At 73.3% G+C, this 54,342-nt stretch carries 58 protein-coding genes and 2 pseudogenes (2 of these 60 running past the window's edge); 26 read left to right on the top strand and 34 right to left on the bottom strand.

The features are described 5' to 3' along the window. Together IE94_RS35570 and IE94_RS0114090 are read right to left on the bottom strand one after the other, a co-directional pair. A protein-coding gene (locus tag IE94_RS35570) for an alpha/beta fold hydrolase (protein WP_245235249.1) crosses the window boundary here: on the bottom strand, nucleotides 1–110 show its beginning. Its footprint begins 502 nt before the window's first position; the window shows 110 of its 612 coding nt (coding positions 1–110); it begins with the start codon at nucleotides 108–110; its stop codon lies beyond the left edge, outside the window. 124 nt (nucleotides 111–234) lie between these two features. Beyond that, the gene (locus tag IE94_RS0114090) at nucleotides 235–747 is read right to left on the bottom strand and encodes a carboxymuconolactone decarboxylase family protein (RefSeq protein ID WP_030183282.1); all 513 of its coding nucleotides are present in this window, start codon (nucleotides 745–747) and stop codon (nucleotides 235–237) included. 103 nt (nucleotides 748–850) lie between these two features. Between IE94_RS0114090 and IE94_RS0114085 the strand changes: the two genes are divergently transcribed. The 5 genes and pseudogenes from IE94_RS0114085 (at nucleotide 851) to IE94_RS0114070 (ending at nucleotide 4,527) form a co-directional block, all read left to right on the top strand. Continuing rightward, nucleotides 851–1,828, top strand: a complete 978-nt coding sequence (locus IE94_RS0114085) for a pirin family protein (protein WP_030183280.1) — start codon at nucleotides 851–853, stop codon at nucleotides 1,826–1,828. Between the two features lie 164 nt (nucleotides 1,829–1,992). Next, on the top strand, nucleotides 1,993–2,823 hold the full coding sequence (locus IE94_RS0114080) for an alpha/beta fold hydrolase (protein ID WP_030183278.1): 831 nt from the start codon (nucleotides 1,993–1,995) through the stop codon (nucleotides 2,821–2,823). A 152-nt stretch (nucleotides 2,824–2,975) separates the two neighbouring features. Next, complete coding sequence (locus tag IE94_RS41030; protein WP_342450756.1) at nucleotides 2,976–3,236, top strand: PAS domain-containing protein; 261 nt, start codon at nucleotides 2,976–2,978, stop codon at nucleotides 3,234–3,236. Between the two features lie 288 nt (nucleotides 3,237–3,524). After that, nucleotides 3,525–4,184 (top strand): annotated as a pseudogene (locus tag IE94_RS41025) (PP2C family protein-serine/threonine phosphatase); the annotation flags it as partial. 61 nt (nucleotides 4,185–4,245) lie between these two features. Further along, nucleotides 4,246–4,527 carry a CGNR zinc finger domain-containing protein gene (locus tag IE94_RS0114070; RefSeq protein ID WP_425337965.1) on the top strand — a complete coding sequence of 94 codons (282 nt, stop codon included), beginning with the start codon at nucleotides 4,246–4,248 and terminating at the stop codon, nucleotides 4,525–4,527. Nucleotides 4,528–4,543: 16 nt separating this feature from the next. Here the strand turns inward: IE94_RS0114070 and IE94_RS0114065 are convergent, their stop codons facing one another. The 3 genes and pseudogenes from IE94_RS0114065 to IE94_RS0114055 form a co-directional block, all read right to left on the bottom strand. After that, on the bottom strand, nucleotides 4,544–5,362 hold the full coding sequence (locus IE94_RS0114065; RefSeq protein WP_030183274.1) for a siderophore-interacting protein: 819 nt from the start codon (nucleotides 5,360–5,362) through the stop codon (nucleotides 4,544–4,546). Between the two features lie 15 nt (nucleotides 5,363–5,377). Beyond that, nucleotides 5,378–6,271 (bottom strand): annotated as a pseudogene (locus tag IE94_RS38035) (glycoside hydrolase family 3 C-terminal domain-containing protein); the annotation flags it as partial. Between the two features lie 39 nt (nucleotides 6,272–6,310). Next, on the bottom strand, nucleotides 6,311–7,210 hold the full coding sequence (locus IE94_RS0114055) for an NAD-dependent protein deacetylase (RefSeq protein ID WP_030183266.1): 900 nt from the start codon (nucleotides 7,208–7,210) through the stop codon (nucleotides 6,311–6,313). Between the two features lie 571 nt (nucleotides 7,211–7,781). Here IE94_RS0114055 and IE94_RS0114050 point away from each other — a divergent pair. Both IE94_RS0114050 and IE94_RS0114045 read left to right on the top strand, forming a co-directional pair. Beyond that, nucleotides 7,782–8,642 (top strand): PP2C family protein-serine/threonine phosphatase, encoded by an 861-nt coding sequence (locus IE94_RS0114050; protein ID WP_030183263.1) that lies wholly within the window; start codon nucleotides 7,782–7,784, stop codon nucleotides 8,640–8,642. A 20-nt stretch (nucleotides 8,643–8,662) separates the two neighbouring features. Continuing rightward, nucleotides 8,663–9,652, top strand: a complete 990-nt coding sequence (locus IE94_RS0114045) for an MASE1 domain-containing protein (RefSeq protein WP_030183261.1) — start codon at nucleotides 8,663–8,665, stop codon at nucleotides 9,650–9,652. Nucleotides 9,653–9,754: 102 nt separating this feature from the next. On the opposite strand, the gene rhaS is transcribed toward IE94_RS0114045, so the two are convergent. Then, a complete protein-coding gene (gene rhaS / locus IE94_RS0114040) occupies nucleotides 9,755–10,834 on the bottom strand; it encodes a rhamnose ABC transporter substrate-binding protein (protein WP_030183258.1) in 1,080 nt (359 codons plus the stop codon). Between the two features lie 348 nt (nucleotides 10,835–11,182). Further along, nucleotides 11,183–11,629, bottom strand: a complete 447-nt coding sequence (locus IE94_RS0114035; RefSeq protein WP_030183255.1) for a MarR family winged helix-turn-helix transcriptional regulator — start codon at nucleotides 11,627–11,629, stop codon at nucleotides 11,183–11,185. A 164-nt stretch (nucleotides 11,630–11,793) separates the two neighbouring features. On the opposite strand from IE94_RS0114035, the gene IE94_RS40610 reads away from it, so the two are divergent. The 3 genes from IE94_RS40610 to IE94_RS35550 all read left to right on the top strand — a co-directional run bounded on the left by IE94_RS40610 (nucleotide 11,794) and on the right by IE94_RS35550 (nucleotide 13,708). Further along, entirely contained in the window at nucleotides 11,794–11,952 is a 159-nt protein-coding gene (locus IE94_RS40610) for a hypothetical protein (protein WP_209441060.1), read from the top strand. Further along, entirely contained in the window at nucleotides 11,946–13,244 is a 1,299-nt protein-coding gene (locus IE94_RS0114025) for a hypothetical protein (protein WP_030183253.1), read from the top strand. The genes IE94_RS40610 and IE94_RS0114025 overlap by 7 nt, the downstream gene beginning before the upstream one ends. A gap of 176 nt (nucleotides 13,245–13,420) precedes the next feature. Continuing rightward, entirely contained in the window at nucleotides 13,421–13,708 is a 288-nt protein-coding gene (locus tag IE94_RS35550) for a ribosomal maturation YjgA family protein (RefSeq protein ID WP_245235248.1), read from the top strand. Here IE94_RS35550 and IE94_RS0114015 read toward each other — a convergent pair. The 3 genes from IE94_RS0114015 to IE94_RS0114005 are packed head-to-tail and all read right to left on the bottom strand — an operon-like array spanning nucleotide 13,695 to nucleotide 16,020. Beyond that, entirely contained in the window at nucleotides 13,695–14,552 is an 858-nt protein-coding gene (locus IE94_RS0114015; RefSeq protein ID WP_030183251.1) for a 5-oxoprolinase subunit C family protein, read from the bottom strand. The two genes, IE94_RS35550 and IE94_RS0114015, sit on opposite strands and share 14 nt — an antisense overlap. Beyond that, nucleotides 14,549–15,271 (bottom strand): 5-oxoprolinase subunit B family protein, encoded by a 723-nt coding sequence (locus IE94_RS0114010; RefSeq protein ID WP_078606484.1) that lies wholly within the window; start codon nucleotides 15,269–15,271, stop codon nucleotides 14,549–14,551. The genes IE94_RS0114015 and IE94_RS0114010 overlap by 4 nt, the downstream gene beginning before the upstream one ends. After that, nucleotides 15,268–16,020: a LamB/YcsF family protein gene (locus IE94_RS0114005; RefSeq protein ID WP_030183241.1), complete on the bottom strand. Its 753-nt coding sequence runs from the start codon at nucleotides 16,018–16,020 to the stop codon at nucleotides 15,268–15,270. Before IE94_RS0114005 ends, IE94_RS0114010 begins: the two co-directional genes overlap by 4 nt. Before the next feature lie 217 nt (nucleotides 16,021–16,237). Between IE94_RS0114005 and IE94_RS0114000 the strand changes: the two genes are divergently transcribed. From IE94_RS0114000 to IE94_RS0113985, 4 genes are read left to right on the top strand one after another with little or no spacing between them, the layout of a single operon-like run. Next, the gene (locus IE94_RS0114000; protein ID WP_030183239.1) at nucleotides 16,238–16,957 is read left to right on the top strand and encodes a DUF969 domain-containing protein; all 720 of its coding nucleotides are present in this window, start codon (nucleotides 16,238–16,240) and stop codon (nucleotides 16,955–16,957) included. Next, the gene (locus tag IE94_RS0113995) at nucleotides 16,954–17,928 is read left to right on the top strand and encodes a DUF979 domain-containing protein (RefSeq protein ID WP_030183236.1); all 975 of its coding nucleotides are present in this window, start codon (nucleotides 16,954–16,956) and stop codon (nucleotides 17,926–17,928) included. Before IE94_RS0114000 ends, IE94_RS0113995 begins: the two co-directional genes overlap by 4 nt. 47 nt (nucleotides 17,929–17,975) lie before the next feature. Next, a complete protein-coding gene (pcp, locus tag IE94_RS0113990; RefSeq protein ID WP_030183234.1) occupies nucleotides 17,976–18,626 on the top strand; it encodes a pyroglutamyl-peptidase I in 651 nt (216 codons plus the stop codon). Continuing rightward, entirely contained in the window at nucleotides 18,626–19,651 is a 1,026-nt protein-coding gene (locus IE94_RS0113985; protein ID WP_030183231.1) for a DUF2891 domain-containing protein, read from the top strand. Before pcp ends, IE94_RS0113985 begins: the two co-directional genes overlap by 1 nt. A 30-nt stretch (nucleotides 19,652–19,681) precedes the next feature. Here IE94_RS0113985 and rpmF read toward each other — a convergent pair whose 3' ends face one another. The 6 genes from rpmF to IE94_RS41730 all read right to left on the bottom strand — a co-directional run bounded on the left by rpmF (nucleotide 19,682) and on the right by IE94_RS41730 (nucleotide 27,460). Beyond that, a complete protein-coding gene (gene rpmF / locus IE94_RS0113980) occupies nucleotides 19,682–19,852 on the bottom strand; it encodes a 50S ribosomal protein L32 (protein WP_030183229.1) in 171 nt (56 codons plus the stop codon). A 130-nt stretch (nucleotides 19,853–19,982) separates the two neighbouring features. Then, nucleotides 19,983–20,987 carry a helix-turn-helix transcriptional regulator gene (locus IE94_RS0113975; protein ID WP_030183224.1) on the bottom strand — a complete coding sequence of 335 codons (1,005 nt, stop codon included), beginning with the start codon at nucleotides 20,985–20,987 and terminating at the stop codon, nucleotides 19,983–19,985. A gap of 114 nt (nucleotides 20,988–21,101) precedes the next feature. Further along, nucleotides 21,102–24,860, bottom strand: a complete 3,759-nt coding sequence (locus tag IE94_RS0113970) for a S8 family serine peptidase (protein ID WP_030183221.1) — start codon at nucleotides 24,858–24,860, stop codon at nucleotides 21,102–21,104. A 267-nt stretch (nucleotides 24,861–25,127) separates the two neighbouring features. Beyond that, nucleotides 25,128–25,661 (bottom strand): TetR/AcrR family transcriptional regulator, encoded by a 534-nt coding sequence (locus tag IE94_RS0113965; RefSeq protein ID WP_030183217.1) that lies wholly within the window; start codon nucleotides 25,659–25,661, stop codon nucleotides 25,128–25,130. Nucleotides 25,662–25,683: 22 nt separating this feature from the next. Next, complete coding sequence (locus tag IE94_RS0113960; RefSeq protein WP_030183214.1) at nucleotides 25,684–26,520, bottom strand: alpha/beta fold hydrolase; 837 nt, start codon at nucleotides 26,518–26,520, stop codon at nucleotides 25,684–25,686. Between the two features lie 166 nt (nucleotides 26,521–26,686). After that, nucleotides 26,687–27,460, bottom strand: a complete 774-nt coding sequence (locus IE94_RS41730; RefSeq protein ID WP_167343958.1) for a type 1 periplasmic-binding domain-containing protein — start codon at nucleotides 27,458–27,460, stop codon at nucleotides 26,687–26,689. Between the two features lie 287 nt (nucleotides 27,461–27,747). Here IE94_RS41730 and IE94_RS38020 point away from each other — a divergent pair, with 287 nt between their 5' ends. From IE94_RS38020 to IE94_RS0113940, 4 genes are all read left to right on the top strand, one after another. Continuing rightward, nucleotides 27,748–28,248 (top strand): Gfo/Idh/MocA family oxidoreductase, encoded by a 501-nt coding sequence (locus tag IE94_RS38020; protein ID WP_078606483.1) that lies wholly within the window; start codon nucleotides 27,748–27,750, stop codon nucleotides 28,246–28,248. Further along, a complete protein-coding gene (locus tag IE94_RS38015; protein ID WP_157849356.1) occupies nucleotides 28,245–28,655 on the top strand; it encodes a hypothetical protein in 411 nt (136 codons plus the stop codon). The genes IE94_RS38020 and IE94_RS38015 overlap by 4 nt, the downstream gene beginning before the upstream one ends. Beyond that, a complete protein-coding gene (locus IE94_RS0113945; protein WP_030183209.1) occupies nucleotides 28,652–29,638 on the top strand; it encodes a DUF6807 domain-containing protein in 987 nt (328 codons plus the stop codon). Before IE94_RS38015 ends, IE94_RS0113945 begins: the two co-directional genes overlap by 4 nt. 300 nt (nucleotides 29,639–29,938) lie before the next feature. After that, a complete protein-coding gene (locus IE94_RS0113940) occupies nucleotides 29,939–30,955 on the top strand; it encodes a hypothetical protein (RefSeq protein ID WP_030183208.1) in 1,017 nt (338 codons plus the stop codon). A 33-nt stretch (nucleotides 30,956–30,988) separates the two neighbouring features. On the opposite strand, the gene IE94_RS0113935 is transcribed toward IE94_RS0113940, so the two are convergent. The 3 genes from IE94_RS0113935 to IE94_RS0113925 all read right to left on the bottom strand — a co-directional run bounded on the left by IE94_RS0113935 (nucleotide 30,989) and on the right by IE94_RS0113925 (nucleotide 33,652). Next, complete coding sequence (locus IE94_RS0113935) at nucleotides 30,989–31,978, bottom strand: NAD(P)-dependent alcohol dehydrogenase (protein ID WP_030183206.1); 990 nt, start codon at nucleotides 31,976–31,978, stop codon at nucleotides 30,989–30,991. Nucleotides 31,979–32,108: 130 nt separating this feature from the next. Then, nucleotides 32,109–32,984, bottom strand: a complete 876-nt coding sequence (locus IE94_RS0113930; RefSeq protein ID WP_030183203.1) for a GNAT family N-acetyltransferase — start codon at nucleotides 32,982–32,984, stop codon at nucleotides 32,109–32,111. A gap of 53 nt (nucleotides 32,985–33,037) precedes the next feature. Further along, nucleotides 33,038–33,652 (bottom strand): dihydrofolate reductase family protein, encoded by a 615-nt coding sequence (locus tag IE94_RS0113925; protein ID WP_030183200.1) that lies wholly within the window; start codon nucleotides 33,650–33,652, stop codon nucleotides 33,038–33,040. 188 nt (nucleotides 33,653–33,840) lie between these two features. Here IE94_RS0113925 and IE94_RS0113920 point away from each other — a divergent pair, with 188 nt between their 5' ends. The 3 genes from IE94_RS0113920 to IE94_RS0113910 all read left to right on the top strand — a co-directional run bounded on the left by IE94_RS0113920 (nucleotide 33,841) and on the right by IE94_RS0113910 (nucleotide 37,567). Then, nucleotides 33,841–36,081 (top strand): bifunctional glycosyltransferase/CDP-glycerol:glycerophosphate glycerophosphotransferase, encoded by a 2,241-nt coding sequence (locus IE94_RS0113920; RefSeq protein ID WP_030183197.1) that lies wholly within the window; start codon nucleotides 33,841–33,843, stop codon nucleotides 36,079–36,081. 101 nt (nucleotides 36,082–36,182) lie between these two features. Then, nucleotides 36,183–36,929, top strand: coding sequence for a DUF1838 family protein (locus IE94_RS0113915; RefSeq protein WP_030183194.1), 747 nt, complete (start codon nucleotides 36,183–36,185; stop codon nucleotides 36,927–36,929). A 47-nt stretch (nucleotides 36,930–36,976) separates the two neighbouring features. Then, the gene (locus IE94_RS0113910; RefSeq protein WP_030183191.1) at nucleotides 36,977–37,567 is read left to right on the top strand and encodes a DUF998 domain-containing protein; all 591 of its coding nucleotides are present in this window, start codon (nucleotides 36,977–36,979) and stop codon (nucleotides 37,565–37,567) included. A 17-nt stretch (nucleotides 37,568–37,584) separates the two neighbouring features. On the opposite strand, the gene IE94_RS0113905 is transcribed toward IE94_RS0113910, so the two are convergent. Then, entirely contained in the window at nucleotides 37,585–37,947 is a 363-nt protein-coding gene (locus IE94_RS0113905) for a hypothetical protein (protein WP_030183190.1), read from the bottom strand. A gap of 100 nt (nucleotides 37,948–38,047) precedes the next feature. Between IE94_RS0113905 and sigJ the strand changes: the two genes are divergently transcribed. Beyond that, nucleotides 38,048–38,941, top strand: a complete 894-nt coding sequence (gene sigJ / locus IE94_RS0113900; protein ID WP_030183187.1) for an RNA polymerase sigma factor SigJ — start codon at nucleotides 38,048–38,050, stop codon at nucleotides 38,939–38,941. A 53-nt stretch (nucleotides 38,942–38,994) separates the two neighbouring features. Further along, nucleotides 38,995–39,597 (top strand): GPP34 family phosphoprotein, encoded by a 603-nt coding sequence (locus IE94_RS0113895; RefSeq protein ID WP_030183186.1) that lies wholly within the window; start codon nucleotides 38,995–38,997, stop codon nucleotides 39,595–39,597. Nucleotides 39,598–39,623: 26 nt separating this feature from the next. Here IE94_RS0113895 and IE94_RS0113890 read toward each other — a convergent pair whose 3' ends face one another. Continuing rightward, nucleotides 39,624–40,007 carry a hypothetical protein gene (locus IE94_RS0113890; protein ID WP_003978453.1) on the bottom strand — a complete coding sequence of 128 codons (384 nt, stop codon included), beginning with the start codon at nucleotides 40,005–40,007 and terminating at the stop codon, nucleotides 39,624–39,626. After that, nucleotides 40,007–40,246, bottom strand: a complete 240-nt coding sequence (locus IE94_RS0113885) for a hypothetical protein (RefSeq protein WP_030183180.1) — start codon at nucleotides 40,244–40,246, stop codon at nucleotides 40,007–40,009. Before IE94_RS0113885 ends, IE94_RS0113890 begins: the two co-directional genes overlap by 1 nt. Nucleotides 40,247–40,396: 150 nt before the next feature. On the opposite strand from IE94_RS0113885, the gene IE94_RS0113880 reads away from it, so the two are divergent. Then, nucleotides 40,397–41,461, top strand: a complete 1,065-nt coding sequence (locus tag IE94_RS0113880) for an NAD(+)/NADH kinase (protein ID WP_030183177.1) — start codon at nucleotides 40,397–40,399, stop codon at nucleotides 41,459–41,461. Between the two features lie 46 nt (nucleotides 41,462–41,507). Here the strand turns inward: IE94_RS0113880 and IE94_RS0113875 are convergent, their stop codons facing one another. Genes IE94_RS0113875 through IE94_RS0113865 form a run of 3 tightly spaced genes read right to left on the bottom strand, consistent with a single transcriptional unit; the run spans nucleotide 41,508 to nucleotide 43,991 of the window. Then, nucleotides 41,508–42,254, bottom strand: coding sequence for a class I SAM-dependent DNA methyltransferase (locus IE94_RS0113875; RefSeq protein WP_030183174.1), 747 nt, complete (start codon nucleotides 42,252–42,254; stop codon nucleotides 41,508–41,510). Between the two features lie 57 nt (nucleotides 42,255–42,311). After that, nucleotides 42,312–43,316 (bottom strand): MerR family transcriptional regulator, encoded by a 1,005-nt coding sequence (locus IE94_RS0113870; RefSeq protein ID WP_030183170.1) that lies wholly within the window; start codon nucleotides 43,314–43,316, stop codon nucleotides 42,312–42,314. 3 nt (nucleotides 43,317–43,319) lie between these two features. Continuing rightward, the gene (locus IE94_RS0113865) at nucleotides 43,320–43,991 is read right to left on the bottom strand and encodes a HEAT repeat domain-containing protein (protein ID WP_030183168.1); all 672 of its coding nucleotides are present in this window, start codon (nucleotides 43,989–43,991) and stop codon (nucleotides 43,320–43,322) included. 94 nt (nucleotides 43,992–44,085) lie between these two features. Here IE94_RS0113865 and IE94_RS0113860 point away from each other — a divergent pair, with 94 nt between their 5' ends. Beyond that, nucleotides 44,086–44,904 (top strand): SAM-dependent methyltransferase, encoded by an 819-nt coding sequence (locus IE94_RS0113860; protein ID WP_037922599.1) that lies wholly within the window; start codon nucleotides 44,086–44,088, stop codon nucleotides 44,902–44,904. Between the two features lie 157 nt (nucleotides 44,905–45,061). Then, nucleotides 45,062–45,793, top strand: coding sequence for a phosphatase PAP2 family protein (locus tag IE94_RS0113855; protein WP_030183163.1), 732 nt, complete (start codon nucleotides 45,062–45,064; stop codon nucleotides 45,791–45,793). Nucleotides 45,794–45,847: 54 nt separating this feature from the next. Here the strand turns inward: IE94_RS0113855 and IE94_RS0113850 are convergent, their stop codons facing one another. The 9 genes in view from IE94_RS0113850 to IE94_RS0113810 are tightly spaced (at most 7 nt apart) and all read right to left on the bottom strand, a layout consistent with a single transcriptional unit that may run on beyond the window. Further along, the gene (locus IE94_RS0113850) at nucleotides 45,848–47,173 is read right to left on the bottom strand and encodes a glutamate-1-semialdehyde 2,1-aminomutase (RefSeq protein ID WP_030183160.1); all 1,326 of its coding nucleotides are present in this window, start codon (nucleotides 47,171–47,173) and stop codon (nucleotides 45,848–45,850) included. A gap of 7 nt (nucleotides 47,174–47,180) precedes the next feature. Next, the gene (locus IE94_RS0113845) at nucleotides 47,181–47,732 is read right to left on the bottom strand and encodes a dTDP-4-dehydrorhamnose 3,5-epimerase family protein (protein ID WP_030183158.1); all 552 of its coding nucleotides are present in this window, start codon (nucleotides 47,730–47,732) and stop codon (nucleotides 47,181–47,183) included. Continuing rightward, the gene (locus tag IE94_RS0113840) at nucleotides 47,729–48,961 is read right to left on the bottom strand and encodes a polysaccharide pyruvyl transferase family protein (protein WP_030183155.1); all 1,233 of its coding nucleotides are present in this window, start codon (nucleotides 48,959–48,961) and stop codon (nucleotides 47,729–47,731) included. Before IE94_RS0113840 ends, IE94_RS0113845 begins: the two co-directional genes overlap by 4 nt. Next, nucleotides 48,958–49,905: a glycosyltransferase family 2 protein gene (locus IE94_RS0113835; protein ID WP_030183152.1), complete on the bottom strand. Its 948-nt coding sequence runs from the start codon at nucleotides 49,903–49,905 to the stop codon at nucleotides 48,958–48,960. The genes IE94_RS0113840 and IE94_RS0113835 overlap by 4 nt, the downstream gene beginning before the upstream one ends. Next, nucleotides 49,902–51,191 carry an MATE family efflux transporter gene (locus IE94_RS0113830; RefSeq protein WP_106977853.1) on the bottom strand — a complete coding sequence of 430 codons (1,290 nt, stop codon included), beginning with the start codon at nucleotides 51,189–51,191 and terminating at the stop codon, nucleotides 49,902–49,904. The genes IE94_RS0113835 and IE94_RS0113830 overlap by 4 nt, the downstream gene beginning before the upstream one ends. 5 nt (nucleotides 51,192–51,196) lie before the next feature. Then, nucleotides 51,197–52,480 (bottom strand): DUF4910 domain-containing protein, encoded by a 1,284-nt coding sequence (locus IE94_RS0113825; RefSeq protein WP_030183146.1) that lies wholly within the window; start codon nucleotides 52,478–52,480, stop codon nucleotides 51,197–51,199. Further along, nucleotides 52,468–53,493 carry an NAD-dependent epimerase/dehydratase family protein gene (locus IE94_RS0113820; RefSeq protein ID WP_030183144.1) on the bottom strand — a complete coding sequence of 342 codons (1,026 nt, stop codon included), beginning with the start codon at nucleotides 53,491–53,493 and terminating at the stop codon, nucleotides 52,468–52,470. Before IE94_RS0113820 ends, IE94_RS0113825 begins: the two co-directional genes overlap by 13 nt. A 3-nt stretch (nucleotides 53,494–53,496) precedes the next feature. Next, nucleotides 53,497–54,144 carry a PIG-L deacetylase family protein gene (locus tag IE94_RS0113815; RefSeq protein WP_030183142.1) on the bottom strand — a complete coding sequence of 216 codons (648 nt, stop codon included), beginning with the start codon at nucleotides 54,142–54,144 and terminating at the stop codon, nucleotides 53,497–53,499. Next, nucleotides 54,141–54,342, bottom strand: partial view of a glycosyltransferase family protein gene (locus tag IE94_RS0113810; protein ID WP_030183139.1) — the final stretch only. 608 nt of this gene lie beyond the right edge of the window; 202 of the gene's 810 nt are visible here — the last part of the coding sequence; the start codon falls outside the window, past its right edge; the stop codon is at nucleotides 54,141–54,143. The genes IE94_RS0113815 and IE94_RS0113810 overlap by 4 nt, the downstream gene beginning before the upstream one ends.

Raw genomic sequence — 54,342 nt, 5'->3', positions numbered from 1 at the left:
GGCGGGGGCGGGGACTTGCCGCCGCCCGGCAGGTCGACGCGCAGGACGTGACGGCGGGCGGCCAGCGCCGGCACCACCGGGCCCCGGGGCCGGGCGCACCCTTGCGGCATGAGTCAGCACGACGCGGAACTCTCGCACGGCATGTACGTGGTCCACGACGGCCCGCCCACGGCGCCGCCCCTCCTGACGTCGCCGGACCCGCCGGACCCGCCGGACCGGGCGAGGCGTCGGCGGTCAGGCGCGCGGGACGCCGCGCACCGGGTGCTTGCTCAGGACGGAGACCCGGTTGAAGGCGTTGATGGCGATCGCCACCCAGATCACGGCGGAGATCTGGTCGTCCGACAGGACATCCCGCGCCTCGGCGTACGCGGCGCTCTGCGCGCCCGCGTCGGCGGGGTGCGTGGTCGCCTCGGCCAGGGCGAGCGCGGCGCGTTCCGCGGGGGAGAACAGCTCGGTGTCGCGCCAGGCCGCCAGCACCCCGAGCCGCTGGGTGGTCTCCCCGCCCCGCAGTGCGGCCCTGGTGTGCGTGTTGAGGCAGTAGGCGCAGGTGTTGAGCTGGGAGACGCGGATGTTGACCAGTTCCACGAGGATCCGGTCGAGCCCGGCCGCCTCGGCGACACCCCGGACCGCCTCCGCCGTGGCGCGCAGTGCCGCGTAGGCCTCGGGGCTCTGCTTGTCGACGAACACCCGTCGTTCGCCGGTGCCTTTCGGGGTGTCCGCGTCGGTGCGTACGGGCGTCTGTGTTATGCGGGGTGTCCTCCGTCGCGCGGTACCGTCTGTCACGTCCTACTATCATCGAACCATAGAAGTTGAAATTGAAACTTTCAGGGTCGAGTGGGAGGACCGAGCGGTGAGCAACAGGGAAGCGCATCCCGCCGAAGTCAGGTGCGGGGCAGGGGAGGACGGGGCGCCCGCCGCCGGGGTGGAGATCCTGACCGCGCGGGACGTCCCGCTCGGGGGGCCGCGCGCGATGACGGTGCGCCGCACCCTGCCGCAGCGGGCGCGGACGCTGATCGGAGCCTGGTGCTTCGCCGACCACTACGGTCCCGACGAGGTCGCGCGGTCGGGCGGCATGGACGTCGCCCCCCACCCGCACATCGGCCTCCAGACCGTCAGCTGGCTGTTCAGCGGGGAGATCGAGCACCGGGACAGCCTGGGCAGCCACGCGCTCGTCAGGCCGGGCGAGGTGAACCTGATGACGGGCGGCCACGGCATCAGCCACTCGGAGGTGTCCACGCCGGACACCCGCGTCCTGCACGGCGTCCAACTCTGGGTGGCGCTGCCCTCGGAGCACCGAGACACCGCCCCGGCCTTCCAGCACCACCTCCCCGCCCCGGTGGCGCTGGACGGCGGCGAGGTGCGGGTCTTCCTCGGCTCGCTCGCCGGGGACACCTCGCCGGTCGGCACCTTCACGCCGCTGCTCGGCGCCGAGGTGACCCTGCACCCGGGCGTCACCGTGACCCTCGACGTCGACCCCGGCTTCGAGCACGGCGTCCTCGTCGACAGCGGCGACGTACGCCTGGACGGCACGGCCGTACGCCCCGCCGAACTGGCCTACGCCGCACCGGGGCGACGGAGCCTCACCCTGACGAACGAGGGGCCGGGTGCCGCCCGGCTGCTCGTGCTGGGTGGTCCTCCGTTCCCGGAGGAGATCATCATGTGGTGGAACTTCGTCGGACGCACCCACGACGAGATCGTGCGGGCCCGCGCGGACTGGGAGGGCGACACGGGGCGCTTCGGCCGGGTCGAGGGCTATCCCGGAGACCGCCTCCCGGCGCCCGTGCTGCCCAACGCCACCCTGTCCCCGCGCAGGAATCCGAGGCCGTAGGGCACCGCGAGGGGTCACTCCGGCCAGGCGGGGTTCTCGATCAGCTCCTTTGCTCCGCCACCGGGTTCTCCATGATCTGCTCATTTTGAGTGAAAAATGATGTTTGCCTGTTTTGGGCGTAAGGTGGCTGGCGCGGATCACTCACCCACGCGGAAGGATCACTCATGGGCACGGTCACCACCTCCGACGGCACCAACATCTTCTACAAGGACTGGGGCCCGCGCGACGGCGTGCCGATCGTCTTCCACCACGGCTGGCCGCTCAGTGCCGACGACTGGGACAACCAGATGTTGTTCTTCCTCTCCCACGGCTATCGCGTCATCGCCCACGACCGCCGCGGCCACGGACGCTCGGACCAGCCCTCCACCGGCCACGACATGGACACCTACGCCGCCGACGTCGCGGCGCTGACCGAGGCCCTCGACCTGCGGGGCGCGGTGCACATAGGGCACTCCACCGGCGGCGGCGAGGTCGCGCGCTACGTGGCGCGCGCCGAGCCGGGCCGGGTCGCGAAGGCCGTACTCGTCAGTGCCGTCCCGCCGGTCATGGTGAAGTCCGAGAGCAACCCCGAGGGCCTGCCGATCGAGGTCTTCGACGGGTTCCGCGCGGCGCTCGCCGCCAATCGCGCGCAGTTCTACATCGACGTGCCGTCCGGTCCCTTCTACGGCTTCAACCGGGAGGGCGCGACGGTGTCCCAGGGGCTGATCGACCGCTGGTGGCTCCAGGGCATGATGGGCGCGGCCAACGCCCACTACGAGTGCATCGCGGTGTTCTCGGAGACCGACTTCACCGACGACCTCAAGCGGATCGACGTCCCGGTCCTCGTCATGCACGGCACCGACGACCAGGTCGTGCCCTACGCGGACGCCGCGCCGAAGTCGGTCGAACTCCTGGCGAACGGCACCCTGAAGTCGTACGAAGGGCTCCCGCACGGCATGCTGTCGACCCATCCGGAGGTCGTCAACCCCGACCTCCTGGCCTTCGTGAAGTCGTAGTCCCGGTGCGGTCGTGAGCCGGGTTCCGGGGGAGGGCGAGGCCGGTGCGGCCCTGCGCGCCCTGCTGACCTACTCGGTCGTCGGAGTCGCCGTCTGGAACACCGACCTGCGGTGCCTCTTGGGTCAACGACGCCCTCGGACGCTACGACGGGATCGCCCGCGAGCGGCGACTGGGCCGTCGCCCGCGGGAATCGCCGACCGGCAACACCGGCGAACTGGAGACGCTCGTACGGCGGGTGCTGACCAGCGGCCGGTGTGTCACCGGCCGCGAGTACCGGGTGCCGACGGCGGCGGGCCGGGGCCGCGACCGCGCTTTCTCGGCCTCCTTCGTGCGCCTCGGCGATGCCGGCGGCCGCGTCCTCGGGGTGTGTGTGCTGGTGCTGGTCGTCACCGACCGGCGGTGGGCGGGTTGACAGGCTGGCCGTGGTCAGTGAGGCCGGCACGCGCGTCGGCACCACCCTGGACGTCCTGCGCACGGCGCAGGAACTGGCCGACTTCACCGTGCCGTCGCTCGCCGACTACGTCACCGTCGACCTGACGGAGGCGGTGCGGCTCGGCGAGGAGCCGCTCGACCGGCTGGGCCGCTCGCGGGGACGCGTCCCCAAGTTCCGGCGCGCGGGCAGGGCCTCGGTGCACACCGGCGCCCCGGAGTCCCTGTGGCGACACGGCGAGCTCGTGTACGTCCCCAGACCTCGCCGTTCATGCAGGTGCTGTCCTCGGGCCGCCCCCTGCTGCGGCCCGTGCTCGCCCCCTCCCGCGAGGCATGGCCGGCCGACGACCCGGCGAGGGTCGCCAAGATCCGCGAGTTCGGCATGCACTCGCTGCTGATCCTGCCGATCCACGCCCGGGGCGTCCTGCTGGGCGTCGCGGTCTTCGTCCGTACCTCGAACCCGACGCCGTTCGACGACAACGACCGCCTGCTGGCCGAGGAGTTGGTGGCCCGGGCCGCGCTGAGCCTGGACAACGCCCGCCGCTGCACGTGGGAGCACAACCGCGCCCTCGCCCTCCAACGCAGCCTGCTGCCGCGCCGGGTGCACGGCGGACCGGCCATGGAGGTGGCCGCCCGCTACCTTCCGGCCAACGCGGAGGAAGGCGTCGGCGGCGACTGGTTCGACGTCATCGGACTGCCGGGCGGCCGGCTCGCCCTGGTGGGGGGCGACGTGGTCGGGCACGGTGTGGGCGCCGCGGCGACCATGGGACGGCTGAGCACGGCCATCCGCACGCTCGCCGACCTCGACCTGCCGCCGGGGGAGGTGCTGACCAGACTGGACCGGACGTTCATCCGGCTGACCGAGGACGAGGACGAGGAGGAGGACGGCAGGGAGGCCGCGACCATGGGCGCCACCTGTGTCTACGCGGTCTACGACCCCGCGACCCGGAGGTGCGCGCTGTCCCTGGCCGGGCATCCGCCTGGGCCAGTTCGTGGAGGGCGTCAGCCGGGTGCCGGTCATCGAGGACGGCAGGCTGGACTGGACCCTCCGGGTCCCGGACGCGCACCGCCTGGCCGTGGGGGTGCTGCTGGCCTGGGCGCACGTCGAGGAGACCCGGCCCGGGCGGCTCAAGCCGTGCGGCAACCCGGACTGCCGGCGCTTCCCGCTGGACCGGAGCAAACCCAACAGCGCCCGCTGGTGCTCCATGGCCGAGTGCGGGAACCGGATGAAGGCCCGGCGGCACTACCAGCGCGTCAAGGACTCCCCGGCGTAGCCCAGCCGGCCCGGCGTCAGGCCGCCGCCATCACCTCGTGCTTCCAGAACCCCGAGAAGGTGATGCGCTCCTTCGGCAACCCCAGGCGGTGCAGGTGCCGGCGTCCCTCGGTGGCCAGGGCCGACTCCCCGACGACGAAGGCGTACCCCGCCGCGTCGGCACGGGTCAGCCGACGCAGCTCACGCAGTGCGGCGGCGCCGGGGACCGCGGTGCTGTCCCGCCGCACGACCCAGGAGACGGTCACGCCGGCCGGGGCGTCCAGTTCGCGGCGGTCGGCGTCGGTGGGGATCTCCTGGATGAGGCGTCCCACGGTGCCTTCGGGGAGCGACCGCATGATGCTCGCCGTGGCGGGCAGTCCGGTCTCGTCGGCCACCACGATGACCTCGGAGGCGTCCCGCGGGCAGTCGAAGAGGATGCCCTGGTCGAGCAGGGCGAGCGCGTCCCCGGGGCGGGCCCCGCAGGCCCAGATCGCGGCCCTGCCCTCGACCTCGCCGGTGGGCCCCCGGTGCACCACGAAGTCGATGTCCAACTCGGCCGCCGTCCGCCGGTAGTCGGCCACGGAGTAGTTGGCGCAGTGCGGCCGCTCGTCCTCCGGGATGGCGAGGTAGGGCTGCCACCACTGCGAGCCGGTGAACTCCGGCAGACGCAGGTCCCGTTGGTGGGGGAGGGGCATGAACAGGCGGAACCAGTGGTCGTACCCCAGCCATGGAAAGCCGCCGAGTCCCGGCCCGGTGACCGTGACGCGCTGCATGGAGGGGGAGATCCGCTTGGTCCGCGCGACGTGGGCGCGGAACATCTCCGGGTGCTGGGGCGTGAGCCGTCGAACCTTCGCCATGAAGGCAAGGCTAGCCTAAGTTGCGTTCGATTCCGAGTCGGTGATCCCCAGTCGGACGCCCGCTGTCCGGTCGGACGCCGGGCCCATCTCCAGTTCGACCACCCCCCGGCTCCACGGCGAGCCGGAGGTCGCGCCCCACCGAGGCCGGCGTGTCCGGGCCCACCTCGAAGACCGCCTCGGCCTCGTCGCCGGGCGCGACGCACAGCCGGACGAAGCCCCGCAGCTCGCGCACCCGGGGCCAGGACGTGCCCCCGGACAGCCGGCGCACGTACAACTGCACCGTCTTTTCGGCAGGCTGGCCCCGTGTTGCGGACAGTGACCCGGCAGGTCAGCCGCGGCCCGTCCGCGTCGACCCGGGAACGCGACAGCCGCGGCGCGGACCGGCGCCCTGGTCGACGTACCCGCGGTAGCGGTGGTCCTTGCCGTTGGAGTTGACGGGCAGTTGGGCGGCGGAGCGGGGCACGGACACCGGCAGCCGGCCGCGGGGCTCGGCGTCGCCGCACAGCACCTCGGCCACGGCCCGCCCGCCCCGCGGCCCCGGATACCAGGCGCTCAGCACCGCCGCCGCGGGGGCGTCCAGCTCGGGCAGGGCGTGCGGGTGCCCCTGCACCAGCACCACCACCACCGGCGTTCCGGTCGCCGACACCGCGGCCGGCAGCGCCCGTTGCCCGGGCAAAAACGCCAGGTCCGCCAGGTCGCACCCTCGCCGCAGGTCATGCCGGGATCCGGGACGCCCTCGGCTCCGGGCCCGGCCGGAGGCAGCAGCGGCTCTTCGAACAGGCCCAGGCGGAACTTCAGCGTGAGGACCCGGGCGACCGCGGCGTCCAGCGCCGGCTCGGACACCAGGCCGCGCTCCACCGCCTCGCCCAGCGCCGGCGCCCCCGCCGCCACCGGATCGGCGGTGAGCCGACCGCGCCTCGGCGGGACGCGGGTTGCCTGGTCAGGCCGTCAGGCCGTCGCCGCGGCCTCGACGGTGAGGCCCAGCCGGTCGGCCACGGTGGTCAGGGCCGGTCCCAGCGCGAGCGCGACCCGGGTGACGGCCAGCCGGTCGCCACGGGTGGCGTCCCGGTTGACGATCACCACCGGCTTGTCCGCCTCGGCCGCCTGGCGGACGAAGCGGAGCCCGGACATCACCGTCAGCGAGGAGCCCAGGACCAGCAGCGAGGACGCCTCGCGCACCAGCTCGCGGCAGTGCTCGACGCGCGCCGGCGGGACGTTCTCGCCGAAGAACACCACGTCCGGTTTGAGGATGCCGCCGCAGACCGCGCAGGGCACCACCCGGAAGTCCCCGACCTGCTCGTCGGTGAGGTCGGCGTCGCCGTCCGGATTGATGCCGGCGGCCACCGGCGCGAAGCCCGCGTTGGCCTCCTCCAGCCGCCGGGCGAGCTCGCGGCGGGGGCTGAGGTCGCCGCAGGTCAGACAGACGACCCGGTCCAGGCTGCCGTGCAGCTCCACCACGCCCTCGCTGCCCGCGGCCTGATGCAGTCCGTCGACGTTCTGCGTGATCACGCCGGTGAGCAGACCGTGCCGCCCGAACGCCGCCACCGACCGGTGCCCCGCGTTGGGACGGGCGCGGCCGAAGGTGCGCCAGCCGAGGTGGCTGCGCGCCCAGTACCGGCGGCGGGCCTCGGGGTGGGCGGTGAAGTCCTGGTAGGTCATCGGCGTGTGCCGGCTCAGGCTGCCGCCCTCGCCCCGGTAGTCGGGGATGCCCGACTCCGTGGAGATCCCCGCGCCGCTGAGCACCAGCACACCCCCGGCGCGCAGCGCGTCGGCGACGGGCGCCAGGTCGGTGGTGCCCGGCGGCAGGTCCGCTCCCGGGGTCCAGCTCAAAGTGGGGCGCATGCGCATGCGGCAAGGGTACGGAACGCGGCGCGCTTCCCGGGGCGGCGGGGCGCGGCCGTGGGGTGCCTGCTGCCGGGGCGCCCGGTTCCTCGGCGTGGTGCGCCGTTTGTCGCGGCTTGCGGTGCCGGGTGCCGGGTGCCGCGGAGTGGGGTCGTCGGGGGCTGCGTACCCGGGGGCGCCCGGTTTCTCGGCGCGGTGCGCGCCGTCTGTCGCCCGGCGCCGCGAGACGGGTTCCCGGCGCGGCGAGACGGGTTCCCGGCGCGGCGAGACGGGTTCCCGGCGCGGTGAGACGGGTTCCCGGCGCGGCGGGGCGTGAAGGCGGGTGGTTCGCATCCCGGGAGCCCACCGGGTTCCTCGGGGTGTACGTGCCGCTCGCCGCTGCCGGGGTGCGGCACTCCCCGACGCGGCGGGGGGCCCACCCGTCGGTCGCGTCGCCCGTTCCCTGCGTGTCGTGCGGCGGCCCGTTCGCCGTCCCCGGACGGCTCCGGCATGACCTTTTCCGTCCCGGGTGACAGACTTGCACTGTCCAGGGGGCCGAGAGGCTCCTGCCGGGAGGCAGCCTGGCGGGGAGTGGCCGATGTTCCGCAAGCGTCCCGCACCTGATGGTGAAGAGCTGCTCGCCCGGCTGGCCTCACTGACCACCCGGGCGAGGGAGCTCGCCGAGCTGCGGCGGTCCCAGGTGGAGCTGGCGATCGCCCTGCAACGCGACATGCTCCCCGCGGACCTGCCCGCCGTCCCCGGCATTCACCTGGCCGCGTGCTACTCACCGGCGTACGCCGGACTCAACGTGGGCGGCGACTGGTACGACGCCTTCACCCTTCCCGACGGCCGGATCGGCCTCTCCGTCGGTGACGTCCAGGGCCACGCCATCGACGCCGCCGCCTTCATGGGCCAGGTGAGGGTGGGCCTGCGGGCACTCGCCTCCGTGACCAGCGAACCCGGTGACCTTCTCGCCTGCACCAACGAACTGGTCATCTCCCTCAACAAGGACCTGTTCGCCACCTGCACCTTCATGCGCTACGACCCGGCGACCGGGCTGCTGGAGAGCGCCCGGGCCGGCCACGTCCCCTGCGTCCGGGCCACGGCGGACGGCCGGGCCGAGGTCTGCCGGGACGAGGGCGGGCCTCCGCTGGGTGTCCTGGAGGGCTCCGACTACCCGGTGACCCGGTACCGACTCGGCACCGGTGGGGTGTTCGTCCTGGTCACGGACGGTGTGGTGGAGGGGCCGTCCCTGAACGTCGACGAGGGTCTGGAACGGGTGGTGCGGCTGGCGAGCCTCGCCGCCGCCGTCGGCATGGAGGCGCACGCGCTGGCGGCCGCCGTGCTCAAGAACGCCGAGCTGATCGGACACGAGGACGACGCGGCCGTACTCGTCGTCGGCCATGACGGGCGGGGCGTTACGCCGGAGGGCGGGACGGTCCGCCTCCCGCCTCGCTGACCCGGCCGTACCGGTGTCTGATGGCTGCTGTGGTGGGTATCCGTGCATGGCCGCGACCGGTCGTCCTCGTCTGCGCGACGCTGCTGGTCGCCGGCTGCTACTACGCGGCGGGGCGGCTGGGGCTGTCGCAGCAGCTGATCGCCGACGGGTCGGTCGTCACGCCCATCTGGCCGCCCACCGGCCTCGCGGTGGCCTGTCTCCTCCTGTTCGGCCCCTGGTGCGTGCCGGGCATCGCCCTCGGCGCGCTGCTGGTCATCCTGTCCTTGGGGACCATCGGGGCCGAGGGCGCCGGAATCGTGGCCGGCAACACCGCCGCCCCCGTCTGCGCCTGGCTGATGCTGCGTGCGGCGGGCTTCCGCCTGAGCCTGAGCCGCCTGCGCGACGGACTGGCCCTCGTCTTCCTGGGGGCGCTGACCGCGATGCTGATCAGCTCGGGTACGGGTGTCGGCATGCTCGTGCTGTCGGACGAACTCCCCACCGACCATCTGGGAATCGTCTGGCTGGCCTGGTGGGTGGGCGACGCCATGGGCGTCGTCCTCGTCACGCCGCTGCTGCTCCTGCTGTACCGGGCCCGCCTGCCGCCCGTGTCCATGCGCTGGGCCGAGGCCGCCGGGCTCACCGTGGTCGTGTGCGTCCTGGTGCCGCTGATCATGTACAGCTCGGTCAGCCTGCTGTTCCTGTGTTTCCCGATCCTCATCTGGGCGGCGCTGCGTTTCCAGCTCGCGGGCGGCATCCCCTGCGCCCTGTTCATGTCGGTCACCGCCACCGTCGTGGCGCGGCAGGAGGCCGGCTCCTTCGACGGGCTGACCGACATGGAGACGATGATGAGGCTCCACGCGTTCAACGGGTCCCTGGGGCTGACCGCTCTCCTGCTGTCGGCCGTGATCAGTGAGCAGCTCAACACCAGACGGTCGGTGGAACGCGCCTGCCACGAGCTGGTCGAGGCGCTGCAGCATCTGAACGCGGGTGGCTCCGGCACCCCGGGACCGCCCGGAGGAGACGCCCGGTGAGCGGGGCGGCGGGGCTCCGCCTCCCCGGCACCCCGTCCGCCGCCGCTCGCCCGCCACCGCCCGGCCCCGGGCGTCGCCCGTCCGGGGCCGGAGGCGCGGACCTCAGAAGTCGTAGTCGTCGATGTTCTCGGCGTCGAAGACCGTCGGGTCGCCGAGCGTGATGACCCCGTTCCCGGTGAGCTGGAACCAGCCCATGTCGCCGGCCAGGAACATCTGCCCCTCCCGGCCGGTGATCTGCCCGGAGGCGAGGGCCACCGCGGCGTGTCCGGCCAGCTCACCGAGCTTGGCCGGGTCCCACAGCAGGAACGCCTCCACCGTGCCGTCCTTGATGTAGGGACGCATGTCGTTGGGCGCGCCGAGCCCGGTCAGCTTCACCTCACCCTTGTACGACGACTGGGAGAGGTACTTCGCGGCCGCCTTGATGCCGTTGGTGGTGGGGGAGATGATCCCCTTCAGCCTCCCGTGCTCCCGCAGCAGCTCCTCGGCCTTCTGGTACGACTTCTCCGCCTCGTCGTCGCCGTAGACGACGTCCACCAGGCGCATCTCCTTGTACCGCGGATCCTCCAGCTCCTTCTTGATACTGCTGATCCAGGCGTTCTGGTTCGTCGCCGTCTGGGCCGCGGACAGGATCGCGATGTCGCCCTTGTAGCCGATCTGCTCGCCGAGCAGTTCCAGCTGCCGTACGGCGATGTCCTCGGCGCTCGCCGGGGAGACGAAGGCGTAGCGGCACTCGGGCTTCGTGTCGGAGTCGTAGGTGACGACCTTGACGCCCTTCTCCATGGCCTGTTTCAGGGAGTCGCACAGCGCGTCGGGGTCCAGCGCCGAGACGGCGATCGCGTCGGCCTTCTGCTCGACGAGGTCGTTGATGTGGGACACCTGTCCGGAGGCGTCGGCGCCCTGGTCCGTCCCCACCTCCTTGAAGGTCGAGCCCAGTGACTTCACGGCGCGCTCCCCGCCCCGGTCGGCGACGGAGAAGTACGGCGTGTTGACCTGCTTGGGCAGGAAGCCGACAGTCAGGCCGGTCCTGGTGGGCGCGTTGGGGGACGCCTCGGCGTTCTTGGCGTTCGTCGCCGTGTCGCCGTCCGCCGAGCTGTCGCCGTCACCGCACGCGGTGGTGAGGAGACTGAGGGAGGTCACGGTGGCGACGAGTACGGCGGCACTGCGTGAGGGGGTTCTGTGCATGTGCTTCTTTCGATGAGTCGACATGCGGCGACCGAAGACCGTTCACCAGGTGCGTTCAGCCATGGTGGTCTTGCGGGTGCGCGGCGGTCGCGTGGGGCCGCCCGAGCGTGGGGCCAGGGCACTGAAAGGTTTCAGATGGATCTTGACCGGGACGTTAGGCAGAAACGCCTTTGTGGTCAATGCACTTGGAGGAAAAAGTGATGCGCCCGCGGTCCCTCGGGCATGCCCCTTCGGGTGTTGCCCGGACCGGTGTCCGCGTGCCGCTCCCGCCGCGCGGCCGAGCGTGTGGTCGAAAGGGGCGGAGGTGAGTCGAACGTCCCCGTGCCGACCCGCGGGCCCGCCTCCGCGTCAGTCGCGGTTCAGTCGCTCCAGCACGGCCATCGCCGCGATCACCGTCCGGCGCTCCTCCTCGGTACACCTCTCCTGCAACCGCCCGGCGAGCCATTCCGTGCGCGCCTGCCGTCCCTCCTCCACGCGACGGACGCCCTCCGCGGTCAGCGTGATCAGCAGGCGCCGACCGTCGTCCGGGTCGGGGTGGCGCTCCACCAGTCCCATGGAGGCGAGCGCGGTGACGGTCGCCGTCATCGACTGGTGCCTGACCCCTTCAATGGCGGCGAGTTCGCTGGCCGTGACGCCCCCCTGGTCGGACAGCCGGGCCAGCACCGAGGATTGACCCAGGGTGAGGTCCTCGACCTCGGAGGCCCTGAGGATGCGGCGGCGCAACCGGCTGATGACCGCCCGGACCTCCCGCGAGGCCTGGACCGCCGACGGTGAGGGGCGCTCGTTCTCGCTCATGCCGTCAGATTAATGTCCACAGGGAGGACTGTGCAGCTGTGGCTGTACAGAGCTGTACGGGCGAGCCGCGCGGACGTGAGCACCCGTCGGCAGCCGACGACCGACTCCGCGCGGGTGGCGACTCCGCACGGGTGGCGAGTCCGCCCGGACCGACGTGCGTCCGCGTGGCCTGCCGGGTCCACGGCGGCCTCGTCGAGTACGACGACTACAGCAACGACGCCCGGTCGTACCCGTACGATCACGGCGGTCACGTCTCCCACCTCGTCGTCGACGTCGACATTGATGTCGACGACGCCCGGCTCCCAGGAGTACGCCCATGCTGACCCCTTCGTCCCGGCACCGCGGCTCTGGTCCGCGCCGCAGGCCCCGCGTCACCCGCGTCCTGAGCGGCACGGTGTGCCTGCTCGCCCTCGCCGGTACCACTCTCGCCGCGGCGCCCGCTCCGGCCGCCGGCGCCGACACCCCGCCCGCCGGGGCGACCTGGCGCGCGGACCTGTCCCAAACCGGGGCCGACGACGTCAACGTCCGGTACGACTCGGGCGCCCTGCGGGTGCGCGACGGCTCCGTCAGCCCCGCCTCCCTCGGCCGGGACCGCGGCTACGCCCTGGCGGTGCTGGACCCGCACCACGTGGACCGGCCCGTGAACCGGGTCGCCGTGGAGCTCGACGCGACGGTGCCCGACGCGGCGAGCGTCGAGGTCGACGTGCGGGGCCGCACGGCCGACGGAATCTGGACCGAGTGGCGGGGGGCGGTCGCCGGCACCCCGGCCGAGCTGCCCCGCGACGTCGTCGACGTCCAGGCCCGGCTCACCCTGTGGAACGCCAAGGGCAAGGCCACCGCGGTCGTACGGGCGGTGACCCTGACGGCGGACGACGCGGGCGCCGCTCCCGCCGAGCCCGCGCCGACGAACAGGGCCTCCGCCTTCTCCGCCCGGGTCTACGCCACCCGCGAGGGCCTCGTCGGGCACACCACCGCCAACGGCCACGTCATCCAGACCAACGACCACTTCGTGGCCCTCCCTTCGCGCCGGGCCCTGTCGCCGGCCGGAAGCGGTCAGTACTCGGTGCAGGTGTGCGGGCCCGCCCGCTGCGAGACGGCACCGGTGTGGGACGTCGGGCCGTGGAACACGCATGACGACCACTGGAACCCCTCGGCGCAGCGCGAGCAGTGGAAGGACCTGCCGCAGGGGCTGCCCGAGGCGCAGGCCGCCTACGAGGACGGTTACAACGGCGGACGCGACGAGTTCGGCCGGCAGGTCGCCAACCCGGCCGGCATCGACCTCGCCGACGGCACCTTCTACAACGTCGGTCTCAGCGACAACGGCTGGGCGACCGTCACCTACCTGTGGACCGAGGGCGGTGGCGACACCACGTCCTTCCCGACCTGGGGCACCGACGTGAGCGTCCGGCAGCAGGCGACGACCACCTCCACGCGCGTGGCGAGCCTGCCCGGGCCCACGACCGTCCGGGTGCGGTGCCAGGTCCACGGCCAGCTCGTGACCTACGACGGCTACAGCAACGACGCCTGGTCCTACCTGCCCGACTACGGCGGTTACGTCTCCAACATCTTCATCGACGTGGCCGACGCCTGGCTTCCGGGCGTCCCCACCTGCTGACCCCGGGCGCGTACGCCGGAGGCCGGTGCGGGGCCGGGAGCGGGGGCCCGCACAATGAACGCATGGCCTTCCCCTCCCCGACCCGCGCCGGCGCGCGGGACCACGCGCCGCGCACGCGCCTCGCGGCCGTGGTGGCCGCGGTGTTGGTCGTCGGCGCCTGACTCGCGCTCAGGGCGGTGGCTACGGGTGGTGTGGCCAAGTACGGCGGGGACGCGCTCTACACCCTGCTGCTGTTCGCCCTGGTGTTCGTGGCGGCGCCGCGGACCGCACCGGCGAGGGCCGCCGCGGTGGCCCTGGCGGTGAGCTGGGGGGTGGAGTTCCTCCAGCTCACCGACGTGCCCGCGCACCTCGCCGGTGAGAGCACGGTGGCCCGGCTGGTCCTGGGTTCCACCTTCAACGCGCCGGACCTGTTCTGGTACGCGGTCGGCGCGGCCGTCGGCTGGTCGGTCCTCAGGCGAAGGTGAAGCGCACCGGAGTTCCGGCCACGGCCTGGGCCGCGGCGGCCAGAGCGGGCTCCGGGACCACCGCGACGACCGGGTAGCCGCCCGTCGTCGGGTGGTCGTGCAGGAAGATCACCGGGCGCCCGTCCGGGGGCACCTGCACCGCACCGAGGACCATGCCCTCGCTGGGCAGCTCGCCCGCCGACACGCGTTCCAGCGGCGGCCCCTCGGTGCGCAGGCCGATGCGGTTGCTGTGCGGGGAGACCCGGTAGGCGGCCGAGGTGAACGTGCGCAGCGCGGCCGGGGTGAACCAGTCCGCGCGAGGACCGGGGTGTACCGGCAGGACCAGTTCGGCGGGCGGTCCCGGCCAGGGAGCGGCGACCGGCGGCGGCACCGGCCGCGCGGGGGTACCCACCGCGACGGCCTCCCCGTCCCGCAGGGGCGCCGGGCCCAGGCCCGACAGCAGGTCCGTCGAACGGCTGCCCAGGACGGGCTCAACGGCGACGCCGCCCGCGACGGCCACGTAGGAGCGGACGCCCGCGGTCGCCGCCCCCACGTCCAGGACCGAGCCCGCCGGCACCCGCACCGGTGCGCCCCAGGCGGCCGGCCTGCCGTCGATCCTCACCGGGCAGGGCGCACCGCCGACCACGGCGGTGATGTCCCGGTCGGGCCGCAGGGCGCAGCCGGTCAGGGTCGTCTCCAGGACGGCGGCGTCAGGAGCGTTGCCGAGGAGGCGGTTGGCCAGCCGCATCGCGGGCGCGTCCAGCGCACCGGAGCGGGGCACGCCCAGGTGGGCGTGGCCGGGTCGGCCCGCGTCCTGCACCGTGGTGAGCGCACCGGAGCGCACGGTCGTGAGCCTGGTCGTCATGCCCCGGCCCCCGGTGCCGTTCCGACCGCACCCGCGCCGGTCGGGGCGCCCGCAGCCGGTGCGCCGACCGCTGTGACAAACCGCACTCGCGTCCCCGGCGTGAGCAGCGCCGCCCGCTCCCGGTCCGGGTCCCACAGCGGCCGCGGGTCGGGCATGGTGCCGATCAGCTGCCAGCCGCCCGGGGTGGCGCGGGGGTAGACCGCGCTGTAGGGGCCGGCGAGGGCCACCGCACCGGCCGGGACGCGGGTTCTGGGCGTGGACCGGCGCGGGACGTGCAGGTGAGGGGGCAGCCCGGTGAGGTAGCCGAACCCGGGCGCGAAGCCGCAGAACGCGACCCGGTAGGTGTACGAGCCGTGCAGGGCGCCGACCTCGTCGGGGCCGATCCCCCACAGGGCCGCCACGTCGGCCAGGTCCGGCCCGTCGTAGCGCACGGGTATCTCCACCACGTGGCCCGTGTCGTCCGCGACCGGCGGCACCTGCCAGCCGGTGACCCGGCGGGCCAGCGCCTGAGGGTCCGCCACCCCGTCCAGCAGCACGGTCCGTGCTCCCGGGACGATCTCCTCGACCGGCGGCAGCGTCCCGGCCGCGCGTCGGCGCAGCACCTCGGCGTGGAAGGCGGCGGTGTGCTCGGCGTCGGGCAGCTCGACGAGCAGGGCGCGGCGGCCGGCGGGGCGGGCCGTGAGCGACCCGGTGTGCGTCGTGCGGCCGTCGTCCGTCATGCGAACGCCCCGATCCCGACCCCGGAGGCCGCCAGCGCCTCGCGCACCCGGGCCGCGATCCGGGCGGCGTTCGGGGTGTCGCCGTGCACGCACAGCGAGCGGGCGGCGACCGTCACCGTCGTACCGTCCACGGCCTCCACGGAGCCCTCCACGGCGAACGCCACCGCACGGCGCACCACCGTGTCCTCGTCCGTCACCACCGAGCCCGCCTCGCGGCGGGGGACCAGGGTGCCCCGCGCGGTGTACGCGCGGTCCGCGAAGGCCTCCGGGACGCCGGTGAGCCCCGCTTGCGCGGCGGCGGCGAGCAGTCGGGAGCCGGGGAGCCCGAGCACGGGCAGCGCGCCGCCGGCCAGCCGCACCCCGGCCACGACGGCACGGGCCTGGTCCTCGTCGTGGACGGTGCGGTTGTAGAGCGCGCCGTGCGGCTTGACGTAGGCGACCGTGGCCCCGGCGGCCTCCGCGAAGACCCGGAGCGCGCCGATCTGGTACGCCACCTCGGCGGCCAGCTCGTCGGCGGGCACGTCCATGGCACGCCGTCCGAAGCCCGCCAGGTCGCGGTAGGACACCTGCGCCCCGATCCGCACCCCGCGCTCCGCGGCGAGGTCGCAGACGCGGCGCATCACTGAGGGGTCGCCGGCGTGGAAACCGCAGGCGACGTTGGCGCTGGTGACGACGGAGAGCAGGGCGTCGTCGTCGGTGAGGGTCCAGCGGCCGAAGCCTTCACCGAGATCTGCGTTGAGGTCGATCACACCTTGAACGTAGACGATCGTTGAACGATCCGACAAGAGATCGCCCGCTCGGTCGCTTCCGGGGGCGAGAGAATTCACCTCTTGTTAGATCGTTCAACGATCGCTAGTGTCCGTGCATCTGCCACGTATCTGGAGCTATGGTCCCCGGGACCGATGAGTCACGTTCCGAAGCTCCGGATCCGTGCCCTGCCCCCTCATGCCTGAAGAAGGCCACCGAATGATCGTTCTTCTCGGTGTGGTCGTGGTGATCCTCGGATTCGTCACGCGCCGCAACCCCGTCCTCGTGGTGGGCGTCGCCGGTATCGTCACCGGACTGCTCGGCAAGATGAACCCGCTGGAGGTCCTCGCGGCCTTCGGCCGGTCGTTCGCCGACAGCCGCTCGGTCACCGTCTACGCCATCGTGCTCCCGGTGATCGGGCTGCTCGAGCGCTACGGCCTGCGCGAGCAGGCCCGCACCCTCATCGGCCGTCTGGGCAAGCTCAGCGCCGGCCGGTTCCTCACCGTCTACCTGCTGGTCCGGCAGGTCACCGCGGCCTTCGGCCTGAACAGCATCGGCGGCCCGGCGCAGACCGTGCGGCCCCTGGTGGCACCGATGGCCGAGGCCGCCGCCGAACGCTCCACCGGGGCCAAGCTGCCCGACAGGCTGCGCGAGAAGGTGCGCTCCTACTCGGCCTCGGCCGACACGGTGGGTGTCTTCTTCGGCGAGGACTGCTTCATCGCCATCGGCTCCATCCTGCTGATCACCGGTTTCGTGAACTCCACGTACCACCAGGACATCGAGCCGACCCAGCTCGCCCTGTGGGCGATCCCGCTGGCCGTCTGCGCCTTCGTCATCCACGGCGCCCGGCTGCTGCTGATGGACAGGCAACTCGAGCGCGAGATGGCGCAGGCCGCCGCCGAGCACGACCTGCCGCTTCCCGAGGGGGCCGACAAGTGATCAAGGTCGAATGGCTGTACTGGCTGATAGGCCTCGTCTTCGTCGTGATGGCCGTGCAGATGGCCACCGACCGCAGCAATCCCAAGCGGTGGACGTCCGCCGCGTTCTGGGGCCTGCTCGGCCTCACCTTCCCCTACGGCACCGGCGTCGCCAACGCCACCGCCGGCAACGGCGGCTGGACCCTGCCCGCCGAACCGCTCGGCGTCGCCGTCCTCGCCCTGATCGTGCTGGCCGGCTTCAACTTCCTCGGCAAGGGCGAACCGGTCACCACCACCGGCGAACAGCGCGAGGCCGCCGCCGCACGGCTCGGCACCAAGATCTTCGTCCCGGCGCTGACCATCCCGCTCGTCGCCATCGTCTGCGCCTCCGTACTGGACGAGTCCGGCCTCTTCGAGACGGGCAAGGCCACCCTCCTCGGGCTCGGCCTCGGCTGCGTCGCCGCGCTCGTCGTCGGCATGCTCGTCACCGGCGAGAAGAAGGTCTCCGTGCCGATCCACTCCGGCCGCTCCATGCTGGAGGCGATGGGCTCCGCCCTGCTGCTGCCCCAGCTGCTGGCCGTACTCGGCTCGATCTTCGCCGCCGCCGGGGTCGGCGACCAGGTCGGCGACATCATGAACAAGGTCCTGCCCGACGACTCGAAGTACCTCGCCGTACTCGCCTACTGCGTCGGCATGTTCCTGTTCACCGTCATCATGGGCAACGCCTTCGCGGCCTTCCCGGTGATGACGGCGGCGATCGGCTGGCCCGTCCTCATCCAGCAGATGCACGCCAACGAGCCCGCCGTCCTCGCGATCGGCATGCTGGCCGGCTTCGCTGGCACCCTGTGCACGCCGATGGCCGCCAACTTCAACATCGTCCCGGCCACCCTGCTCGAACTGAAGGACCAGTACGGGCCGATCAAGGCACAGCTCCCGACGGGCCTCGCCCTGCTCGGCTGCTGCACCGTGATCATGGCGCTCTTCGCTTTCTGATCCGGCCCCCGATCCCCGCCATCCCACCCGCACGGCAAGGAACGCCCATGACCCGTGTCCTCATCACCGGCTTCGCCCCCTTCGGCGGGGAGCGCGTGAACCCGTCCTGGCAGGCGGCCTCCCTGGTGGCCGCCGAACCGCCCGCCGGGCTCACCGTCACCGCGGCCGAACTGCCCTGCGTCTTCGGCGATGCCCTCGACGCCCTGCGCGACGCCGTCCGGGCCGAAGCCCCCGACCTGGTGCTCTGCCTGGGGCAGGCGGGCGGACGCCCGGGCGTCACCGTCGAGCGGGTCGGCATCAACGTCGACGACGCGCGCATCCCCGACAACGCCGGCGCGCAGCCCATCGACGAACCGGTGGTCCCGGGCGGCCCCGCCGCCTACTTCTCCACCCTCCCCGTCAAGGCGTGCGTCGCCGCGATGCGCGAGGCCGGGGTCCCGGCGGCCGTCTCCAACACGGCCGGCACCTTCGTCTGCAACCACGTGGCCTACGGTCTCGGCCACCTCATCGCCACCGAGTTCCCGCACATACGCGGCGGGTTCGCGCACGTGCCCTGGGCTCCGGAACAGGTGCCCGACGGCACCGCGCCCGCCCTCCCGCCCGCCACCGTCGCCCACGGCCTGCGCGCCCTGCTGGCCACCGCCGCCCGCACTCCCGCCGAGCAGGACCTCAAGGTCACCGAAGGAGCCACCCACTGATGCCGCTCAGCGCCCACGCGACCCCCTTCGCCGAGCTCGCCCTGGCGAACATCACCCGCGAACACCCCAACTTCCCCGCCCACCTGATCACCTCCGCCGACGAGCACCTCGCACCCCGCTCGTTGCACCCCGCCTTCTACGGTGCCTACGACTGGCACTCCTCGGTGCACATGCACTGGCTGCTCGTCCGCCTGCTCCGCCGCCACGGCGGCACCCCCGCACTGCCGGACACCGAGGCGGCCGTCGCCGCGCTCGACCGGCACCTCACCCCCGACAACCTCGCCACCGAGGCCGCCTACCTGCGCGACCGCCCCTCCTTCGAGCGCCCCTACGGCTGGGCGTGGCTGCTCCTGCTTGCCGCCGAGTGCCGGGCGCACGGGGGCGCGGAGGGCGAGCGCTGGGCCGGGGCACTGAAGCCGGCCGTGGACGCCGTCGACCGGCTGCTGGCCCAGTGGCTGCCCAAGGCCACCTATCCCGTGCGCCACGGCAACCACCCCAACAGCGCCTTCGCCCTGGGCCTCGCCCTCGACTCGGGGGAACTGTCGCCCGCGACCGACGGGGCCGTACGGGAACGCCTGCTGAGCTGGTTCGCCGACGACCACGACGCGCCCGCGCACTGGGAACCGTCGGGACAGGACTTCCTGTCCCCGGCGCTCACCGAGGCCGACGCGATGCGCAGGGTCCTCGCGCCGCAGCGGCTCGCGCGGTGGCTCGACCGCTTCCTGCCCGCGCTCGGGACCGGTGCCCCCTGCGCCCTGCTGGAGGTGCCGGTCGTCTCCGACCACGCCGACCCGCAGATCGGCCATCTGCTCGGCCTGGCGCTCAGCAGGGCCGCCGCGCTGCGCTCCCTGGCCGACGCCCTGCCCGAGGGGCCGGTCCGCACCCGCCTGGATAAGGCGGCCCGGGCGCATCTCGCGGCGGGCCTGCCGGCGGTGGAGCGCGGTGACTTCACCACCGACCACTGGCTGGCGACCTTCGCCGCCCTGGCACTCGACCCGGAGACCCCGGTGCCCGCACAGCCCTGACGCCGGGACACCCGCGCGGGGGAGGGCGGGTCAGTCCTCCGGGCGCAGGAGCCCGCGCCGGTACGCGGGCACCAGGTGCCGGGGGACCCGCAGGGTCACCCCGTCCACCGTCACGGGCACCAGGTTCGGGGCGGTCGCCTTCCACCGGGCCCGGCGGTGGCGGGTGTTGCTGCGGGACATCCTGCGCTTGGGAACGGCCATGGTGAGGGTCCTTTCGGCAGACGGCAGGCCGACCCGCGCGCTCGGGGCGCGACGGAGCCGGGCTCGGGACCCCGACACTACATGAAAACGATGTTCATTACTAAGCCGCTTCCATGGCGCTCCGAGCCGCTCACAGCCATCCCCGCCGCGCCGCCTGCCACGCGAGCTGCATACGGGTCGCCGCGTTGGCGCGCTCCATCATGCTCTGGATGCGGCGCTGGACCGTCCGGCGGCTCAACTGCATCTGGGAGGCGATCGCCTTGTCGGCGACTCCCGCCACCAGCAGGGACAGCAGCCTGCGGTCGGTGGGAGCCAGGGCGTCGGGCGCCGCGGGACCGTCCGCCCCCGACAGTTCGCCCGTGTCGTCGACGTCCAGGGGGACGGCGTCCTCCCAGTACCGCTCGAACAGCGCCGTCAGGGCCGCCAGCAGATTGCTGTCCCTGACCAGTGCCGTCGTCGGTTCCTCCGGACTGCCGTGCGGCCCTCCGGCGACGAGGGGGAAGACGGCCACCGCGCGGTCCGCGATCGCCAGGCGCAGCGGCAGATGCGGTACGGCGCGGGCGACCTCACCGGCCCGCACCCCCGCCACGACGTTGTCGACCGCCCCCTCGTCGTCGAAGAACGCCTTCTCGTACAGCACCCGGTAGCGCACGCCGCGGGCCAGCGCCTCGTACTCCTCGGTGTTGCTCCCCGAGGGCATGGCCACGTACTGGGCCTTGCAGAACCAGAGCATCTCCTCGCGCACGGCGTCCTGGATCTGCCGCAGGTGCTGGCGCAGCGCCTCGGCACCGGTGATCACCTGGAGCAGATGCCCCGCGTCCCGCCTGCGCATGGTGTCCCGGTAGGACTCGATCAGCCGGGCCGCCTCGTGCTGGGCCAGGTCGAGGGCCTCCGCGCTGCGTTTGAGCCGGGGCAGCAGGGCGACGTCGGGCGGCGCCGCCTGGTAGAGCCGGGGCGTGCCGTCGGTGGGGCTGGCGAGCCCCTTAGCGGCGAGCGACTCCAGCACGCCGGCCACCCGCTCGGCGGTCAGACCGTCGCGCTCCGCCAGGTCGGCGGCGCCTGCCCGGCCGAAGGACACGAGCAGTGCGTACACCGACTCCTCGTCGGGGGACAGCCCCGCGATCTCCAGCACCACGAACGCCCTCCCCGGATCCTGGGCCGTGACGGTTGAATACCGTACTGCACAGGTGGGGAGGGCGCGGCGGGGGTGTCCGGCGTCGCCGCCGTACACCCCGTGCCGGACGGGCCGCTACCGGCGTACCGCGTAGGCGCGTTGCACCGTCTGCCGTACCGAGTCGCCGGCCGCGTCGCGCGCCGTGACACGGAGGGTGACCCAGGAGTCCCGGTGGGCGGGCGGTGTGATCGAGGCCCGGAAGGCGTTGTGCCCGTGCGCCTCGGTCCGCGCGGTCGACCAGGTGCGCCCGTCGTCGTAGGAGGCCTCGACCCGCAGGCTCACGCCGCGCGGTACGGGCAGCCCCTCCTGGACGCGGACCCGTACGTCGACGCCGTGCGGCCGGGTGCCGCGCACGGAATTGCGGATGTCGACCGGTACGTCGTAGTCCAGTTGGAGCAGGGACAGCGGGGTGGCGGCGTCCGTGTGGCCCGACGCGAACGACCAGGACGTACGGGTGGCCACGCCCTTCGTCCAGTCCTCGGAACCGCGCGAGGTCTCCATGTCCAGGCGGTAGTCGGCCCGTTCGGCGGGAACGGGTACGTCCTGCCAGGCGCTCCCGACCTCGTCGACCCGCTTGCCGTCCCGGTACAGCACGGCGCTCGAGGCATCACCGTCGGGGACCGTGCCGGAGGTGCCGAAACCGCCGTCCCCCTCGGAGGCCGGAGCCCAGTGCCCGGCCTGCGAGTCCGTGAACTCCGGGATCCTCAGCCGCAGCACGTTGCCGTCCCGCACGGTCGGCGTCGCGGTGCCGGCCGGGATCGACGGCCGGACGACCGCACCCTGCCAGGTCTCCCGGGGCTGTGCCCCGGCCCGGTAGGTGCGCGGATCGTCACGCATGCCGGAGGCGAGCGGCAGGTCCACGTCGCGGGTCGTGGTGTGGTGCACCAGGTGCTGCCAGGTGGTGTCGCCCGCGCTCACGTACTCGGTGCGCTCGAAACCGAGCGGCACGAACCGGGTGTACTGCAGCCAGGCGGTCTTCTGGTAGGGCCGCCAGCCGAAGCGCTGCTCGCTCGCCCACCCCGTGACACCGTTGTCGGCGTACGTGGTGCGGACAACCGCGCTGTTGCGCTCGGACACCGTGTGCACGACCCGTTGGGGCACCTGCTGCTCGGAGACCTGCATCACGTCGTACAGGTACGGGCTGCGCGCGGTGCCGGAGAACTTCACCGAGGTCGAGCCGCGGGCGATGCGCGCGAGCAGTTCCGCGCCCGCGCCCTTGCCGATCCGCAGGGTGGGCAGCGCGTTGCGCTCGCCCGTCGGCTGCCAGCGGGTCCAGCCGGTGTCGTCGAAGTGGACGAGGATCACCGCGCGGGCCCCGGCCGCGGCCGCCCGTTCGACGAGGGCCTGTTCACCCGCGCCCGTCGGGTTGTCCACCACCGCGGCCCTGCCGCGGGCGTGACGGAAGTCCGGGTTCGCCGCGTCGCCCGCATCGACAGCGGTCAGGGTCGCGCCGCGCTCGGGGAAGAGCGGCGAGGCGGGCATGTAGTAGGCGCCCAGGTCGAGTCCGGTGCGGGACACCTTCGCCTCGATGAGCGGGGCGACGAGCTGCCAGCGGGAGGCGAACTCGAAGGCACCCTCGGTGACCTTGGCCGTCGGACTGATGTAGAGCCGCTTGGCGATGTCGAAGTACATCGTGCCCTGCGTCAGGCTGCGGCCCCCGATCTCACGGTAGGTCTGGTAGCTCAGGATTCCGCGCTGCTCGGCGGGCCGGGGCGTGCGGATCTCCACGGGGACCGTCTTGCGGGCGTCCAGGGTGACGGTCATGTCCTTGGTGACCTTCACCTCGGGCTGCACCACCTCACGCAGCTCCTCGCCGTCCGCGGCCGAGGTGGTCGAGCTGGTGCTGAGCTGGTAGACGCCCTCCTCGACCTCGGCGACGGCGGCGGCGGGGTCGGTGTAGCCGACGAAGCCCTCCGCCCCCCAGATGGTGGGCAGGCCCTCTACCTGCTTGCCGTCCTTGTCGATCGTCCGCACGGTGATGCGGTGCGTGGGTCCGTGCACCACCAGGCTCAGGGTGGTGTGCGCGGCCACCGAGCCGTCGGCGGTCCGCGCCGTGACGTAGCCGTAGTACTTGCCCTGCCCGGCCCGGGCGGGATCGACGGTCAGCGGCACCTCGGCCGAGGAGCCGGCGGGCACGCGCACGGTGTCGGAACCGAGCCGCGCCGATCCCTCGGCGGGCGCCTTGCCCCCATCGGTGGCCAGCTCGACGGCGAGCGAGAGCGTGACGTCCCGGTCCGAGGAGTTGGTGTACCGGACCACGGACTTCACGGGTTCGGTGTCCTGCGAGGTGAACGGGCCCATGACGAGGGTGCCGGTGGCGCTCACCGCGCCCAGGCCCGCGGCCCGCACGTCGATCCGTCCGCCGCCCTGTTCGGTGACCTTCTGGCCGTCCATCGTGACCGCGGTGCTGATCAGCGCGTCCTTCAACTGCGCGCCGGTCCAGTCGGGATGGCGCTGGGCGAGCAGCGCGGCGGCGCCCGCCACGTGGGGGGTCGCCATCGAGGTGCCCGAGGCGGCGGTGTAGTGCTCGTCGACCGGGTCACCCATGGCCGTCCCGGCGGCGCGTGCCGCGACGATGCCGACGCCCGGCGCCGTGACGTCCGGCTTCACCGCGTCGTCACCGAGCCGCGGGCCGCGGCTGGAGAACGGGGCGAGCGAGTCGTCCCGGTCGACGGCCCCGACGGTCAGGGCGGCGTCCGCGGCGCCGGGGGAGCCGACGGTGCGGGAGCCCTGCTCGCCCTCGTTGCCGGCCGCGACGACGAAGAGCGTGCCGGTGCTGCGGCTGAGGTCGTTGACCGCCTGGCTCATGGGGTCGGTGCCGTCGGTGGCTTCCGAGGAGCCGAGGCTCATGTTGACGACGTCGGCGCCCTGGTCCGCGGCCCACTCCATGCCCGCGATCACCTGCGACTCGCTGCCGAAGCCGTCGTCGCCGAGCACCTTGCCGATCAGCAACTGCGCGGCGGGCGCGACACCCCGACGGCTCCCGCCGGAGGCGGCACCGCTGCCGCCCACGATGGAGGCGACGTGCGTGCCGTGCCCGAAGACGTCCCCGGTGCCGGAGCTGCCGGAGAAGTCCTTGGCCTCGGCGACCCGGCCGACGAGGTCGGGATGGCTCTGGTCGGCACCGGTGTCCAGCACGGCGACCTTGACGCCCTCGCCCCGGTAGCCGGCCGACCACACCTCCGGCGCACCGATCTGGGCCGTACTGCGGTCCAGGGAGGCGCCCACCCGGCCGTCCAGCCACACCCGCGGGGTGGTGGCCGCGGCCTTGGCGCGCTGTCCGCCGGCCGGGACGAGCCGCTTCCAGAACCGCCCGAGGTCCGCCTCGCCGATTCGCACCGCACGCGCGTCGATGCTGTCGAGTTCGCGGACCGAGGCGTCCCGCGCCAGGTCGGTCAGGGAGTCCACGGAGGAGGCCGCCACGCCCTCGGCCCGCTCCACGATGAGGGGCAGCGCGTCGGTGTGCGCGGTGTCGTACCGCTGCGCGAGGAGCGCCGTCACGTCGAACAGGGCCCGGTCCAGGCGTCCGGCTGCCACCAGGGTGTCGGCGTCGGACGGAAGGACCGTCACATGACCGTCGTCTTCCAAGGTCCGGAAGAGGACGCCCCTCCTCCCGGGCCCCGGTGTGACGGATGCCGCCTGGCGGCCGTCCGCGCCACGGGTGACGGTCACGCTGTCACCGGTGATCAGCTTGACCGTCGCGGTGGCGCGGTCCGAGGGGGTCGCGGCGGCGTCCTGGCGCGGGGTGCCCGCCAGCGCGGGTACGGGGGCCACGGCTCCGGCGGCCAGCGCCAGACCGGCCGATATCGCGGCCAACAGGCGGATCCGTCTCATCAGTGCGCTGCCTTCCCATGCGTGTGGTGCAAGTCCTGCGTTGGCCAGGATGAGCTTGCCGAACACGGGGTGTCATGCGATTCCGGTGGCACAGGTGGGACATGTCGCAAGGGCGACACCGGCCCGTCGCGGGGATGCACGGCGGATGCAACCGGGTTCCGGGGCTGGAAGTTTGGCGCGGCCGACGACGCGCGGGGGCACCGTGCGGCGCTGCGGAGCCGGACGTGGCGTGAGCGGACGGGGTCCCCTGTCCTGCCCGGTGCGACCTCACATGGCACGCAGGCCCCGGTCGGCGAAGGCGACCAGCCATTCGAAGCTCTGGTCGATGTCCGTGCTCCACTGGAAGGCGTGGGCCGCCTCCAGGGTGGCGAAGCCGTGGCAGAGACTGCGCAGCATGCGCAGGGCGTGGTTCACGGCAGGGCCGTCGATCTCGTAGCCGCGCAGGACGGCGGTGAACGCGCCGAGCAGCCGCTCTCCCGCCTCGGCCAGGGGGTCCTCCGGGCCGGAGGGTTCCTGGCCGATCGTCGCGGCGTACCGGCCCGGGTGCTCCACGACGAAGGCGCGGAAGGCGCGTGCCGCGGCTGCCAGGGCGTCGCTGCCCGCCCGTCCCTGCACCGCGCCGCCGACGGCTTCGGCGGTCTCGTGGAGGGCCAGCGCCGCGATTCCCCGGATCAGGTCGTCCTGGCCCGCCACGTGCTTGTACAGGGACGGGGTGCGCACCCCGAGCCGGTCGGCCAGCAGCCCCATCGTCAGTCCGGTGAGGCCCACTTCGTCGGCGAGGGCCGCACCCGCGCCGACCACGGCCGCCCGGTCCAGGCCCGCCCTAGGCACGGACGGCGTCCGAGCGCAGGAAGGCGAGCAGGAGCTCCACCACCTGGTCGGGGAACTGGTCGTGCGGGTAATGGCCGGCGCCCTCGATCATCTCCAGGCGGCCGAGGCCGGACGGCAGCGCGCCGACCACGGCCGAGCCCTCGGCGTGCGGGTCGGCCCAGTCGGGGTCGAGCGTGCCCATCACCACCAGGACCGGGCAGCGCACGTCGCCGAGCCGGGCGCCCGCGTCGGTCGGAGCACTGCGGCCCATGGCCTGCATGGCCTTCATCCGGCCCGGCTCGCGCAGCGAGGCGTCGAAGCGGCCCAGTCGCTCGGCCCAGTCGGCCGGTCTCACCCCGGGGTTGGCGACGTCGAGGTACGAGCGCCACAGCCGCACACTGCCGAAGAGCCCCGCGCCGAGCAGCCGCACCATGCCGCGCCTGAACCGTCGCACCCGCAGGTCGCCGAGCCGGACCGACTGCTTGCGGGTGAACGGCGCCAGTTCGACCAGCGCGGTGACGAGCGAGGGCTCCCGCGCCGCCGCGATGGTGGCCGCGCCGCCGGAGACCGAGTGGCCGACGAGTACGGCCGGGCCACCGAGATGGCGGATCAGGGCGAGCAGGTCGCCGGCGATGTCGGTGCGGCTCCAGGCGGGCCAGTCGACGCTGGACTCGCCGCAGCCGCGCAGGTCGACCGCGGCGACCCGGTATCCGGCCGTCACCAGGTGGGGGACCACCGCGCGGTAGGCGTGACGGCTGTCGCCCATGCCGTGCGCGAGCACGATCAGCGGGCCCGAACCCGTCACCTCGTAGGCGATCGTTCCTCCGTCGACGGCAAGGTACTCGGTCATGGCAACCCCCAGATGCGGCTAATGAAGTTAGCTAAAAGCTAGTGTCATTAGCCAACCCTGTCAACAGGTCCGCGGTTCGCGGTTCGCGGGCCTTCGCGTCGAGGGTCGGGCGTCTTCGCGTCGAGGGTCTGGGGCCTTCGCGTGGCGGGCCGGGGCCTTCGTGGCCTCAGTCCTCCTGGAGGTGCCGTGGCCGCATCGCTCGCTCCAGGGCCCGCTCCACCTCCTGGCGCGGCACGCCCTGTTCCTCGGCGTAGGCGGTGATGCCCTCGACGAGGGCTGCGGTCGCGTCCGACCAGACCGCGAGGGCGACCGTGGCGTTCTCGCCGGAGTTGTCGCGGTAGCGGTTGTCCGCCGCGTCGACGGCTCGCTGGAGTTCGATGAGGCGTCTCGGGATGTCCATGGCGGCGAGCCTAGGAGCGATGATCATGGATTTCAGTGGCCGGACGAACGTGCTCGCTCCCCAGCGGGGGCAGCCGTCCTTGCCCTCGCCGCTGCCCCTCGTACCTCCGACCTCCGCCCGGCGTCTCCCGCCCGTGGTGGACTCCCGCTCCTCCAGCCAGTGCGGCGCCACGTGCACCGCGAACGGCAGGGGTGGGCGCGACCGTATCCGGGCCGCCAGGCACTTCACGGCGAGTGAGGCGATGGCCTCCCTGTCGGGGACCAGGGCCGTCAGGGAGGGGGTGCTGTACAGCGCCTCCTGGGCGCCGTCCACGCCGATCGCGGCGATCCGGGTACGTCCCAGGCCGATGAGGTGGGCGGTGAGGTCACGGGTCGCCGCCAGGTTGTCGATCAGCACGTGGTCGGCGACGACACCGTTGCGTTCGTAGGCGCGCCCGCCGAGCAGCACCAGCGGGAAGGCGAGTTCGGCGAAGTACGACGTCGCCGACTCCGGGACGACGAGGGCGAGCAGGCCGCTGCGCCCCGTACGCGGCCTGCGCACCGAGGGTTCGGCCGGTAGCCCAGCTCGTCCACGGCCCGCCCCCTTGCCGGAGTTTCCGCAGGTTATGCCCCCCGCGTGCCGCCTCGGGCAGTACGTGATCCGGGCGCCGAGTCTTTTGCGGACAGAGGGTTGACCTTGCGGACGCACGGCGGTTACAACGTTGGATCACCACGATAGCAAGCGGTTGCTGCGAGGCGGCGCCGACGTCCTCCGCCTGCCCGGGCACTCCCACCCCCGCGTGCCGCGCAGCGCCCAACCGCCCCCGTCCGGCTCACGAGAGGGTCCGCATGTCTTCGCACGTACCGAACGCGCCGCTGCGCACAGCAGTGGTCGGCACGGGGTCCATCGCCCGGTCCAGTCACCTGCCCGCGCTGAGCAAAATGGCTGCCGAGGGCGAGGTGGAGGTCGTCGCCGCGGTCGACGTGGACGAACCGGCGGTGCGCGCTTCGCCGACGAGTTCGGGATCCCCCAGGCGTCCACCGACCTCGGCGCGATGCCGGCCGAGGCACGCCCCGCCCTCGTGGTGCTGTGCACACCGCCCGCCGTGCACACCGCCCGCCGTGCACCGTGAGCAGGCGGTGGCCGCGCTCACCGCCGGGGCCTGGGTGTGGTGCGAGAAGCCGCCCTGCCCCTCATCGGCCGACCACGACGCCGTCGAGGCGGCCGAGCAGGGCGGTGGGGCGGGTCCGTACGTCTCCGTCGTCTTCCAGCACCGCCTTCGGATCCGGCGCCCGGCACGTCCGCGCGCTGCTGTGCGGCGGCGCCCCGGGCCGGCCGCTGGTGGTTGAGCCCGGACGAGGTGCGCCGGATCCGCATCGACTGCGAACCGGCCACGGTCGAGCTGACCCACCTGTACGGCTACCGCAACGCGGACTGGCGCATCACCCAGGCGCCCGGCGTCCCCGAGGAGACCGCCGCTGCCCGGCGCGACTTCGGCACCGACGAGGCGAGCTCCCACCAGGCCCAACTGCGCGTCCTGGTCGACGACATCAGAAACGGCAGCCGCCACTCGACCAGCGGTGCGGGCGCGCGGCGGACCATGGAGCTCATCACCGCCCTGTACAAGTCCGCGTTCACCGGCGCGACCGTACGCGCGGGCGACATCGGCCCCGGCGACCCGTACCACACCCGACTGCACGGCGGAGCCCCGGGCTGGGTACCGGCCGCCACCCGCGAGGAAGAGGACCACGCATGACGCTCTCACTGACCCACGTCCACGGAGACCGCGTCACCGTGGCCCACGGGGCGGCCGGAACCGAGCTGTTCTCCTACGTGTACCGCCCCGAGGCCGACTGGGAGGCGCCCAAGCCGTACCTCCACCCGGTCAGGACCCTGTCCGGCGGACTCGTCACGGACTACCGGCCCAACGACCACCGCTGGCACAAAGGGCTCCAGCTGACCGCCTCCCACCTGTCCGGACAGAACCTGTGGGGCGGCAACACCTATGTGCACGGCGAGGGTTACCTCGCGCTGCCGGAGCGGGTCGGCTCCATGGCCCACGTGGCCTTCGAGGAGGTCGGCGCCGAGGGGGACCGCGCCGTCATCGCGGAGCGGCTGACCTGGCACCCGCACGGCGGCGAGCTGTGGGCCGAGGAGGAACGCCGCATCGAGGTCCGCGACGTCGACCCCGACACCGGCAGCTGGACCCTCCTCTGGACCTCGGCCGTGACCAACCGGCGCGGCGAACCACTGCGGTTCGGCAGCCCCACCACCCACGGACGCCCCGTTGCCGGATACACCGGACTGTTCTGGCGCGGCCCCCGCGCCTTCCGCGGCGGCCGGGTCTTCACCGCCGTGTCCCCCCAACTCGCCGGATCCGCCGGATCCGCCGGATCCGCCGAATCCGCCGAATCCGGCGAGTCCTCCGCGGCCGACCCGATGGGCTCCCAGGCCCCCTGGCTGGCCTACGTCGGAGAACACGACGGACGGGACGGCCACGCCACGCTGGTCTTCGAACACGCCGCGTCCAACGACCACCTGGGCGAGAAGGGCACCCACCCGGCGCACTGGTTCGTGCGCAGCGACCCCTTCGCCGCGGTCGCACCCTCCTGGGCCTTCCACGAGGAACTGGTCCTGCCGCCCGGCGAAACCCTCTCCCGGACCTACCGCGTGGTCGTCGCCGACGGCGCCTGGGACCGCGCCCGGGTCGCCGCGCACCTGGCGGGACTCGCGTGGTGAGGCCGACGCACGACGGTTTCCCGACGTACGACGGTTTCCCGACGTACGACGGTTTCCCGACGTACGACGGCTTCCCGGCGGCGGTCGGCGTGTCCCGCCTGACGGTGTACGACTGGCCGACCGTGGAGGGCCTGCCCGGCGGCGGCACCCCGCACCTCCCCCCACCCCTCCCCGCACCCCGGGAAGGCTCCCCATGCCCGAGCCCCGAAGCGCCCGGCGCCGATTCCCCCCGCAAGGGGCGGCTGCGCTCCCTCACCGACGTCCGCGGCACGGACGGTGATGTGAGAGGATCCCGGGTCCATGGGCGCAGCGACGGAAGCGACACGGACCGAGGTGGTCCTCGCCGGGTACGGCCCGGTCGGCCAGGCCTTCGTCGACCGGCTGGCCCGGGACGGCGAAACGCTCGCCCGCCGTCACGGCGTTCGGCCACGGGTGGCCGCCGTACGCGCGAGCGACGCCCAGTGCGCGCCGGGAGGGGACGGGCCGCTGCCGCCGCGCTCGAAGTGGGGGCCTCCGAGGCCGCTGGACGAGACCTTCGACCGTACCGGCGCGCGGGTGTTCGTCCAGGCCGTCCCGTCCTCGCCCGGACTGCGGGAACGCGCCGCGCTGGAGGCGGTGACCGCGCTGCGCCGGGGCATCCACGTGGTCACGGCCACCAAGAGCCACCTGCTCACGCACTGGCGTGAACTCGACGCGGCGGCCCGGGCGGGCGGCAGCATGATCAGGATCTCCGGGGCCACCGGGGCGGCCCTCCCGGCGGGCGACCTGTCGCGGACCTCCCTGCGCGGCCTGGACTGCCGGACGATCCGCGCCTGCCCCAACGGCACCGTCACCTTCGTCCTCGACCGCCTCGCCGACGGCGACACGCTGAACGACGCGATCCGCGCGGCGCGGCTGAGGGGGATCGCGGAGGCGGACCCCTCGGCTGACCTGTCGGGCGAGGACGCGGCCACCAAGGTGCGGCTGCTGGCCGCGCTGGCCTGGGGCTGGGACCCGGCCGAGGTGCGCGTGCGGGCACAGCCCGTCGACGGGAGCACCGCCGCCCGGGCGCTGGACGCCGCGTCCCGGTCCCGTCGGCTGCGGGCGGTCGCCGGTGCGTCGCTGGCCGAGCCCGGCATCGTGCGCGTCCGGCTGGAGGAGACGGAGCCGGGGGACCCGCTGCACGCGCTGACCGGGCCCGAGAAGGCCGTGGTGTTCGGCTGTCCGGACGCCGGTGACGTGACGGTGAGCGGCGGCCGGTCGAGCCCGGTGGGTGCGGCGCTGGCCCTGGTGAGGGACACCGTCGAGGTGACGGCCCCGCGCACGGGCTTCGGCTGAGCCGCGGGTAGGGCGACCGTCCTCGCGGGACGCTCAGGACACGGTGATCACGGTCTTGCCGCGGGCATGGCCCTCCTCGACGTGCCGTACCGCCTCCGCCGTGCGGGCCAGGGAGAAGGTCCGGCCGACCACGGGCGCGAGCTGCCCGGCCTCGACGAGCGCGGTGACGGCGAGCAGGTCCTCGTGGGCCGGTCCGTCCGGCGTCGCGGGAAGGATCGGACGCAGTCTCCGCCGGGTGACCGCGTTGACCGCCGCCAGTCCCAGCATGGCGCCGATCGCCCCGAACACGCGGCCCGGGGAGCCGCCGCCGTTGGCCACCAGGACGCCCCGAGGCGCGAGCGCCCGACGCAGCCGGCCCGGCGGGTGGTTGCCCACGTTGTCCAGGACGACGTCGTAGCGCTCGCCTCCGTCGGTGAAGTCCTGCCGGGCGTAGTCCAGGACGTGGGCCGCGCCCAGGGAACGCACCAGGTCGGCGTTGGAGGCGCTGCACACGGCGGTGACCTCCGCGCCCAGGACCGCCGCGATCTGCACCGCGAAGGTGCCCACCCCGCCGCCCGCGCCATTGACCAGGACCCGCTGCCCCGACCGCACGCGGCCGACGGTCCGGATGCCGCGCAGGGCGGTCACCGCGCCCATCGGCAGTGCCGCGGCCTGCTCGAAGCTCAGGTCCGCCGGGACGGGCACCAGCAGCGGTGCCGAGGCGCACGCGTACTCGGCGAAGGCACCCGGGCAGAAGCCCAGTACCGGATCGCCGGGACCGAACCCCCGCACGCCCGCGCCGACCCGCTCCACCACCCCGGCCGCGTCGATGCCGGCCACCCGGGACTTCGGCCGGGTCAGCCCCATGCCTCCCAACAGCCGTGCCGCGTAGGGGTCTCCGCGCAGCATGTGCCAGTCGTAGGGGTTCACCGCGGCGGCGCGCACCCGCACCAGCACCTGGCCCGCCCCGGGGCGAGGCAGGTCGACGTCCCGCAGCCGCAGACTCTTCGGCGGGCCGAACCGCTCCTGGACCACTGCCTTCATCGCCCTGCCCCCATCCCCCCGGCCGCCCTCGGGACCGATCGCGGGTCGCGCGGTGAGGGCACCGTAGGGGCGCCGCCCGCCGCCGTCAATGGCCGTACCGGCAGGGGGCCGCCCCGGTTCGGCGAGGCGTCTACGGGCGCCGGACGGCGGGGGTGAACGCGTAGGCGCAGAAGTCGGCGAGCGGTACGTAGCCGATGCGCCGGTACAGGGCATTGCTGGTGCGGTTGGCGGGGTCGGTGAACAGCACGACCTCCCTCGCCCCGGCGGCCAGCGCGGCCCGGCTGACCTCGACCGTCACGGCGCCCGCGTAGCCGCGACCGCGCTGCCGGGCCGGGGTGTAGACGGGATCGATCCGGACCTGCCCGCCGACCAGCGGGTTCGCGCCCGCCATGGAGACGGGTGTGCCGTCCTCCGTCTCCCAGAAGGTGTAGCGCTTCTCGGCGAAGCGGGTGCCGGCCCAGGACGCGGCGTCGATGGTCACCGCCTCGCCGACGTCCGCGGCGAACTCGCGGCACCAGCGCATGAGATGTCCGTGCTCCCGCTCGCCCACCGGCCGGCTCCGGCCCGCCGGGACGGGCTGCGGCGGGGTGAGCGTGCCGAGCCGGTGGAGACGGGCGCCCCAACCCCGCACGGCCGCGGCGCCGGTGTGCCGTCGCCAGGCGTCGGCGAACGCGGTGGCGGTTTCCTCGTCCGACAGGACGCCGGAGGGCCGCATGCCGAGGCCGGCCAGGTGCCCGGCGAAGCGGTCGGCCTGCCCGGGGGAGAGGGCCGTGAGGGTCAGCCGGCCGGTCGGAGGGCGCAGGAAGGCGGCGCGGACCTCGCCGTCCTCCTCCAGCCACCCGAAGAGGGTGACTCCCGTTCCGGACGCGTCCGCGCCGCGCGTGCGCAGCTTCTCGATCGCGGTCAGGGGTGTGGTGTGCGGGGCGGGGCGCGAGCACAGGAAGTCCCAGGCCCGGGCCAGGTAGTCGTCGAGGTCTTCGGTGAGGTGCCAGCCGTCCGGTCGCATGCCTCATGATCCCCGAACCGCTCGGCGCCCGGGGGGCGTTCATGGGATGTGCGTCAGAGGACGTCGTAGATCAGATGGGTGGCGTTCGCGGTGGCGGTCGCGCTCCTTCGGACCAGGGTGCGCGGTGTGCCGCCGGTGAACAGGGGTGTTCCGGAGCCCAGTACGACGGGGGCCAGGTGGAGGGACAGCGTGTCGACCAGCCCGGCGTCGAGCGCCGAGCCGATCAGGGCGCCGCCGCCCATGAGGACGACGTCGAGGTCCGTGCCGCGGTCCGCCGAAGCGGCCTCGGCCCGCTCACGCGCCGCGCCGACGGCGTCGGGCAGACCGGTCGTGACGAACGTCCAGTCGAGGCCGGTGAGCCGGACCGAGGCCGGGGGAGAGCCGGTCACGACCACGAACGGGGGTTTGCCGACCTCCGCGGCGCCGTAGCCGACGGTGTCGTCCCAGCCGCCCGGCCCGTCGACCAGGTCGAAGAGCCGGCGGCCGAGGACGACGGCGCCGGAGCGGGCGGTGGACTCCCGCACCATCCGGCGCTCCTCCGGGTCCTCGGAGAAGGCCCAGGTGTGCAGCGCCTCGCCGCCGGTGCCCAGACCGTTGCCCGGGGAGGGGTCGGGCCCGGTGACGCAGCCGTCGAGGGAGATCGAGATGTCCGCGATGATCCGAGTCATACAGGGTGGACCCGAGGTGTCGCCCGAACTCATCGCTTCCGTGCGAGGCGGATACCGGATCCCCGTGCGAGGCGGATACCGGATCCGGCCTTCCCCAGATATTCACAGCGCGTATACAACGTTTCACAAGTGTCGCTGGTCTCCCTGTCCAACCACGGTTCACCCACGCTTCACCTGGAGTTGTCCGCATGCCTCGGTTCAGCATTGTCGTCCCCGTGTTCAAGGTGCAGGGGTATCTTCGCGCATGTCTGGACTCGGTACTGGGGCAGTCGTACCGGGACATCGAGGTGATCGCCGTCGACGACCGCTCACCGGACTCCTGCGGCGCCATCATCGACGAGTACGCCGCCCGCGACGCCCGCGTCAGGGCCGTGCACCTGCCGGAGAACGTCGGCCTGGGGCGGGCACGCAACGCGGGGCTGGAGCGCGCGCGGGGCGACTACGTCCTCTTCCTCGACAGCGACGACTCCTACACCCCGGGCCTGCTGGAGGCGCTGGCCGCCCGGCTGGACGCCGTCGGGGACCTGGACATCCTGGTCTTCGACCACGTGCGCACCTACTGGTGGGGCAAGGGCGGCCGCAGCCAGGCCGCGGACCTGATCGAGCGGGCGGGCACCGACGTCTTCCGCCTCAAGGACCGGCCCGAGTACGCGCACCTGTTCCTGGTCGCCTGGAACAAGGCCTTCCGCCGCGAGTTCTTCGTCGGGCAGGGCCTCCAGTACGCACCCGGCCTGTACGAGGACGCGCCCGTCACGCACATGGCGATGGTCACGGCGGAGCGGATCGGCTGTCTGAACCGGGTCGGGGTCGAGTACCGCCAGCGCCGCCAGGGCGCGATCACGAAGACGCCGGGGCGCAAGCACTTCGACATCTTCACGCAGTACGAGGGGCTGTTCGCCTTCCTCGCCCAGCGGCCCGAGCTGGCCTGGGCCACGCCCATGTTCTTCGAACGGGCCGTGTTCCACATGCTGTTCGCCCTCAAGCGCCCCGAGCGGGTGAGAGTCGCCGACCGCAGGGAGTTCTTCGACCGCACCGCGGACTTCTACGCGCGGTACGTCCCGGCCGGCTTCATCCTGCCCGAGGGACCGACCGGGGTGTACATGCGGACCGTGGCCAAACGGCTCTACCGCGCCTACCAGGCCGCCCAACTCGCCGCGCGCGCCAAGACGGCGGGGCCGAACAAGGTCGCCAGGGCCAGGACCAAGGCCGGCAAGCGCGCGTACGCCGGGCTGTACACCCTCCAGCGCAGGCGTTCCCCGGACCCGGGCCTCGCCGTCTACACCTCGTACTGGGACCGGCTGCCGTCCTGCAACCCGCTCGCCGTCTTCGAGAAGGCCCGGGAACTGGCCCCCGAGGTGCACGGCGTCTGGGTGGTGCGCAAGGACCTGGCCGGCCGGGTCCCCGACGGCATCGACCACGTCGTGCGCGACTCACGCCGTTACTGGGAGGTGATGGCCCGCGCACGGTACTTCGTGAACAACGTCAACTTCCCCGACCACATCGTCAAGCGGCCCGGCCAGCTCCACCTCCAGACCCATCACGGAACCCCGCTCAAGCGCATGGGCCTGGACCAGCAGGCCTATCCCGCGGCCGCCAGGGGCATGGACTTCGACCGCCTCCTGGAGCGCGTGGACCGCTGGGACCTGAGCATCTCCTCCAACCAGCACTCCACCACCCAGTGGGAGCGCGCCTACCCCGGCTCCTACGCGTCCCTCGACTCGGGCTATCCGCGCAACGACCGCTACTACGGCGCGAACGCCGAGGACGTCGCCGCCGTCCGCGCCCGGCTCGGCATAGCCCCGGGCAAGACCGCCCTGCTGTACGCGCCGACCCACCGCGACTACCGGACCGACTGGACACCGTCCTTCGACCTGGCCCGGGTGGCCAAGGCCCTGGGCGACGACTTCGTCCTGCTGGTCCGCGCCCACTACTTCTACGACCGGAGCCCCGAGCTGAGCGGCCTGGCCGATCAGGGCGCCGTCCTCGACGTCTCCCGCCACCCCAGCGTCGAGGACCTCTGCCTGGCGGCGGACGCGCTCGTCGCCGACTACTCGTCCCTCGCCTTCGACTACGCCAACCTCGACCGGCCCATCGTCATCTACGCCGACGACTGGGAGATCTACTCCCAGGTCCGCGGCGTCACCTTCGACCTGCTGTCCGGCCGGCCCGGCGACACCCCGGGGGCGGTCGCCACCACCGAGGACGAACTCGTCGACACCTTCCGCAGCGGCCGCTGGCGCGGCCCCGAGGCCACCGCCCTGCGCGCCGCGTTCCGCACCCGCTTCTGCCAGTACGACGACGGCCACGCCGCCGAGCGTGTGGTGCGCCACTTCTTCCTCGGCCAGGACGCGGGTCCGGCGGTCGTCCCGCTGGAGCAGCGCACCCCCGCACCGGCACCGGCACCGGCATCGTCACCGGCTCGCGGCTGACCGCGACGTGTCCTGTCCCGGAACGGAGGCTTCCGGCCGTTTCGGGGCGGGACGTGTCGTTCGCCGCCCGGTGCGGCCCGCCGTCGCGCAGAGTACTGCCCATGACGACACCCGCGCAGTCGCTCCGCTCCCTCGCCCGCACCCGGGCCTCCCTCGACGGAGAGGAGGTCACGTACTGGTGGTCCGGAAACGTGTACGCCTGGTCGCCCGACGAGCCCTACGAGCACGTCTTCGGCTTCGAGGGCGTCAACGTCGCCCGCCTGGTCCAGGACGCCGACGACGGCCCGGACGCCTACCGACTGCTCACCCGTGAGGCCGCCTTCTACCTCGACCCCGTCACCCGCGAGATCCTGGAGACCTGGCGGGACCTGCCGGTGATCCACGTCTGGAACGACCCGGCGAACCAGAAGTGGCGCCCCTTCCCGGTCCCGACGACCGACCTCGGCGCCCAGGTCTGCTTCAGCCTGGAGATCCCGCTCGCCTACCCCTCCCCCCTGCCGGTGGCCCAGTACCCCCTCCACTCGGCCGGCGACACGTACAAGGCCCTGGAGCTCTTCCAGTTCTTCGCCGACCGCGCGGACCTGACCGGCCCGGCCCCCAGCGTTCCGGCGACCATGTCGTGGACCCGGATGTCCCCGTGGCTCCCGTGGATGGCCCGGGGCCGGCACCCCGGCGGCCTCACCTTCCACTGCCGGGGACGCAAACTCGGTTCCTACGCCGAGGTGCCCGAGCGCACCCGGGCCTACATCGCCGACCACCACCCGCGGTTCGCGCGGGCACCGGAGTGCTGGAGCGAGCCGAACGAGACGAGTTGGACGTACTTCCGCACACTCGACCCGCCCGTGTGAGCGCCGGGCGCACGGCTTCACACGGGCGTGCGCTCTATGGTTGCCTGATGCGATTTGTCCCCAGATGGGTCCTGGTGTCGTCGGGATGCGCACCCGTGCTGCTGATCGCAGGCTGGACCGGCGCGGCTCACTACGAAGGGTCTTCCTACGACCCCGTCACCCAGACGATCAGCGTTCTCGGGTCCTACGGGGCCGCCGGGTTCTGGGTGATGACGGCGGCTTTCCTGGCCCTGGGCGTCTGCCACCTGCTGACCGCCTGGGGGCTGCGGGCCGCCGCCACCGCCGGACGCGTCGCGCTCGGCGGCGGCGGACTCGCCGCGCTGGTGCTGGTGGCGCTCCCGGCGCCGAGCAGCGGGGGCTCCCTGCACCACGGCGCGGTGGTGGTGGTCGGGTTCACGCTCCTGGCGGTGTGGCCGGTCCTGGCCGTCAACGGAGGCCCGGCCGCTCCCTGGGCGCTGCGTCTCGCGCCCTCGGTGGCGGTGACGACCCTGATGGCCGCCGGTGGGGTCTGGTTCCTGATCGAGATGGGGCGACACGGTGACGCCGGCGTCGCGGAACGCGTCGTGACCTCGCTCCAGTCGCTGTGGCCCTTCGTGGTGGCCGCCTCCTGCCTCCGCCGCGCCCGGCGGCGGGTGTGACCCCGTGGCACGGGTGCTCAACGCCGCGCCAGCGCCAGCATGCTCAGCCCGAACATCAGGACGCCCAGGGGAAGATGGACCGACGGGACGTGCGCGATGCCGAGCACGACCTGGACCGAGGCGAGGACGAGGAAGCCGCACGCGTGCCAGACGGGCCTGAGCGGGCCGCCGCCCGGCTTCCACGCCAGCACCGCCGCGAGCACGTACAGCATCGACGCCGCGTACATCACCCGGGCTCCGACGCTGTGCAGCGTCTCCCCGTAGGAGGCGGTCAGCAACAGTCCGGCGGAGACCGCCTGGAGGAAGATGGTCAGGGTCTGCAGGGCTATCGCGGTCCGCAGGAACGAGATCCGGTGCTGCGCCGTCGCCTGGGTTGCCATGCCGCGGTCCCCTTTTCCGCCCCGGGGGCAGTAGATCGGTAAGGTTTCACCAGCCCGACGAAGCGGGCCGGCGAAAGGTAAGGCGAGGGGGCGACCGGGCATGGGGACGGCGGGGACGGGGGCCGACGCGACGGTCCGGGAACGGCGCCAACTGATCAATGTCGCCTATCGGTTGCTCGGTTCGCTGGCCGAGGCCGAGGACGCCGTGCAGGAGGCCTACGCACGCTGGTACGCGCTGCCGCCCGGCAGGCAGGCGGAGATAGCGTCCCCGGGCGCCTGGCTGACGACCGTGACCGGCCGCGTCTGCCTGGACGTGCTCGGCTCGGCGCGGGCCCGGCGTGAACGCTATGTGGGCGCCTGGCTGCCGGATCCGCTGCCCGCCCACGCCGAGCGCGACCGCGGGCACGGCGCCGACCCCGCCGACCAGATGGTGCTGGACGAGTCGGTGACCATGGCCTTCCTCGTCGTCCTGGAATCGATGACCCCGGCGGAGCGGGTGGCCTTCGTACTCCACGACGTCTTCCGCTACCCCTTCGCCGAGATCGCGGGCGTCCTGCGCCGGACCCCGGACGCCTGCAAGCAGCTCGCCGCCTCCGGACGGCGCCGGGTGCGCGACGCACGGGTCCGGGCGGCCCCCGCGGTGCAGGCCGACGTGGTGCGGCGGGTCAAGGCGGCCTGGGAGGCGAAGGACATCGCGGCGCTGGTCGACCTCCTCGACCCGGCCGCCGTCATGACCGCCGACGGCGGCGGCATGGTCGGAGCCGTCCTGCGGCCGGTCGAGGGCGGTGCCCGCATCGCCCAGTACATGGTCGCCATCGCCGACAAGGCCCCGGGCCTCGAACTCCTGGAGCGCTCGGTCAACGGGGTACCGGGCCTGGTGGCCCGGCGCGGGGGCGCCGTCATGACGGTGGCCGCCTTCGACGTCGCCGAAGGACGGGTCAGCCGCATCTGGGCGGTCCGCAATCCCGAGAAGCTGCGACCGTGGGTAGGCTGAGCAAGGTCGCGGCAGGTGTGTCGCAGCAGAGGTGACAGATGCGGAGTTCCGTCATGACCACAGCACACGACCTGACGATCGTCTCCCTCGATGTTCCCTCCGACTACTCGGTCGAGCGTGGCGACCTGTCACTGGCCCTGGCCGGAGCCGAGCTGATCGACCTCCTGGAAGCGGGCACGGTCACGCTGGACGGTCCCGTCCTGCGGCCTGCGTCGCCGGGCGCATCCGGTGACCGGCTCCTCGACGAGGCGGCGTCCCTGGCCGGGCAGGAGCCGGCCGAGTCCGTGACCGACTGGCTGTGGCGCCGGGGAGACGGCCTGGCGGCCCGGTACCTCGCTGCCGCGGGCGCGGACGACGGCGGCCGCAAGCACCTGGGACGGAGCGCACGGCGCGGTGCCGACCGGCCCGCCCCGGCCGATCCGGCGGCCCGTCGGCGCGCCACCGACCGCTGGGCCGACGGCGATCCGGTGCTGGTGGGTCTCGCGGCCGCGGTGGGCGTGCGGCACGAGTCGGCCGACCAGCCGGAGGACCCCGAGGACGACAGGATCGCGACGGTCCTCGCCGCGGTGAACGACGCCGTGGTGGAGCTGGCCGCCACCCGGCAGCGCCGCAGCATCGAGGAAGCGGCGTTCGACAACATCTGGCGGGGGCTGTGACGCCCGCGCAGTGACGGCCCCGCCGGTCAGATGCGCCAGGAACGGAGCACGTCGGCGATGTCGTAGATGCTCAGCCGGGTCTCGCGGACCTTTCTGATCAGGTCGGACAGGGCCCCGTAGGGCGGATCGATGCCCTCCCCGGACTGGTCCATGTACTGACCGGTGACGAAGGCCGCGAAGAGGCTGTTGCGGTGGGGGAGCGGTTCGAGCCGCACCACGGTGTGCAGCAGGGCCGCCGCGCGCCAGGCGCTGTCGGGGTTCGACGCGGCCAGGGTCGGCATGCGGGTCTTGTGGCGGGCCACTGCCGCGACGAGGGCGGAGTAGTCCGTGACCGACACGTCCTCGTTGTCCAGAGCGGCGTCCTGGACGTCCAGGAGCCAGGGGACATCGATGTACAGGGGCTCGCTCATCAGGCGGCGCTGACTCCCTCGCCGCGCTGGGACGGGGGGATCTCGTCCGGGAACGCCTCGTCGAACTCGGCGCGCAGCCGGTCCGCCCACGAGGCGGCGCCGGCGACGAACCGCTTGCGCTGCATCTCGCGGACACCGAGGTCGTGCATGTACTGCTTGAGGCTCTTGCCCTCGGCTGCGGCGGCAGCGCGGACGCCTTCCATTTCTTCCTCGGTGAAGGTCACGTTGAGTGATGGCATACGGGCATGGTACCTACTCGGTACCTGACGCGCGACTCGTCGGACCGGCAAGGACGCCCCGGCATGTCGCGGCCCGCCCCGCCAGGGAGGTCGGCGAGGATTCCGTCGGTCGCGGTCCCCGGAGCGCGACCCGGGAGCCGGGAGGCAGTGGTGACGATCGAGCGGGTCGGACTCGTGGTCCACGGTGGTCGCGAGGGCGCCGCGGAAGCGGCGCGGGAAGTGCGGGAGTGGTGCGACCGGAACGCCGTGGCGTGCACGGACATCGACGTGTGGAGCGGCGAGGGGCGGCACAGCGCCCGGGCGGAGGTGGACGCGGCCGGGGACCCGGACCTCATCGTCACCCTGGGCGGCGACGGCACCTTCCTGCGCGGCGCGCGGCTGGCCGCGGAGAACGACGCACTGATCCTGGGCGTGGACCTGGGACGGGTCGGGTTCCTGACCGAGGTCCCCGCGCCCGCCGTGCGCTCCGCCCTCGACGCCGTGCGGGGGGACCACCTGGAGCCGGAGAGCCGCATGCTGCTCACTCTGCGTGCCTCCCGGCTCCTGGAGATCCCCGCGGAGATGGAAGCACTCCTGCGGTACGGGCGAGGACCGCTGCTGCCTCCCCCGCGGGTGCGGACCGACTGCGAGAGCGGTGACGAGTGGGGCATCGCCCTCAACGTCACGGCCCTCAACGACGTGGTGCTCGAAAAGCTGTCGCGGGACCGGCAGATCTCCGTCGGCCTCTACATCGCGGGCCGGCTGCTGGCCTCGTACTCCGCCGACGCACTGCTCGTCGCGACCCCCACGGGCTCCACCGCCTACAGTTTCGCCGCGGGCGGCCCGGTCGTCTCGCCCCGCGCGGAAGCGCTCGTCTTCACCGCGGTGGCCCCGCACATGACGTTCGACCGCTCCGTGGTCACCGCACCCGACGAGCCCGTCGGCATGCGGATCCTCGAACGGTCGGGCCGGGCCGCCGTGAGCATCGACGGGCAACTGCGCGGCGTGCTCGACCCCGGCGACTGGCTCGGGGTCTACGCCGCTCCCCGAAGGCTGCGAGCGGTGCGGCTGGGGCCCATGGACTTCTACGGCCGCCTGCGCCACCGCATGCGGCTGACCGACGCCCCGGCCGCGGTCGCCGACGGCACGCCCGCCCCGCTGTGGCCGGTCAGTACGCCCCCGCCGGGCGACCTCGCCCATCTGGCGATGCCGGTACCGGGGCCCGAAGGCGGCTGACGCCACGTGCTCGCGCACCCTCCCCGCTCGCCGAACGGCGCCGTCCTCAGGCCGGCTTGCGCCACACGGAGACGTGCTTCGCGGAGTCCTGAGTGAACGGAGCCCCGTCCCAGTCCGCGACCCGGCGTTCCAACCGGAGTCCGGCGATCCGTGCCATCAGGTCGAGCTCCGCGGGCCAGGCGTACCTGTGCCGGGACTGGTCGCGCCGGTAGGTGCCGTCGGCCGGGTCGCGGGTGAAGTGGTGCGAGACGAGGACCTGTTCGACCAGGTCGAAGGTGTCGAAGCCGAGATGCCGCTCCGAGACGTCGAAGGGCACCGCGACCTGCCCGGGCGGCAGGAACCGCAGCGGCGGCACGCCCAGTTCGATGACGAACCGGCCGCCGGGGCTCAAGTGGCGTGCCGCGTTGCGGAAGCACTCGACCTGCTCGTCCTGCGTGAGCAGGTTCGTGATGGTGTTGTAGACGAGGTACACCAGGGTGAACTCGCCCGGGGCGACGGTCGTGGCCATGTCCCCGAGGAACACCGGCAGTGTCTCCTCGTCGGTCTTGCGCCGCAGGACCGCCGCCATGTGCTCGGAAAGCTCGATGCCCACCACCGGCACACCGCGTTCCCGCAGCGGGACGCCCACGCGTCCGGTACCGATGGCGAACTCCAGCGCCCGGCCGTCCCCGGCGAGGTCGGCCAGGAAGTCCAGGGTCGGTCCGAGGACGGCGGCGGAGGCCATCCCGGACTCCATCTCTTCGGCGTCGTAGCGGTCGGCGGTCTCACGGGTCCACAGTTCGCTGCTCGTCACGGGCGGACATACTGCCCGGCGCCCCAGCACACTGTCGACGCATTTACGCCCGGGACGTCACCGCGCAGCCCGCAGCCGCAGGAGGTACGCCGCGGTCAGCGCGACGGCACGGTCCTCGTCCCGCGACAGCTCCGCCAGCGCACCGGACGCCCTCGCGCCCGGGATGCCCGCCAGCGCCTGCGTCAGCCGGCCGCGCGCGGGTGCTCCGGTGGTGTCGTGGGCGAGACGGCCGACGAGCCCGGACGCGATCCGGTCCGCCGTCGCCGTGTCGGCCGCCAGCACGCCCAGCGCGTCGGCCGCGTCGGTGTCGTTGCGCCCCGCCACGATCATGTCGATGAGCGTCGGCACCGCGTCGACCACGCCGTGCGCCCCGAGCGCCACCGCCGCGTACCCGCGGACCACGGCGTCGGGGCTCCCGAGGGCATGCCGCAGCTGGGCGGTGGCCTCGTCGCCGGGCAACTCCGTGAGCGCCTGGACGGCACGCTCCCGCACCGCGGCCACGGGTGAACCGAGGCCCCGCGCCAGCAGTCCCGCGGCCTCGTCGCCCGATCGCGCCAGCGCCCACCGCAGGGCCCCGGCGACGTTGGCGTCCGTCTCGCCCAGCGCCGCCTCGACCAGGGCTTCCACCGGGACCGCCGCCTCGTCGGCGCAGGACAGGGCAGCGCGCTGGCGCGCGTCCGCGCTCTTCGATCCCAGAGCCTGGAGGAGGGCGACGGCCTGGAGGACGTCCTCCCAGCCGGTGGGTCCGCCGGCGTCGATCCGGCGCAGCCGGGTGAGCAACTCGGTCTCGGCCGCGATGCGTTCGCGTGTCCGGCGGATGAGGTCGTCGACGAGCGCCGAGGGCGCGAACCCGGGTTCGTCGAGCGCGCGCCCGATCTCGCGCAGCGACAGCCCCAGCGAGCGCAGGCTCTCCACGTGGAAGATCCGCCGGATGTCCTCCCGGGAGTACTCCCGGTAGCCGGAGCCGGTACGGCCCGAAGGCCGCACCAGGCCGAGCGACTCGTAGTGCCTGAGCATGCGGGCACTGACCCCGGACCTTCGCGCCACCTCACCGATCAACACGCTCTATCGTCCCTCGGGACCGGATCCGCCGAGAGCCACGACGCGCTTCGCCTCCTCGATCGCCGACGCGAACCCGGCGTCGGGGTCGCGCAGCAGGTGCCGCGTGGCGAGGGCGTGCGCACGCACGTGCGGGTCGGGGTCGGTGGCCGCGGCATCGAGGACCTCGGTGGCCGCCTCGCCCAGTGCGACCAGCGCCCGGCTGAGACTGAGCCGCGTCTCCCGGTCGCCACGCCCCAACTGTGTCGCCAGCACCGCGGCCAGGGCGGGCTCCTCGCCCTCGGGCACGAGGACGACCGCGGCCCGCCAGGCGCTGCGCGCCACCTCGTCGTCGGCATCGGCGAGCACCGCCCGGGTGATCGCCGGCCACGCCCGCCGGTCCCCGATCTTGGACAGCGTGTGCAGTGCCTGGCCGCGTGCCTGGGGCCGTTCCGCGTGGACCTCGGACACCAGCCGGGCAAGCGTCGGGGACACCGGATGACGGGTGAGCGCCCACGTCAGCATGTCGCGGACGAAGAACTCCGGCTCGACCGCGGATCGTTCGACGAGCTTGTCCACGCATCGCGGGTCCGGCGCCGAACCGAGTGCGAGGGCCGCCCGCAGCCGCACGGACGCACGCGCGTCCTCGAGGCCCTTGAGCGCCCGCATCGGATCGGCGTCCTGCCTCGTCATGGTCATCGGGACCTCCTGGTCGGCAGTGAAGACCTTGCCACCGTGTCAAGGTCAAACAAGTGGTGGCCGGGGTCCCTCGGCGCGGGAGAGGATGGGCGCCATGACGGGAGAGAGTTCCTCCATCGACAGCACCCGGCCCAGCATCGCCCGCGTCTACGACTACCTGCTCGGCGGCAAGGACAACTACGCGGTGGACCGGGAGATCGGTGACGTGTTCAAACGTGACCTACCCGGTTCGGTGGCGATCGCCTTCGCCAACCGCGCGGCGCTGACCCGGGCGGTGCGGGAGATCGTGACGACGTCCGGGGTGCGGCAGTTCATCGACCTGGGCAGCGGCCTTCCCACCGCGGACAATGTGCACCAGGTCGCGCAGCGCACGGCGCCCGAGACCCGGGTGGTGTACGTCGACACCGACCCCCAAGTACTGGTCCACGGGCGGGCGCTGCTGGAGGAGAACGACCGGACCCGGGTCGTACCGGTCGACGTACGCGATCCCGAGGGCATCCGCGACCACCCGGACACCCGGGAGCTGATCGACTTCGACCGCCCCGTGGCCGTCATGTTCAGCGCCATCCTCCATCACGTCAACGACGAGGAGGACCCCGCCGGGATCGTCCGCCACTGGCGGGACCGAGTGCCCTCCGGGAGCTACTTCTTCGTCAGTCACTTCCGTTCCGGGAACAACCCGGAGACGGCGGAGGCCGAGAAGGTCCTCCAGCAGACCTTCGGCCGCGGCCGGTGGCGGACGGACACGGAGATCGAGGCCCTGCTGGACGGTCTGGAGATCCTCGCACCGGGGATAGTGCCGGCCCCCCTGTGGCGCCCCGGGACGGCAGGTGATCCGCAGCACCTGGGCGCGGAGCGGGAGTTGACCGTCTGGGAGCGTCTCATCGCCGCCGGGATGGCCCGTAAGCCGTAGGCCACGCAATGGCCCGAATCGGCTGTTATCAGGCCTGCCGCAACGACTACGGTGGGCTGGACGCGGGTGTTCGGCGCGAGGGCCGGCGAGCCGGGCGAAGCGGGGGAGTGGGCGAGGACGTGGGAGAGTGCGGCAGGTCGCCCCAGGCGGTGGGCGGGTGACCGGTCGGCAGCGGCCCGTGGTGCTGCCGTCGGCGCTGCGCGGGTGGCTCGGGCTGATCGCCGTCCTCGCCGCGCTGGTGGTCCTCGTCCTCGGGGTCGCCCACGCCGACGACAGCGAGCCCGGCGCGGCGGACGCGCGGATCTGGGCGGCGGTGGACGGGGTGGGGCCGCCGTGGCGGCACGTCGCCCTGGTCACGGACTTCCTGGGGGAGCCCGTGGGAGCGGTGCTGCTGGTCGGGGCCCTCGTGACGGGCTGCCTGGTGCTTCGGCACCCGCGCGCCGCCGTGTTCCTCGTGACCGGCACCGCTCTGAGCGTGGGGACGACCACACTGCTCAAGCCCGTCGCCGGACGCACCATCCACGGCGACAACCTGTCGTACCCGAGCGGGCACACCGCCTTCCTCACCGCGGTCGCCCTCATGGTGACGCTGCTCGCGGCCGGCCGCCTCGGCCTCGGCAGGGCGGTCGGCACGGCGTTCGTCCTCGCCGCGGGTCTGGTGGCCGGTGCCGCCATGGGCTGGGCGCAGGTGACCCTGGGCTCGCACTACGCGACCGACACCCTCGGCGGCTGGTGCACCGCGCTGGCGGTGCTGCCGGTGAGCGCCTGGCTGGTCGACCGCACGGCCGACCGCCTGGCCGACCGTAGGGCCGACCGTGCGACGGCCGGCCGGCCGGCGGACGAACCCGCCGACCGGAGAGCGGGCGCCGGTCGGCAGGAGCGCCGCTGACACGGCGCCGGGTCACCTACGGCGTCGTCCCTCCGGCGCGCCGCGCACCGCACCTCACGCCAGACGCCGGAACACCGGCTTCACCGCCCGTCCGGCCATCCAGGGTGTGGGGTCGGCGGCGTCCAGTGCCTTCCGGTACACCGCACAGGCATCCGCCACCACGTCCACGGTGTGATCGATGTCGGCGTCGTCGAGCGCGCCGCTCACCACGAACGACGGGGCCAGCACCCCGCCGGCGAGAAGCCGGCGCAGGAACAGGGTGCGGTACGACTGCGACGGCTGCCGGTTCTCGTCGAGGGTGGCGAAGACCAGGTTGCTGGCCCGCCCCCGGACGACCACGTGGTCGCCGACGCCCATGCTCGCCGCGGCGTCGCGGACACCGGCGGCCAGCCGCTCGCCGAGGGCGTGCAGCCGCGCGGTGACCCCCTCCTCGGTGTAGGTGGCCTGCACGGCCATCGCGGCGGCCAGCGCGTGCGTCTCGGCACCGTGGGTGGTGGACAGCAGGAACACCCGGTCCCCACGGTGCCGCAGCCCGCCCCGCTCCATCAGCTCGCGGCGCCCGGCCAGCGCGGACACGGCGAACCCGTTGCCCAGCGCCTTGCCGAACGTGGAGAGGTCGGGGACGACGCCGTACAGACCCTGGGCACCCGCCTCCGACCAGCGGAAACCGGTGATCATCTCGTCGAAGACCAGCACGCAGCCGTGCCGGTCGGCCAACGCGCGCAGACCGGCGAGGTACCCCGGCGGCGGCTCGGTGTGGGTGGCGGGCTCAAGGATCAGACAGGCCACCTCGCCCTCGTGACGGGTGAGCAGTTCCTCCGTGGCGGCCAGGTCGCCGTAGGGGAACGTCACCGTCAGCTCGTTGGTCGCCGCCGGGATCCCGGCGGACATCGGCGTGGTGCCGATGAACCAGTCGTCGACGGAGAAGAACGGATGGTCGGCGCAGACCGCCACCCGCGGGCGCCCGGTGGCGGCTCGGGCCAGCCGCACCGCGGCGGTGGTGGCGTCGGAGCCGTTCTTCGCGAACTTCACCATCTCCGCGGTCGGCACCGTGGCCAGGAACCGTTCCGCGGCCTCGACCTCCACGACGGACGGCCGCACGAAGTTGCCGCCCCGGTCGACCTCCCGCCGTACGGCCTCGGTCACGCGCGGGTGGGCGTGGCCGAGGCTGACCGACCGCAGGCCGGAGCCGTACTCGACGTAACGGTTGCCGTCGACGTCCCACACGTGGGCACCCCGGCCGTGGCTGATCACCGGGGCCAGGTCCTGCGGATACTGGTCGTCGCCCTTGGCATAGGTGTGCGCGCCCCCGGGGATCAAGGCGTGCAGCCGCTCGTTCGCCTCCCGCGACCGGGACAGGTCGGGCTCTTCGCTGTTCACCGCGGCCTCACCCTTCCCGGCGCTCGAGGACCTCGGCGAGGCTCGGCGCCTTTCGGTCCCGTGCGGACGTCGAGGTGACCGGCAGCGGCCAGGGGAGGGCCAGCTCCGGGTCGTCGAAGGCGATCGTCACGTCCTCGGCCGGATCGTGCGGGCGGTCGATCCGGTACGACACGTCGGAGGTCTCCGTCAGCGACTGGAAGCCGTGCGCACACCCCGCCGGGACGTACACGGTCGCCTGCGTCTCGCCGGACAGCTCGAAGAAGGCCCGGCCCAGGTAGGTCGGCGAGTCCGCCCTCAGATCCACGACGACGTCGAAGATCCTCCCGTACGAGCACCGCACCAGCTTCGCCTCGCCCGCGCCGGAGCGCAGGTGCAGGCCGCGCAGCACGCCCCGGACCGAGCGGGACACGCTGTCCTGGACGAAGGCGGCCGGGTCGAGGCCGACCGAGCGGATGACGTCGGCGTCGAAGGTGCGGCAGAAGAAGCCGCGTTCGTCGGCGTGCGGCGTCGGTTCGAACAGGTACGCGCCGGCGATCTCCGGCACTTCGGTCGCCTTCATGGTGTCTCCCGCTGGGCGTGGGTGTGGTCGGCCGGCGGGAACAGGGCCGCGGCCAGGGCGGCGAACTGCTGCTCGACGCGCCGGGCGACGACCAAGTTCCGCTCGATGAGGACCCGCCGCACCTCGGCCGACCGCCGCTCCAGCTCGCGGAACTGCTCCAGCAACCGGTCGGCTTCGGCCTCGCGGGCCGGGTGGCAGTACGCGCCCATCCCCATCTCGGCCATGAGCGCGTCGCTCTTCGCCGAATAGCCGAGCGCGAGGGTCGGCGTGCCCACCTTCAGGGCGCAGACCAGATTGTGGTAGCGGGTCGCCACCACGCTGTCGGCGCACGCCGTCTCCTTCATCAGGTCGGCCAGCGAGGCCGCCTCGGCGACGGTGACCAGCGGCGAGCCCACCGCGTCGACGATCGCGTCGGCCACCGGCCGGTCGAGCTCGTCGCCGGTGAGCAGCCGGACCGGCCTGCCCTCCTCGGCCAGCGTGCGGACGAAACGCGTCGTTCCGTCGAGGTAGCGCCGGTGGATCTCCTCGGCCAGCTCCCGCTCGTCGTTGCTCCCGTGGAAGTCCATGACGCCGACGCAGACCGGCCCCCGGTTGCCCGCGGGCTCGGCCGCCGACGGCGCGGGCAGGGCGAACACGAGGTCCGCGTAGACCTCGTCCCGCGCCGTGTCCACCCCCATCGCCCGCATCGCGTCGCGCGACTGGGAATCCCGGTAGGACCGGTACGCGGCCAGCCGCGTCGACCAGCGCGTCAGGACCCGGGTCGGCCGGTTGCCGATCGCACCCGCGCCGACGCTGACCAGCGCGACCCGGGTGCCGAGCAGCCGGCCCGTCAGGCAGAGCAGGAACAGCGAGTACGGAAAGCCCCAGGGCCTGAGCGGCAGCGTGGTCTCCAGCACGCCCGTGCCCGGCACGATCACCGCGTCGTGCCGGCGCACCCAGGCGGCGGTCCGGAAGACGTCGACGAGTTTGCCCAGGGCCTTGCCCGCGATCGCGCCCACGCGGGAAGCGGTCCGGTACTCCCCGCGGTACCAGTTCAGCCGCGTCGCGGGGACCCCGTACCGGGTCGCGACGACCTCGGGCCCGCCGCACATCGCGTCCAGGACCGCGTCGGGACGAGCGGCCCTGAGGTGGTCGAGCACGGCCTCCAGCGACCCGTCGTTGCCGCTGTTGCCGGTGCCGAACAGACCGAACACGCCGACGTGCAAAGGCTTTTCGTCCATGGGGTTCATGCCTGCCCCCGCTCGCGACCGGCCACCAGCTCGTCGACGGACACGGTGAGCAGATCCGGGTCGACGGGGGCGCGGTCCTCGACCCGCTCGCCGGCACCCGGCCGGACGCGGCTGGTCAGCCACGCGGCCAGATGGCGGTGGCACGCGCGCCGGTCGGCCGAGGACAGCGGCGCCCGTGCGATCGCCGAGGCGAAGCCCCAGACGTACTCGGCGAGCAACCGTGGCGTCGGATGCAGCGGGCCCGCCCGACGCGGGTCCAGGTTGACGCACCGGGCACGCTTGGAGGGGTTCGCCCGCTCGGCCCGGGTGGGGTGGTCGCGGCGGAAGTACAGCAGCTCCGGCACCTGGTGGAAGGGGCCGTGCAGGGTGATCTCGGCGACGAAGGTGCGGTCCGCGTGGTGGTAGCTGTCGTGCGGCTTCACCCGGCGCAGCACATCGGCCCTCATCACCCCGTAGAAGTCGTCGCCCCCGGGCTCGAACAGCAGGCTGCGGAAGCGTTCCGGGGCGCGCGGGGAGTCGGTGGCGAGAGCGTACTCGTAGGGGACCTTCACCTTGCCGTCGCCGTCGATGACCGCCTGGCCGCTGTGCGCGAGGACCACGTCCGGCCGCTCGTCCAGCGCCTCGACGCAACGGCGCAGCAGGTCCCGGGCGTAGAGGTCGTCGTGCGAGGCCCACTTGAACAGCTCGCCGCGGCACTGGGTGAACACGTGGTTGTGGTTCGGGGCCGCGCCGATGTTCCGGGGCAGCCGGATGTACCGGACGCGGGAGTCCCGTGCGGCGTAGCGGCGGCAGATGTCCTCGGTGCCGTCCCTCGACGCGTTGTCGGATATCACCAGTTCGAAGTCCTCGTAGGTCTGCCCGAGGAGGGCGTCCAGCGACTCGGCCAGATACTCCTCGCCGTTGTAGACGGGAAGGCCGATGCTCAGCCGGGGGTGGGGGGTCATGTGGTCCTCACTTCGGGAAGGGAAGGGTGGTCGCGCTCGCGCAGGGCGGCCCGCAACTGCAGCCACCACACGGCCGAACCGCAGACGGACGCCGCGGCGGCGCCCCAGGCCGAACCGACCGTGCCGCCCGCGACCGCGCCTCCGAGCCCGCCGGCGACATAGCAGGCGGAGGCGAACAACTGACAGCGCAGACTGCGCCGGGCCGCGGCGAGCGCCCGCAGCCCGGCCGCCGCCCCGGTGCCGAGCCCGGCGCCCGCGACGCTGAGCGTGACCGGCACGATGAGATGCGAGGCGCCGCTCCAGACGTCGCCGAGCACGAACTCGCCGAGCCGGTCCGGCACCAGCAGCAGCGCCGCGCCCCACAGCAGCGCGGCGGCACTCTGCCCGGCGCCGAGCAGGAGGCAGAACCTCCCGAGCCGCTCCGGGGCCTGCCGCAGCACCCGCGCCGACTCGGCCACGGTGACCAGCGACAGACCCATCAGCACGGCGAGGAACGGGCCGAGCAGGAGCTCCGCCCCCCGGATCACGCCCACCGCACCCACGCCGACGATCGCGCCGAGCCCGTAGGCCCGTATCTGGCTCGCGCCGCTGACGCCGACGTTCTCGACCAGGTAGCGGTAGCCGAGGTCGCGGTGGTCGCGGTGCCACTTTCGGGCCCCGGTCGGCCGGGGCCGGATCCCGGACTGGAACCAGCCGTACGCCGCGGCCACCCCGGCGGAGGCGCCCCAGGCGAGCAGGAAGGCCGGCACCGTGCCCACCCGGGCCGCCACCACCATGGCCGGCACGAGCGCGACGGCCCACACGACGTCGTTGACGAACGCCTTGCGGCCGACCCCGGCGGCGAAGAACGAGTAGCGCCAGGCGTCCTGGAGCAGCAGCCCGGGCAGTACCACGCCGAGCGCGGCGAACGCGGCCCCCACCTGGCCGCCGATGCCGATCCCGGCTGCCACGGACACCGTGCCGATCCCGGTGCCGACCAGGAGCGCGGTACCCGACGCCCGGGCCACCGCCCCGCGCCAGGACGACTCCGGCACCGCGCTGAAGCGCACCACGAGAGGGTCGGTGGCCAGCCCGCGCGAGACGTTGAGGACCACGCCGTAGGTCACCCAGGCGAGGCTGAACACCCCGAACGCGGTCAGCCCGAGCGAGCGGGCCACGTAGATGCCCACCACGAAGTTGGACAGGCTGGAGGCCGCCTGGTCGGCCAGCCCCCAGGACAGCCTGCCGACGACTCCCCGCCGGGCGGGCCCCGGCGGTGTCGTCGTCTTCTCCCCCTCGACGGTCATCGGCGTCATGCCTTGATCAGTCCGGCGCCGTGCAGGGCGTCGGCCGCCGCGGCGACGGTGTCGAACGACAGCCCCGACCGCTCGGCCACGTCCAGCAGACCGTGCTCGCCGTCGGAGAGGCTGAGCACCCAGAGCATCGCCATCTGGGCCTGCTTGGCGTCGCTGCGTCCGCCCAGCGAGTCGTACAGCCCGCGCCGACCCAACTGCGGCTCCCCGTAGGGACTGAGGTTGACGTAGCGCCGGTTGCGGTCGAGGACGGCGAACGCCTCGCGGCAGACGGCGAGGGTGTCCGCCATCGCCGCCGGGGAGACGAAGTCCAGGTTGTCCGCCGACGTGTGGTACTCGGGGTAGCCCGCGTACGGGGTCCGGGTGAGCGAGCCCACCGGGAGGTCGAACCCGGGCGAGCAGTACTGCCGCTCGTCGTATCCGTAGGGCGTGAAGGGGGTGACGCGGTGCGGGCGTTCGGACGCGGTGAGCACGTGCCGCAGCACCCGGTCGATCTCCGCGTCGCCGCGCCTGCTTTGCTTGTACGTCAGCTGCCCCGGGTCGCCCGCGCAGGCCAGCACCAGGCCGTGCCTGACCCGCTCGACCCGCTCCCGGTTGCGGGCCAGCCAGGTGATCGCCCCGATGGTGCCGGGCGCGAAGACGAACCGGTAGGTGTAGTACGGGTTGCGCTCCGCCAGCTCCCGGGCCAGGAACGTCGCCACCGCGATACCGGCCAGATTGTCGTTGGCCAGCGACGGGTGGCAGGTGTGGCAGGAGACGATCACCTCGTCGGACACCTGCCCGGGCACCACGTGCTCGGCGTAGGTGAGGTGGCCGTCCGCCAACGTGGAGTCGATGCGGACCTCGTAGTCGCCCTCCGGCAGCGCGTCTAGCGTCTCCTGGGCCAGACAGAAACCCCACTCCGGCCGGTAGTAACTCGTGCGGTACGGCACCCAGGACGGCTGCTCCGGCAGGGTGTGCAGGTGCGGGCGCAGCTCGGCCAGGGGCATGGTCGCCGACACCGGCACGCTGTAGCCGAGCACGTGGAGGCTCGACGCGGCGAAGTCGACGACCCGGCGGCCGGCGGCGTCGGCGACGTACGCGTCCCGGATGTTCCACTCCTTGGGCACCGTCCAGTCGAGCACCTGCGTCCCGGTCGGTACCTCGTGCACGTCCAGAGGGATGTACTCGTCGACGATCCGCAGGGTCGCGCGCACACCGTCGCCCGTGATGCTCCGGCACAGCGGGTACATCCGCTCCACCAGGGCGTACATCTCCTCCCCGGGCTCGGTCATCGGCGCCACCGCAGGGTGTCGTCGACGGCGCCGGCCGCGGTGGCCGCGCGCAGCACGGCGAGGCGGGTGAAACGCTGCTCGAAGTCCTCCCGGGTCAGCCCGTGCTTGCGGTAGGCGTCGGCCAGTTCGAGCGCGCCCTGCTGCACCGTCCACTCGCAGTCGAAGCCGGGGATCGCGGACCGGAACCGGGAGAAGTCCACCCGGTACGAGCGCGGATCGGCACCCGTCTCCCCGGTGATCACCACCTTCGATCCGGACACCGCCGCGGCCACCTCCTCGGCGATCTCGGCGACCGTGACGTTGTTGACCTCGCTGCCGATGTTGAACGCCCGGTCGTGCACCGCCCCGCGCGGGGCGACCAGCGCGGCGGCGAAGGCCCGGGCGATGTCGGCGGCGTGCACCAGGGGGCGCCACGGGGTGCCGTCGGAGAGCACGAGCACCTCGCCCGACAGCAGGGCGTGGCCCACCAGGTTGTTCAGCACGATGTCCGCGCGCAGCCGGGGCGAGTAGCCGAAGGCGGTGGCGTTGCGCATGTACACCGGGCTGAAGTCGCCGTCGGACAGCGCGTGCAGATCGTCCTCCACCCGCACCTTGGACTCCGCGTACGGCGTCACCGGGCGCAGCGGGGCGTCCTCGGTCACCAGGTCGCCACCGCCCGCGGCGCCGTAGACCGAGCACGTCGAGGCGTACAGGAAGCGCTGCACCCCGGCGTCGCGGGCGAGCCGGGCCAGCCGCACCGACGCGTGGTGGTTGATGTCGTAGGTCAGCTCCGGCGCCAGCGATCCCAGCGGGTCGTTGGAGAGCGCGGCCAGGTGGATCACCGCGTCCACCCCGGCCACGTGCTCGGCGGTCAGGTCGCGCAGGTCCACCCGCAGTCCCGGGGGATCGGCGGGTGCCGGTCCCAGGACGCAGTCGGCGAACAGGCCGGCGTCCAGCCCGACGACCTCGTGTCCGGCGGCCGTGAGGACCGGGGCCATCACGGTGCCCAGGTAGCCCTGGTGTCCGGTGAGCAGTACGCGCAAGGTTCAACCCCCCAGGTTGAGAGTGAGTTTGGCGACGTCGAACGCCTCGGCGTAGCGGGCGTGGCATTCGATGCCGCGGATCCGGGCCAGGCCCAGGAAGGCCTCCCGGTCGTACCAGGGCCGGTGCCGCTGCGAGGGGTAGTGCTCCTGAAGCAGCCGCACCTTCTCCTCGGCGACCTCCGGCGTCAGCGGCTGGTACGCCGCCGGGCGGCCGAGGTCGCCGTCCCACTTGACGATCTCGTAACGGAGCACGAGGTGGTCGCGGTACGCGGTGGTCATCAGCTTCGCCAGGCCGCGGTGGTCCTGGTGCGCGTCGTCGGTGCGCGGGGACAGGACGAGGTCCGGTTCGGTCCGCTCCCGCAGCTCCTCGACCGCCGCCTTCGCCTCCTCCCAGTGGGCCGGCATCCGTCCGTCCGGCAGCTTGAGCACCGTCAGCCGCAGGTCCGCCTCCGGGCAGAAGGCGGCGAGCGCGGCCCGCTCCTCCCGCTCCCGTTCGCCGCCACCGCCGGAGAGCACCAGCGCGTCGACGCGGACGCCCGGCCGTGCCAGGCACAGCGTCAGCAGGGTGCCGCCGGCGCCGATGGCGATGTCGTCGCAGTGCGCGCCCACCGCCACGATCCGGTCCGGGCGACCGGCACTGAGCGGGATCACGCGGTCCTCACCCCGGCAGGCCCACCGGCACCGTCCCGCTCCCACACGGCCCACGGGCGCTCGCCCCGGGCGTAGGCGGCATCGAGCGCGGCCCGCTCCTTCACGGTGTCCGTGGGCTTCCAGAAGCCGCGGTGCTGGTGCGCCACCAGCCGTCCGCGCTTGGCCAGTTCGGTGCATCCGTCGGCCACCAGGTCCCCG

This window comes from Streptomyces violaceorubidus (assembly GCF_000717995.1).
GTDB classification, from domain to species: Bacteria; Actinomycetota; Actinomycetes; order Streptomycetales; family Streptomycetaceae; genus Streptomyces; species Streptomyces violaceorubidus.
Note: the sequence above shows the minus strand (reverse complement) of the source record. Positions and strands in the feature narration are given on the sequence as shown.

Coding starts and splice junctions, on each gene's coding strand:
- IE94_RS0114080 (WP_030183278.1), top strand. CDS start 1,993: ATGGGCACGGTCACCACCTCCGACGGCACCAACATCTTCTACAAGGAC.
- IE94_RS0114065 (WP_030183274.1), bottom strand. CDS start 5,362: ATGGCGAAGGTTCGACGGCTCACGCCCCAGCACCCGGAGATGTTCCGC.
- IE94_RS0114055 (WP_030183266.1), bottom strand. CDS start 7,210: ATGCGCATGCGCCCCACTTTGAGCTGGACCCCGGGAGCGGACCTGCCG.
- IE94_RS0114050 (WP_030183263.1), top strand. CDS start 7,782: ATGTTCCGCAAGCGTCCCGCACCTGATGGTGAAGAGCTGCTCGCCCGG.
- IE94_RS0114045 (WP_030183261.1), top strand. CDS start 8,663: ATGGCTGCTGTGGTGGGTATCCGTGCATGGCCGCGACCGGTCGTCCTC.
- rhaS (WP_030183258.1), bottom strand. CDS start 10,834: ATGCACAGAACCCCCTCACGCAGTGCCGCCGTACTCGTCGCCACCGTG.
- IE94_RS0114035 (WP_030183255.1), bottom strand. CDS start 11,629: ATGAGCGAGAACGAGCGCCCCTCACCGTCGGCGGTCCAGGCCTCGCGG.
- IE94_RS0114025 (WP_030183253.1), top strand. CDS start 11,946: ATGCTGACCCCTTCGTCCCGGCACCGCGGCTCTGGTCCGCGCCGCAGG.
- IE94_RS0114015 (WP_030183251.1), bottom strand. CDS start 14,552: ATGACGACCAGGCTCACGACCGTGCGCTCCGGTGCGCTCACCACGGTG.
- IE94_RS0114010 (WP_078606484.1), bottom strand. CDS start 15,271: ATGACGGACGACGGCCGCACGACGCACACCGGGTCGCTCACGGCCCGC.
- IE94_RS0114000 (WP_030183239.1), top strand. CDS start 16,238: ATGATCGTTCTTCTCGGTGTGGTCGTGGTGATCCTCGGATTCGTCACG.
- pcp (WP_030183234.1), top strand. CDS start 17,976: ATGACCCGTGTCCTCATCACCGGCTTCGCCCCCTTCGGCGGGGAGCGC.
- IE94_RS0113985 (WP_030183231.1), top strand. CDS start 18,626: ATGCCGCTCAGCGCCCACGCGACCCCCTTCGCCGAGCTCGCCCTGGCG.
- rpmF (WP_030183229.1), bottom strand. CDS start 19,852: ATGGCCGTTCCCAAGCGCAGGATGTCCCGCAGCAACACCCGCCACCGC.
- IE94_RS0113970 (WP_030183221.1), bottom strand. CDS start 24,860: ATGAGACGGATCCGCCTGTTGGCCGCGATATCGGCCGGTCTGGCGCTG.
- IE94_RS0113960 (WP_030183214.1), bottom strand. CDS start 26,520: ATGACCGAGTACCTTGCCGTCGACGGAGGAACGATCGCCTACGAGGTG.
- IE94_RS38020 (WP_078606483.1), top strand. CDS start 27,748: ATGTCTTCGCACGTACCGAACGCGCCGCTGCGCACAGCAGTGGTCGGC.
- IE94_RS0113945 (WP_030183209.1), top strand. CDS start 28,652: ATGACGCTCTCACTGACCCACGTCCACGGAGACCGCGTCACCGTGGCC.
- IE94_RS0113940 (WP_030183208.1), top strand. CDS start 29,939: ATGGGCGCAGCGACGGAAGCGACACGGACCGAGGTGGTCCTCGCCGGG.
- IE94_RS0113935 (WP_030183206.1), bottom strand. CDS start 31,978: ATGAAGGCAGTGGTCCAGGAGCGGTTCGGCCCGCCGAAGAGTCTGCGG.
- IE94_RS0113930 (WP_030183203.1), bottom strand. CDS start 32,984: ATGCGACCGGACGGCTGGCACCTCACCGAAGACCTCGACGACTACCTG.
- IE94_RS0113925 (WP_030183200.1), bottom strand. CDS start 33,652: ATGACTCGGATCATCGCGGACATCTCGATCTCCCTCGACGGCTGCGTC.
- IE94_RS0113920 (WP_030183197.1), top strand. CDS start 33,841: ATGCCTCGGTTCAGCATTGTCGTCCCCGTGTTCAAGGTGCAGGGGTAT.
- IE94_RS0113915 (WP_030183194.1), top strand. CDS start 36,183: ATGACGACACCCGCGCAGTCGCTCCGCTCCCTCGCCCGCACCCGGGCC.
- IE94_RS0113910 (WP_030183191.1), top strand. CDS start 36,977: ATGCGATTTGTCCCCAGATGGGTCCTGGTGTCGTCGGGATGCGCACCC.
- IE94_RS0113905 (WP_030183190.1), bottom strand. CDS start 37,947: ATGGCAACCCAGGCGACGGCGCAGCACCGGATCTCGTTCCTGCGGACC.
- sigJ (WP_030183187.1), top strand. CDS start 38,048: ATGGGGACGGCGGGGACGGGGGCCGACGCGACGGTCCGGGAACGGCGC.
- IE94_RS0113895 (WP_030183186.1), top strand. CDS start 38,995: ATGACCACAGCACACGACCTGACGATCGTCTCCCTCGATGTTCCCTCC.
- IE94_RS0113890 (WP_003978453.1), bottom strand. CDS start 40,007: ATGAGCGAGCCCCTGTACATCGATGTCCCCTGGCTCCTGGACGTCCAG.
- IE94_RS0113885 (WP_030183180.1), bottom strand. CDS start 40,246: ATGCCATCACTCAACGTGACCTTCACCGAGGAAGAAATGGAAGGCGTC.
- IE94_RS0113865 (WP_030183168.1), bottom strand. CDS start 43,991: ATGACCATGACGAGGCAGGACGCCGATCCGATGCGGGCGCTCAAGGGC.
- IE94_RS0113860 (WP_037922599.1), top strand. CDS start 44,086: ATGACGGGAGAGAGTTCCTCCATCGACAGCACCCGGCCCAGCATCGCC.
- IE94_RS0113845 (WP_030183158.1), bottom strand. CDS start 47,732: ATGAAGGCGACCGAAGTGCCGGAGATCGCCGGCGCGTACCTGTTCGAA.
- IE94_RS0113840 (WP_030183155.1), bottom strand. CDS start 48,961: ATGAACCCCATGGACGAAAAGCCTTTGCACGTCGGCGTGTTCGGTCTG.
- IE94_RS0113835 (WP_030183152.1), bottom strand. CDS start 49,905: ATGACCCCCCACCCCCGGCTGAGCATCGGCCTTCCCGTCTACAACGGC.
- IE94_RS0113830 (WP_106977853.1), bottom strand. CDS start 51,191: ATGACCGTCGAGGGGGAGAAGACGACGACACCGCCGGGGCCCGCCCGG.